Consider the following 55,885-nt stretch of genomic DNA (forward strand, 5'->3'; position numbering starts at 1 on the left):
TCCTTGGAGAGCTTCGGGATGGTGCCGAACTGGCCTGTCGCGCGGGCTTCTGCCAGCTGCGCGAGGGCGTCGTTGGCGCCCTTGACGTAGGTGGCCTGGTGCTTGGAGTGGTGCAGCTCCATGATCCGGCCCGAGATGTGCGGCTCCAGGGCCGCGTAGTCGTAGTCAAGATCCGGCAGTACGTATTCGCTCATGTGGTGCTCCTCGTTCGGTGTGGCGGTGGTTTCAGCCCACCATCGACTGGTCGCCCAGGCGATGGTAGGAACGGTTGTGGTAGACGAGCGGGGTGGCGTTGTCGCTCCTGGCCTGCTCAATCGTTACGACCTCGGCGGCGAGGATCATCGATCCGCCGATGGGGAGTCGGTGCAGGATACGGCAGCGCAGGGCCCAGGGTGCGTCAGTCAGGAGCGGCTCGCCCGTCGGGAGCGGCTGCCATTCGACCGCTCCGCCGAATCGGTCTGCCCCCCGCGTGGCGAACAGGCGTGCGATGTCGAGCTGCTCCGCGCCGAGCAGGTGCACCACCAGGGTCTCCGCAGCGACGAGGACGGCGGCCGACGACGACGCCGTCGACACCGAGAAGGCCAGGACAGGTGGTTCCGCCGATACCGAGGAGACCGATGACGCCGTCAGGCCGACCGGACCGTCGGGCCCCTGCGCCGTGATCACGGCTATGCCGGCAGGGTGCGTGCGGAACGCATCCTTGAAGAGCTCTGCGGTGGGGGCGGCGTGCCCGGTGGGGATCGTCATGCCTCCAACGCTAGAACCTGAACAAAGGTTGAGGTCAAATCGGTCAGGAGTCGAGCAGCGTCGAGCGGATGCCCTTCGATGCCGCGGCATCGTCCGGGTTGACGAAGCCGCAGGTCGCGAGCGAAAGACACCCGCAGCCGATGCACCCGCCCAGTCGGTCGCGGAGGTGTTCCAGCTGGGCGATGCGCCTGTCGATCTCCTGGTGCCAGGTCGCCGAGAGCCGCTGCCAATCCGCCTGGTCCGGCACGCCGTCCTTCGGGAGCTCCGCGAAGGCGGTGGCGACCGTCGCGAGGGGGATACCAGCGCGCTGCGCCGCCGCGATCACGGCTACCCTGCGCAGCACCGAGCGGTCCTACCGGCGTTGGTTGCCAGCGGTCCTTCGGCTGTGGATCAGGCCCTGGCGCTCGTAGAAGTGCAGCGCGGAGACGCTCATGCCGCTGCGCGCGGCCACCTGCCCCACCGAGAGATCCGGGTCGTTCGGCATGAGCGCTCCTTCCTGCTGCGGCGAACCGCCGTCGTCGTGCCAGCGTAGGCCGCGAGGCGACGTCGATGGCGGGGGCGACGGCGAACGCCATCAGCTACTTGCCCAGCAGCTCGATGGCGTACTGCTTCAGCGGCGTCGTCGGGCGCCCGATGATGCGGGAGAGCGTGCCGTCGCTCTCGGCCAGGAGTCCGTCCGCGATATTGGCGTCGATTGCGGCGACGAAGCCTGCCGTGCCCTCGTCGAGTCCGAAGCCCTTGAGTGCCGCGATGTGCTCGTCGGTCGAGACCTGGTTGACGGTGACGTGGTTGCCGGCAACGTCCGAGACGGTGGCTGCAAGCTCCTCCATGGTCCAGGGCTCATCGCCGCCGAGCTCGAGGATCTCGCCCGTGTACTCGTCCGAGAGCAGGACGACGGCGGCCGCTTCTGCGTAGTCCCTGCGCGTCGCGCTCGCGACCCTGCCGTCACCCGCACTCGTCAGGATCGCGCCCGTCGAGGCCGCCTGGCGGATGGTGTCGTCGTAGTTCTCGGTGTACCAGTTGTTGCGGAGCACCGTGTAGGTCAGTCCCGAGCCCTCGAGAAGTCCTTCGGTGGCTTTGTGCTCCGGCGCGAGGACGAGCGCCGATGTCGATGCCTTCGGTGCGCTCGTGTAGACCAGTGAGGCATCCACCCGGCGGGCGGCGTCGATCACGGCCTTGTGCTGGACGGAGCGCTGCCCCACCTCGTTGCCCGAGATAAGGAGGATCTTGTGGGCCCCCGCAAACGCGGCGTCGAGCGTGGTGGCGTCCGCGTAGTCGACGCGCGCGGTACGGACACCGTGCGATGCGAGCATGCCGAGGGCTTCCTCGTTGCGTCCACCGGCGACGATGGTCGAGGGATCGACGCCGCGCGCCAGCAGCTGCTCGACGACCTGGCGGCCGAGGTGACCCGTGGCTCCGGTGATGACGATGGTCATGTGTGTCCTCCTGGTGGGTTGGATCGGGCACCTGGGCGGTGCGTCTACGAGGCGTAACCGGGCGAGGGCGAATTCACTTCCCGGTGACGGGTCCGGACTGCGCGGGAAGCGGAGAATTATGGGCGGACCTGATCAGGGCAGGTCGTCCTGCGGCGTGTCATGACTCGGCCGGCTGCCACTGGGACAGGTCGACGATGCGGTCCGCGGCACTCCTCGTCGCCCCGACGAGCGCGGCATTCGGCTCGTCGACGCGCTGCACCCACTCCTCCGCGGCGCGCGCGTCCTTGCCGAAGCGGATGTGGCGGTCGACCAGGCGACGACGGCGGACCTCCTGGTCGCCGTCGACGAACCAGACCTCGTCGAGCTGCTCCCTGGCTTCACGCCAGCCCGGGGCATCGAGCAGGAGGTAGTTGCCCTCGGTGACGACCAGGGCTGCCGATGGCGCAACGGGCAGAGCATTGGCCAGTGGCTGCTCGAGGGTGCGTTCGAAGGCCGGGGCATAGACGACATGACCGGGATTCCGCCGGACCCGTGCGAGCAGTGCCGCATAGCCGTGTGCGTCGAACGTCTCGGGGGCGCCCTTCCGTCCGAGGAGCCCCAGTGCGTTCAGGGCCTGGTCGGCGAGGTGGAAGCCGTCCATGGGGACATGCGCCGACGCTCGGGGATCGAGGGCCACCAGTGCGGATGCGAGAGTGGTCTTTCCTGCGCCCGGCGCCCCCACGACCCCCAGCAGGATGCGCTGCCCTGACGCGGAGCGCGGCACGAGCCGGCGGAGCGCGTCGGTATCCCGGATCTGCTGTGCTTCCATGCCGCCGTCCCTCGCCACGCATCGGTCCCGTCCTGCCGTGCTGCCCGGCAGGCATTCCAGCTCCATCATGCCGGGAGGCGCCAGGGAAAGCGCGCACGAATTTGCCCGACGGGCGCCACCAGTTGGCCGGGAGCACGAGCGCGGGACCGGCGCAAGCGCTACCTGCCCGAGGGCGGGGCTGGAGGGCCGGACAGGCGCTCCGCGAGGATGGAGCGATACCTGCCGGGAGGGCGAATGGGACACGCGGTGCTGCTGGGGGACTCCATCTTCGACAACAAACGGTATGTCGGCGGGGGGCCCGACGTCGTGGAGCAGCTGCGGGACATCCTGCCGGTGGACTGGTCCGCCACCCTGCTGGCGGTCGATGGTGACATCACGACCGGAGTCGCCCGCCAGCTGCGCTCCGTGCCCGCCGATGCCACCCACCTCGTGGTCAGCGTCGGCGGCAACGACGCCCTCGGACACAGCCACCTGCTGCAGCGGCCCGTCGGGAGCGTGCCCGAAGCACTTCTCGCGTTCCATGCCGCGCAGCAGGCCTTCGCCCACGACTACGCGACCATGCTCGACCGCGTTGTCGCCATGGGTCTGCCCGTCGCCGTCTGCACCATCTACGACACGCCCAGCTCGGAGCCGGCCTACAGGGTCATCCGCACGGCGCTCGCGTTCTTCAACGACTGCATCACCCGGGCGGCCTTCGCGCGAGGCGTGTCCGTCGTCGACCTCCGATTGGTGTGCGACGACGACGGCGACTACGCGAATCCGATCGAACCGTCGGTGCAGGGCGGCAGCAAGATCACGGCAGCCATCCGCGCATTCCTCCTGCCCGAGCCGACCGTCAGGCACTCGGCCGTCATCGCGGGCTGAAATTCCCATCAGGTCACGGCCTGCTAGCCCGCAGGACGCAGCGAGGTGATCATCGTCCTGATATCCCGGTACTCCTCCGTCTCCATGTAGGTCTGCGGAGTGTCGATGTGCATCGGTTTGCCTGGATACACCTCGAACGGATCGTAGGTGCCTCCGAAGGCAGCCCCGGACGGCGGCCACGTGAAGAAGTGGGAGATGGGGCAGGCCGTGGGTCCCGCTGGTTCAGGGGCGGAGGTGATGCCGTAGGCGAGCGTCGATGCGGCCACCGGATCTGCCACGGCGGGATCCGTGCGTCCCTCGAAGACGAACCTCGGAGCGTCCGGTCCCTGTGCCAGCGCCGGCAGGGGCTCCGAATCGAGCAGGGCATACGGAAGTTCCGCCGGGCATACTGCCCCGGTGACCAGATTGGTCCGGAGGGTTGCCAGTTGTCGACCGGCTTCGTCCGTGACGATGACGGAAGCGCCCTGGGCAGGTGCATCCGGGGAGACGGCCACCGACCAGCCGGACGGGTGATCGAAGGACAAACCCCCGTCCGTCGTCGTGTAGGTCGCCCAGTCCCCGTCTGCGACCGGGTTCGCTGACGCCGTTGATGCCGGTGGCGTAGCTGGGGACGGGGAGGGTGCTGGAGACGGCGACTGGGTCGATGTGGGCGTCGGCGCGGACGAGGTCGCCGTGACGACGTCGGCTTCCTGGTCCGGATCACCGCCCGCGGTGCCCGAGCCAGGGAAACTGCAGGAGGCGAGCACGACGGCGAGGCACAAGGCCCCGGACGGAAACAGCGCGGACGTAGCTGATCGATGCATGGTTACTCCTTCGAAACGCGGCTGGATCGCCCCATGATGCTGTTCCTCCGGGGGTGAGGAACAGCATCGCAACGGGATTGTTGCCGGTACCGCCCGATCGATGCAGATTCGTGCGCTCATCGTTATGCCGGCGTGATCACTCGCGGTGGCGACTGCTGCCGCCGGATGCGGTAGCGCCACCGTCGCCGGGCGGTGCGTAGGGTCGAACCATGAGACCCGAGACGATCACTGCCCTCCGCCGCCAGTTCCATTCCCACGCCGAGCCCGGGTTCCTCGAGTACCGGACGGCTTCCCTGATCCTCGCGGAACTGGCGGGGATGGGCGTGCGCGCCATCACCGGAAGGGGCGCGATCGACGTCGGGGGCATCGCGCTCCCGCCGACCCAGGCCGAGAAGGACGAGTGGGGCGGGCGGGCCGTCGCAGCCGGAGCATCGGCGGAGGATGTCGCCTACTTCCAGGAGCACGGCACTGCGATCATCGCGGAGCTGGAGGGGAACCGGGCAGGGCCGACGTGGGGACTCCGGGTGGACATCGACGCCCTGCCGGTCGACGAGGAGACCGCCACCGATCATGCCCCGGTGGCTGGAGGGTTCCGCTCCACCACGCCGTGTATGCATGCCTGCGGCCATGACGGCCACGCAGCGATCGGCCTGGCGCTCGCGGACCGCCTGCGCGACGGGAACTTCCCGGGCCGCGTGCGCATCATGTTCCAGCCAGCCGAGGAGGGTGTCCGCGGGGCGCAACCGATGATCGACGCCGGGGTCACGCGCGGCGTCGACCGTATGCTCGCGGTCCACCTCGGTGGAGACCTGCCGACCGGGACGGTGGTCGGCGGCGTCACGGACGCGATGGCGACCACCAAGTGGAAAGCCACGTTCGACGGCGAGGCCGCCCACGCGGCGGCAGCACCGGAGAAGGGACGCCACGCCCTCGCGGCCGCCGCCCAGGCGACCCTCGCGATCCTCGGACTCACCCGCTTCGCGGAGGCGGACACCCGAGTCAACGTCGGGACCTTCCACGCCGAGGGCAGCGCCAACATCATCCCCGCACGTGCCACCATCACCTACGAGACCCGGTCGACGTCCAACGCGGTCCTCGACGGTCTCAACGACCGTGCGGAGGCAGCCGTCCAGGGAGCGGGGCAGATGTACGGGGTGACCGTCTCCACGAAAGCCTACGGACGGGCCGCGGTCTCGCAGCCGGACGACGGGCTGCTCGAGGACGTCGCCCGCGCGGCCGCCGGCGTTCCGGGCATCACGACCTTCACCCCCAAGGGTCCCTCCGGCGGTGGAAGCGATGACGCACACCTGCTCATCCGCGACGTCCAGGCGGCCGGTGGCTGGGGCACCTACATCTTCGTCGGTGCCTCCAACCCCGCACCGCACCACCACCGCCGGTTCGACGTCGACGAGGACGCCCTGGTTCTCGCCGTCGACCTGCTCGAACGCCTTCTCAGAAGCTGAACGACGACCACTGGACCGGAGGGGCTGCCGGTGCGAGGGTTGGGGAATGGTCAGCGAAGACGACGTCCGGTCGGTATGCCTCGCACTGCCCGGGGCCTCCGAGCGGCTCAGCTGGAACAGGCCCGCGTGGTTCGGCCGCACGCTGTTCGCCCGAATGTGGGACGACGCCGTCCTGACCGTCAAGACCGCCGAGCGCGACGCATTGATCGCTACCCAGCCGGCCGTCTTCTTCGTCCATCCACACCATGAGCGGTACGAAGCGCTGGTCCTCGTCCGGCTCGGCGCGGTGGACCTCGGCGAGCTGACGGAACTGATCGACGAGTCCTATCGGATCGCCGGGCGCAACCGGTCCTGAAGGCCGACGAAGGGTCCACCCACCGGCGCCTCCTAGCCGGTGGCCACCCGAAGATGGGTGGGGAGGATCGCTCCGGGCGCGCGGCTGCGGATCAGCAGGAGGTTCCGGGCATGCTCGTGGAGCCGGTGGTCCTCCTCCGAGCGCGGCACCCACGGCGGCACCGGGACAGCGGTGCCCTCGTCGTCGCGCGCGACCATCACGGTCAGGCACGTGGTGGTCAGGGCCATCTCCCGCGACGTCGGGCTCCCCGAGCGGACATGGACGGCCACGTGCATGCCCTTGTGACCCGTGTAGACGAGGCGCGCCTCCACCTCGACGACGTCCCCGATGCGCAGTGGCTTGAGGAACCGGACGCCGCCCGAGAAGACGGCCACCGTGTCGAGTCCGCAGTACCGCGTCGAGCAGACGTAGGCCGCTTCATCGATCCAGTCCATCACCGTTCCACCGTGCACCTTGCCGCCCCAGTTGACGTCGGTGGGTGCGGCCAGGAACCGGAGGACGGTGCGTTCCGCCGTGCCCGCGTCGGTGTACTCCTGTCGGCGCATCTCCTCGACGATCTCCTTGCGGACGCCGATCCGCGCCACCGCGTGTTCGCTCTCCAGCCGCTCGTCATCCGTGGCCGGCACGAAGGCGGGGACGGGCACGGGCCTTCCGTCGGGTCCCACGGCCACGAAGATCACGAGGCACTCGCTGCGCTTCCCGCCGTCGTTCCCGGAGACGGAACCGGACGAGACCACGGTGCGGATGTGCATGGAGGACGTGCCCGTGTGCACGATCGTGGCCTCGACCTCCACGAGATCGCCCACCACCACCGGGTCGGCGAAGTGGATGTTGCCCACATAGGCCGTCACGCAGTAGGTCTTGGCCCAGCCGACCGCTGCCGCGTACGCCGCCTTGTCCACCCACTCGAGCACTGTTCCGGCGTCCACCGAGCCGCTGTGCCCGAGATCGGTGGGAGAGGCCAGGAACCTCAGGGTGACGGCGTTCGAGGGGGTCTGGGCCGGAAGCGCCGGGTGTTCGTCCATGACCAAGTATCACCATGACAGGGACATGGTGATACTTGATTACCCCGGGGCGACGAGTCGCCCGACGGCCAGACGGATCAGTCGACGTCGCTCCTCGTGCTCCGATTCGGGATCGTCCGGCGCGGCAGCGATAGTGGTGCTGACAGGAGACCACGTCAGGGAGAGCGCGATCACCAGCGAGAAGAGGTGGGCCGGCGGGATTCCGGGATCGACGAGGCCCTTCGCCTGAGCGGAGGCGATCGATGCGAACTTCGCCTCGTCCAGCGTGCCGATCTCCGGTCCCAGCCCACCGGACGGGGCCCGCTCCAGCCGGGTCCAGACCGCGAGCTTCACGACGACGGGATGTGCGAGGTAGTCGTCGTAGAGGCGCACGGCGTAGCCCGGCAGGTTCTCGCCATCGATCGGGACGGCGTCCACGATGGCACGGAGGCTGTCCTGCAGGACGGCGCTGAAGAGTTGCTCCTTGTTGCCGAAGTAGGCGTAGAGCAGCGCCTTGTTGGCCTGCGCTGCAGCAGCGATGCGATCGATACGAGCCCCGGCGAGTCCGGAACGGGCGAATTCCGCGGTCGCGGCGTCGAGTATCCGCCGCTTGGTCGCATCGCTGTTGCCCATGCCGCCCACTCTAATCCAACCAGGTAGTTACTTCGCGGCGGGGGAAGGGGTAGGGTGACGGAACCAACCAAACGGTTGGTTTACTTGAGGAGCAGGAATGAGACAGATCACCGGCTACGCCTCGCAGCAGGGCAGCGACGGCGTCGCGCCCTACGCCTTCGAGCGACGACAGCTCCGTCCCGACGACCTCGCGGTCGACGTCCACTACTGCGGTGTGTGCCACAGCGATTTGGATGCGGTCGACTCGGCCGCGCAGGGTCCGGCTCGGCTCGTGCCGGGCCACGAGTTCACCGGAAGGGTGGCGGAGATCGGCAGCGAGGTGACGCGCTTCGCCGTCGGGGACATGGTGGCAGTAGGGAACATCGTGGACTCGTGCGGGGCCTGCACCGCCTGCCTCGCCCATCAGGAGAACTACTGCCACGCCTTCCCGACCCTCACCTACGGCGGCTCGGACCGGCATGACGGACTGCCGACCCAGGGCGCCTACTCCACCGGTTACGTGGTGCGCGAGAACTTCGCGTACGCAGTGCCGCCCCACCTCGACGCTGCGGCTGTGGCGCCGTTGATGTGTGCCGGAGTCACGGTGTGGGAGCCGTTGCGCCGGTGGCAGGTCGGACCGGGCACACGGGTGGGAGTCGTGGGGGTCGGCGGTCTGGGTCACCTCGCGGTCAAACTCGCGAAGGCGCTTGGTGCGCGGGTCACCGTCTTCACCACGTCGCCGTCGAAGGCGGATGCTGCCTACGCGCTCGGGGCAGACGATGTCGTTCTGTCGAACGACAGTGATGCGATGAGCGCCCAGCACGACACGCATGATCTCATCCTCGACACAGCGTCCGTTCCCCACGACATGACGCCGTACCTGCGAGTCCTCGCGATGGACGGGACGCTCTGCAGCCTCGGCATCCCGGAGAGGCTCGACTTCGATCCGATGGCCCTGCTGATAGGGCGCAAGAGCATCGCCTCGGCTGGCAGTGGCGGAACCAGGGCCACTCAGGAACTACTCGAGTTCTGCGGCGACCACGGCATCACCGCGGATGTCGAGGTGGTGCCCGTGGCCGAGGTCAACGAGGCCCTCGCGCGGCTCCGACGCAACGATGTCCGTTACCGGTTCGTCCTCGCCATGAAGGCCTAGCAACCGGATACGAGGTCGACGACGGTCACCCCACCTGCCGAACGGTCGTCCGCCATGGCGACGAGGGCATCGGGGACGTCCGCGAGGGGGATGGTCCGCTCGATCAGGTCCTGCGGACGCAACCTGTTGTCGGCGACGAGGTCGAGCAGGCCCGGGTAGTCCTGCGCCGGCATCCCGTGGCTGCCGAGCACGGACAGCTCCTTGCCGATCACCGCGCCCATCGGGATCACCGGGTCCTTCGGGAAGAGGCCGATCTGCACGTGGCGGCCGCGGGGTCGTAGCGAGAGGATCGCCACTGCAGCGGTCTCCTCGCGGCCGAGGGCGTCCACGGACACGTCGAACCCGCAGGGTGCCGCATTCGCCAGGGCCTGTAGCACCGCGGCTCGGGACATCCAGGCCGAGTCGACGGTGCTGACGGCGCCGAAGCGGGCGGCGCGCTCCAGCGCCGCAGGATCGACGTCGACCGCGACCACCTCCGCGCCCAGCGCCACGCCGATCATGACGGCGCTCAGTCCTACCCCGCCGCAGCCCACCACGACGAGCGTATCCCCGGGTTCGAGGCGCGCCTGGTGCACGAGCCCGCGGTAGGACGTGGCGAACCGGCAGCCGAGAAGGGCAGCTGCGCCGCTGTCCAAAGAGGCGGGCACGGCGATGAGGTTGGTGTCGGCGTCGTGCAGGGCCACGAAGTCGGCGAACGAGCCCCAGTGCGTGAAGCCCGGCTGTGTCTGGTTCCGGCACACCTGACCGTTGCCGGACGCGCACTCCGGGCACTGCCCGCAGGCGCACACGAAGGGAGTGGTGACGCGGTCACCCACGGAGAAGCGGCGGACCTCGTCACCGAGCGCGGTGATGGTGCCGACCAGTTCGTGGCCGGGGACGTGGGGGAGGGCGATCCCGTCGTCGTGCCCCAGCCAACCGTGCACGTCGCTGCGGCACAGGCCGGTCGCCTCCACCCGGACGACGACGCCTCGCCGCGAAGGGGTGGGCTCGGGAACGTCCCTGAGAACGGGACGGGCGGAGAATTCGTCGAACCAGACAGCGCGCATCGCACCATTCTGCCTCGCGGATTCCCCGCCCGGACCATTCAGGCCTGTCGTGTCAGGACCTGAGCTGCCCTGCCGTGCGCGCAGTGCGCGAGCCGGCGCGCCGGGCTCCGGTGATGAGTGGGTCCTTCGAGAGGTCCATCATGAGCGCCACGCACAGCCCGATCATCACGAGCAGGAACGGTGCCGCGGCGATGATCGTGAGTGTCTGCAGGGCCTGGAGGCTTCCGACCGACAGCAGGATAGCGGCCACGCCGCCTGTCAGGGCCCCCCACATGATGGTCAGCCACTTGCGCGGCACGGCCGCGCCGAAGGAGGACAGCGATCCGAGGACGATCGACGAGGCGTCCGCTCCCGAGATGAAGAAGATGGCGACGAGGATCACCACGAGGATCGAGGTCACCGAGGCCAGCGGGTACTCGGCCAGCAGTGCGAACATCGCTGACTCCTGGCTCTCGGCATTCGCCGCCGCGATGTCGACGCCATTGTTCTGGAGGTTGAGCGCCGAGCCGCCCCATACGCCGAACCACACCACGCTGATGAGGCTCGGAACGGCGACGACCCCGATGATGAACTCGCGGATGGTGCGGCCGCGCGAGATCTTCGCGAGGAAGGAACCGACGAACGGGGTCCACGAGACCCACCATGCCCAGTAGAAGATCGTCCAGGCGGCGAGCCACTCGTGTCCGCCGAAGGCGCCGGTGCGCGAGGACATCTGGGGCAGGCTGATGAGGTAGTTGCCCGCCGATGCCGGGATCAGTTCCAGGATGAAGACCGTGGGGCCGACGACGAAGAGGAAGAACAGCAGGGCCAGGGCAAGGATCATGTTGCCGTTGGAGAGCCACTTGATGCCTCGGCTGATGCCGCTGACGGCGGACAGGACGAAGCAGGCCGTCAGCAGGGCGATCAGTCCTATCTGCAGACCGAGGCTGCTGCCCACTCCGAAGACCTTGGTGAGCCCGCCGTTGATCTGAAGGACGCCGAGGCCCAGGGAGGTGGCGGATCCGAAGAGGGTTGCGAAGATCGCGAAGACGTCGATGGCGCGCATGCCCTTGGGCGTGGGGCGGCCCCGGAACAGTGCGGTGAAGGCGCCGCTGAAGCCGGTGCCGCGTCCCTTGCGGAAGGCCGAGTAGGCGAGCGCCAGACCGACGACGGCGTAGATGGCCCACGGATGGATGGCCCAGTGGAAGAGCGTGTAGTTCATCGACTGGCGCGCCGCCTCGGAGGTGGCGGGCTCGATGCCGTTCACGGGGGGCGTGAGGTAGTGCGTGATCGGCTCGGTCACGCCGTAGAACATGAGACCGATGCCCATGCCGGCACTGAACATCATCGCGATCCAGGATGCGCGGGAGTACTCGGGTTTCTCGCCGTCCTTGCCGAGGGGGATGCGCCCGTACTTGCTGAAGGCGAGGAAGAGCGCGAATACGACGAAACCGGTTGCCGTGAGGACGAAGGCCCAGCCGAAGTTCGAGACGAGGCCGTTCAGCACCGCGGTGGTGACATCGGAGAAGGCGGTCGGGAAGATGACGGCCGCGAGCATCAGCAGGATGACGATCGACAGCGAGATAAAGAGGACGGGCCTGTCCAGCGCGGCCTTCGCGGGTGCCTCTCCGGGAGGGGCCTCGAAGGGCGTGTCCTCGCTGGGCGGTGATCCTTGAATGGGCTCGGTGGAATTAGACATAGGGCTTACGATACGCGCGGCGCACGAGCCGGGCGTGGCGCAATTCGGCCCGGATGCTGCTTGCCGGTACCATCCGCTGCTGCTTCCGCGCGTCCGGGTCCGACCCGCCGGCGGCCTCCGCCCGAGCGGGCGCAGGGCGCCTGCTTCCCTCTATCCCCGGCGAATCCTCTGCCCCGCCGGCGTGCAGTCGGCGCCACTCGGGGTGCTGCAAGCCACGCCGAGGGGTGACCGCTTCCAGCGGTTGCGGCCGCTGCATCCGACGGTCCGATTGTGACCAAGCACGCAGCCCGGGCCCTCGGTGCGGGGCCGGAGCGGCCGACGGATCAGCTCGCGCGCAGCTGGTGGCGCTCCCGCCGGTCCTTCACGGTGTCGGTGGCGAGGCTCAGTCCGAGACCGATCGCGACGAGGAGGATCATCACGAACGGGAGGACGTCGAGCCCGATGCCGTCGAGCAGGAGTCCGCCGAGCAGGGCGCCGCCACCGATGCCCACGTTGAACGCCGTCGTCTGGAGCGCGGCCGAGAGATCGCGGGTCCGGAAGGACGCGGTGCGCAGCATGCGGGTCTGCAGCATCGCGGGGATGCCGCCGAACGCCGCGCCCCAGACGATGACGGCTATCAGGACCACCACGGTGCTGGCGGTGGCGAGCGCAAGGGTGAGGACTGCCGCCATGACGACCAGCACGACGCCGACGAACGCCTTGCGCGGGAAACGGTCGGAGGCGTACCCGGCACCGACCAGCCCGATGATCCCCGCACCGCCGTAGAGGAACAGGACGAGGGCGACGGATCCCTGCTCGAAGGAGGAGACGTCCGTCAGCCAGGGGGCGATGTAGGTGTAGAAGGTGTTCTGGCCGGTCAGCAGGATCAGGATCACGGTGCACAGCAGGAGCACGGCTTTGAAGCTCGGGTCCCGGTACAGGGGAACGCGTTCCTCTCCGGCCTTCCGTTCCACGTGGTGGTTGACCGGTGGCAGGAATTTCACGATCACGAGGGCGAGGACGGCGACCACTACCCCGATGATGACGAAGGCCGCACGCCAGCCCAGCGCATTGCCGATGGCCGTTCCCACCGGCACGCCGAGCACGAACGCCGCCGTCCCGCCGCCGGCGGTGATGGACACGGCCTTGCCGAGTTGGTGGGCGGGGACGAGGTGCGCCGCGTACGCTGCCACGACGGCCCAGAACAGGCCGTGCGCCAGCCCGCCGAGGATGCGGGCCGCCACGAGCACGCCGTAGGTGGGCGCTATCGCCGCGATGACGTTCGCCACGGCGATGACGAGCAGCACCACGACGATCAGCGACTTCCGTGAATACCGCTGCGTCACGGCAGCGAGTGGAGTGGTCGCGATGACGACGGTGCCGGCGAAGATGGTCACGAGGTAACCCGCCGTAGAGATCTTGACGTCGAGGTCACGCGCCATGGCGGGGAGGAGTCCCGTGGGAAGGAATTCGCTGGTCACGGAGACGAAGATCGCTCCCGCAAGGGACAGCAGCCCGATGTAGGGGAACGGTGCGGTGGTCTTCACCGGCGAGGAGGAAACAGACAAGGGATACCAATCATGGGGATTCCGGCGGTCGTCGCCCCGGCTGCACCGTTGAAATCCGAAGGGCGTACTGCGGTCAAGACTAATGATCGCCCTGACCCTTGCGCCAACACCGCGGGCTCCCATGTCATTCCTGCGGCGTCATGTCCCCCGGTGGGAGCCGCCCGGCTCCAGATGACGCCCTGCGCGCGGGAAGTCGGCCTGCAGGGCGCGGTGAACCGGCGTCAGTTCCGCTCCGCGTCGAAGGCGAAGCGACTGGGCGCCGTCTCGGTCCGCTCGCCCGGCGCTGCTGTCTCCTGGGCGCCAGGGGCCGGCTCGCCGCTGGTTCCGGCGGAGTCCTCCGGGTTCGCGTGCTGCGGGACGAGCGTCAGGCGCGGACCGTCCTCGCGGTCGTCGAGTTCCTCGGCCAGTTCGGCTTTCCGGAACTCCGTCTCGGTGGCCACCTCGCCGTCCTCGGCGACCTCGTGCTCGATCTCGCGATGCACCTTGCTGTTCAGGATCTCGACATCCTCGTCCCTCAGCCGACCGAGGTCGGCGGGGAACGGTTCGTCCGGGGTGATCCTGCTCTTCATGGCCATCCAATCTCTGACCGTGAACCGCACGGCAACCGTTCGATAGTAGGGGCAGGGCACGCAGGGAACAAGCAGGCGGCTTACTGCTCGGACGGGGGACCCCGCGCGGTCGCCCGCCGGTCAGGCGAGCAGGGCGGCGACCACGATCAGTGCCGGAATCGCCAGGGCCGAGGACAACAGCACCGAGTCGCGGGCCAGCGGTATGCCGCGCCCGTAGCGAGTGGCGAACATGAAGACGTTCTGGGCGGTGGGCAGGGCGGACACGACGACTGCGCCGAGCAGCCTCTCGCCGTCGAGCCCGAAAAGATGATGTGCGGTCAGGTAGGCGGCCACCGGCATGAGGACCGTCTTGAGCGCCGTCGCGGTGAGCACCTGGAGGCGGTCCGGGCTGCGCCTGAGCGGTCTGCTCCCCGGCAGGGACATCCCGAAGGAGATCAGCACCATCGGAACCGCGGCGCCGCCGATCAGGGTGAGGGAGTCCCACACCGGCGCGGGCGGCCGGATCCCGGTCGCGGCCACGGCGACGCCGAGCAGCGAGGTGATGATCATCGGGTTGCGGAACGGTTGGGTGAGCACGGCCAGCACGGAGGGCTTCCGGCTGGAGGTGAGGTCGAGGATCGTCAGGTAGAGCGGCGCCAGGAGGAGGAGTTGCACGAGGAGTACGGGAGCGATCAGGGCCGCGTTGCCGAGGGCGTAGACGGTGATGGGGATGCCTATGTTGTTGGCGTTCACGTAGGAACTCGCCATGGCGCCGATCGCCGTTTCGGCTGCCGCCCGGCGGAAGAGGAACCTGCTGATGAGCACGTAGACGCCGGCGACGCCCAGCGAGGAGATGAGGGCGATCGGCGCATACTCCGAGAACACCGAGCCGAGGTCGGCGTCCGCGAGGACGGTGAACAGCAGGGCCGGATTGGTCACGAAGAATGCCACCTGGTTCAGCGCGGCTCCGGCCTGGGGTCCGCCGATGACGAGGCGCCCGGCGATGTAACCGACCAGGATCACGGCGCCGACGACGGCGAAACCACCCAGCACTCCGAGCATGCGTCCTCCCTCCGTGCAGTCGAGACCGATAGCACCGCTTAAGAACCTAGTGCGTCCTGCGGTGGAAGCAGGACGCACCAGGTCCCACCGGGCAAGCGGGGTCCGGAGGACGACAATAGCGGGCCTCGACAGGCCACATGGCAGACTCCGCCTGAAGCGGCAAGCGTTTTCCCAAAAGCATTGATTAGTTGTCGCGAGCACCGTTAGGCTGACGGGACGTCGCTGCTGATCTGCTCCGGACGCCGCCGTACCCGGCATCCGGAAGGGCAGTCGATCCCGCTCACCGTTTTCAATGACGAAACGAGAAGGTACCTCCCCATGCCCCGATCCGGTCTCCAACGCGCCCTTTTCACCTCCCCGCTTCTCGCCGGGGTCACGATCCTCGGTCTCTCCGTCGCCGGGACACCCGCGCTCGCGCTCGATCCACCGCCTCCACCCGCCGCCGCTGAGGCACAGTCGTCGCTTCCCGTTCCGACGAACCTGCGCATGGCACGCGTGACGGAGACGTCCGTGATGCTGCGCTGGAACGAGGTCCGGGGCGCCACCGGCTACGTCATCTCTAGGGCGGATTCGGTGGGTGGCGACTACGTGCAGGTCGCGGAGACCGGCGGTGATGTCTTCGCCACCGATCCGTCCGTCGACACCTCGACGCCGCACTTCTACCGTGTCCAGGCACGTGGAACGGACGGCATCACCGCTCCGTCCGCCGCGACGGCGTCGAGCTTCTACAACAACCCGCCCGCGCTGCCCGACGGCGGATTGCTCACGTTCGACCTCGGCTCCGGTGCGCTGGCGCCGGGCGCCGCGCGGTTGGACGCATCGTCCGCCTATGGCGCCACCTCGCGGGCGGGATTCGTCGATCCGTCGGAGGTCACGGCTACCGACCGCGGGACGCCGGACGCCACGCGCTCCGACTTCGTGACGGTCGGCGACACCGATCTCGTCGTCGATCTCCCCAATGGCGACTACACCGTGGGCCTCACGGCCGGCGACGCCGCGGGCGCGACGGACATCGCGATCGTGGCCGAGCAGATGACCAAGGTGCAGCCCACGGCGCGCACTGCAGGGCAGTACCTCGAGATGTCCTTCGACATCGCCGTCGTCGACGGCCAGCTCAACCTCGACTTCGCCGGGACGGCGGCCAACCTGAACGCGCTGACCATCAAGCGCCAGGCGGACCGCGCACAGGCCCCGACGCCGACGGTCTGGGTCACGGGTGACTCGACGGTACAGACGTACCGGTCGGATGTCGCACCGCAGGCGGGCTGGGGGCAGATGATCGACCGCTATCTCGACGACGACGTCGCCGTGGACAACCGGGCGATCGGCGGCCGCAGTTCCAAGAACTTCATTAGCCAGGGCCGCCTCGACGAGGTGCTCCGCGGCATCAAGCCGGGGGACTACCTGTTCGTGCAGTTCGGCCACAACGACAACAGCTACGGTGTCGACGACCGCTTCGCCGCCCCCGCCGACTACTACGAGTACCTCCGGACGTACGTGGACGGCGCGCAACAGCGCGGTGCGACGCCGGTGCTCGTCACCCCGGTGTCCCGACGGGCGTTCGGGACCGACGGCAAGGCCGTGGTGTCCTTCCCCGCCTACGTCGAAGCCGTGCAGAAGCTGGCCGCGGAGACCGGCACGCCGATCGTCGACCTCGCGGCATCGAGCCGCGCCTACCTCGACGAGATCGGAGCGGAGGCAGCCAAGTCGGTTTACCTCCACGTCCCGGCCGGCGTCTACCCGAGCAGGCCCACGGGCACGGTGGATGACACCCACTTCCAGGAGTACGGCGCCATCCAGATGGCCCGCCTGGTCGCCGACGGCGTCGCGGGGCTCGACATCCCGCTGGCCGCCGAGGTCGAGGAAGCCGAACCGCCGGCGGCAGTGCCGGCAGCTCCGGCCGGGGTCGTCGTCGCGAGCGTCTCCAACTCCACCGCACAGCTCACCTGGGGCGCCGTGGAGGGCGCGGACATCTACCGCGTGTTCAGGAAGGACGCGGGGACGGGGGACGAAGCGTACGCCCTCGTGGCGACCTCGACCCTTCCGCAGGCGGCCGTGCCGGGCCTTGCTGAAGGCAGGGAGTACGACGTGCGCGTCGTCGCCGTCAACGGGCGCGGAGAGTCGGCCCCGTCCGCGGCTGTGCGCGTCGCCACGAAGTCGCCCCTCCACCGCTTCGACGTCCAGCAGGCCGGATCGCCGGTGATGCCCGGCTACACCGAGGTCAACCAGACGAGCGCCTACTCGGCACAGCGTGGCTGGGGCTTCCTCAACACCACGGGACTGGCCGGTCGGGATCGCGGGATCGCGTTCACGCCGCCGCCCACGGACCTCGAGCGCGACTTCCTGCTGCCGACGCCGAGCCACGACTTCGCCGTCGACGTACCGAACGGCTCCTACGCCGTGAGGACGTACAGCGGTGACTGGATCGGCACGAGCCGCTCCAACGTGCAGCTCGAGGGCAAGGACTTCGGATCGGCCAACGCCGGCCGTGCCGCCGTCGCACAGAAGACCAGCGAGCCCGTCCTCGTCACCGACGGCCAGCTCAACCTCGTGATGACGGGGACGTCGTCGCGCCTCAACGGCATCGAGATCACGCCGCTGCAGCTGGCGCCGTCGGACCTCGCGCTGACGGACCTCAGCATCGACGGGGCCGGTGTCGCCGTGTCTCTCACCTGGCAGGCGGCCGAGGGAGCCGCGGGCTACCGCGTGTACCGCACGGCGTCCGGCTCCAGGGAGCTGGTCGCGATCGGCGACACGAAGGACACCGCGTTCACGGACACGACGGCGGACGTCGGGCTCGAGTACACGTACACCGTCGTGGCCCTCGCAGCGGGGGGCACCGAGTCCGTCGCGTCGAACGCGCTGGTACTCACCACGGTGGATCCGGACGTCCCGACGGCACCCGTGCCTACCGGGCTCACACTCGGCGCCGTCAACAAGAACGACGTCACGATCAACTGGACGCCGTCGGACGGAGCCCTGTTCTACCAGGTGTACCGCGCCGAGCCGAAGGCCGACGGCACGCTCGGCGACTTCGAAGCCGTGGGCCGGGCCGACAGCGCGAGCTACACGGACCGCGATGTCCTCACGACCATCGAGTACACGTATGCAGTCGCTGCCGTGAACGCCGGCGGCGCCTCCGAGCGGTCCTCGACGATCACCTCTCCGGCGGCCACCACGCTGCAGCGCCAGGCCGAGCGGCTGGACCGGGCACCCGTGGCGGTGCAAAGCGAGGGCGGCGTCTACGTGGGGTGGCGCATGCTCGGCCTGGACGACGACGGCATCGCCTTCCACGTCTACCGCGACGGCGAGCGCGTCACGGATTCCCCCGTCACGGCGAGCACGAACCTGCTCGACAAGGAGGGCTCGGCGGAATCGGTGTACCGCGTGAGTGAGGTCGTCGACGGCGTCGAGCGCTGGGCCACCGAGGACTTCACGGTCTGGGACCAGCAGTACCTCGACGTCCCGATCGAGAAGCCAGCGGACGCCGTCACCAAGGACGGCCAGCCGTACTCCTACAAGGCCGGTGATGCCTCCGTGGGCGACGTCGACGGCGACGGTGAGTACGAGGTCATCCTCAAGTGGGATCCCACCAACAGCCGCGACAACTCGCAGGCCGGCTACACCGGGACCGTCTACATCGATGCCTACAAGCTCGACGGAACGCGCCTGTGGCGTATCGACCTCGGGAAGAACATCCGGGCCGGCGCGCACTACACGCAGTTCCAGGTCTTCGACCTCGACGGCAACGGGAAGGCGGAGGTCACCCTGAAGACCGCCGACGGCACCGTGGACGGCGCGGGCACCGTCATCGGCGACCCTGCGGCCGACCACCGGAACTCCTCCGGCTACGTCCTCAGCGGCCCCGAATACCTCACGGTGTTCGACGGCGCGACGGGCGCGGCGGTCGACACGATCGACTACGTCCCGGCCCGGGGCGCCGTCGGATCGTGGGGCGACACCTATGGCAACCGCGTGGACCGCTTCCTGGCCGGCGTGGCCTACCTCGACGGCGAGAAGCCGAGCGTCGTCTTCAGTCGCGGCTACTACACCCGCGCCGTGATCGCCGCCTTCGACTTCGACGGCACCAACCTCACCTCGCGCTGGACGTTCGACTCCGACGAGTCGGGCAGCCAGTACCGGGGACAGGGCAACCACGAGTTCTCGGTGGCGGATGTCGACGGGGACCAGAAGGACGAGATCGTCTTCGGGTCCATGACCATCGACGACGACGGCGAGGCGCTGTACACCACGGGCCTCGGCCACGGCGACGCCCTGCACGTCTCCGACTTCGACCCGACCAACCCGGGTCTCGAGGTCTTCGCGGCGCACGAGGACATGAACTCCTCCGGCAACCGCGGTGCGACCTACCGCGACGCCGCGACGGGTGAGATCCTCTGGTCCATCCCTGCCGCCCGCGACACCGGCCGTGCGGCCATGGCTGACATCGATCCGAACCACCCCGGCGCGGAGGGCTGGGCGATCGGCGGGGACGCCGCCTACAACTCGCCGGTCGGTCAGCTCCGCTCGTCCTCCGGCGAACTGCTGTCGGAGAAGATTCCGGCGGCGAACTTCGTCACCTGGTGGGACGGCGACCTGCTGCGCGAGATCACGGACAACGACTACGATGCGGCGGCGGCCGCCGGAGTCCCGACCATCTCGAAGTGGAACCCTGCCACGCAGGAGTCCGAGGAGATCTACCGGGCCGAGGGCACGCTGAGCAACAACACCACGAAGGCGAACCCCGCCCTGCAGGCGGACCTCTTCGGTGACTGGCGCGAGGAGATCATGACGCGCACCGACGATTCGTCCGCACTGCGCATCGCGACGACGGTCGACGTCACCGATCACCGCATCAGGACGCTGCAGTCGGATCCGGTGTACCGGCTGGGCGTGGCGTGGCAGAACACCGCGTACAACCAGCCGCCGCACACCTCCTACTTCCTCGGGAAGGACATGCAGGAGCCTGCGGCACCGAGCATCTCCTACACGGGCGAGGACACAGGGCCGGGCGAACTCGTGAACCCGGAGCCGTCCTTCGTGCCGGGCCCCGCGGGAGCGAAGGACCTCAAGGACGCCACCGGCGTCGACCTCGGTCTCGCGGGCGAGAAGTTCGGCCGCGGGCCCAGCGAGGTAACGCTGGAGAACCTCGAAGCGGGCGAGTGGTACTACGTGTACCTCAACGGCTCGGGGCTCGGCTGGCGGCAGGCGTCCGACGACGGCGAGGTCACCGTGACTACGCCCGCGGACACCCGCCCGGGCAACAACAAGGTCGTCGTGTACTCCGGCGACGGTGCACTCCATGGCTGGGAGGCGCTCCGGGTCACCGGCAGCTGACGGCGAGCACAACGGACACCGCAGGGGCCCGGACGTTCGACGTCCGGGCCCCTGCCCTGTCCGCCGGCGGGTCAGGACTGCTCAGGGCCCTTGCTAAGCTCTCGACGAAACAATCACGACTTCGAGGGAGCAGGCAGTGGCTGAGGGTGCGCGTACGGACGTCGACGGGCTCGAGAAACCGAAGTGGAGGATCGTCGGACCAGGGCTGCTGGCCGCGGCGACCGGCGTCGGCGCCGGCGACCTCGTCGCCACCCTGATAGCTGGCAGCCAGTACGGGTACGCGCTGCTGTGGGCCGCGGTGATCGGTTGCGTCCTCAAGATCATCCTCGTCGAGGGAGTGGGTCGCTGGTACCTCGCCACGGGCAAGACCATCTTCCAGGGCTGGCGGACCCTCGGCGTCTGGACCAGCTGGTACTTCGGCCCGTACATCGTCATCTGGGGTTTCGTGTACGGCGCGACCGCGATGAGCTCCACGGCGTTGCCACTCCAGGCACTACTCCCCGCGATCCCGCTCAACGTCTTCGCGGTGGCCTCGGGGCTGATCGGCCTCGCCCTGGTGTGGTTCGGCCGGTACGGGCTCTTCGAGAAGATCATGACCGTGATGATCGCCATCATGTTCATCTCGGTGGTCGGCTCGGCCGTCCTCGCCCTGCCGAACATCCCGTCGATGCTCACCGGGCTGGTACCCACCCTCCCTGCCGGCTCCGTCTTCTACGTGCTGGGGCTCGCCGGCGGCGTCGGAGGCACCATCACCCTCGCGGCCTACGGGTACTGGCTGCGGGAGAAAGGGTGGAACCGGCCCAAGTGGATGAACGTCATGCGGGTGGACAACACGGTGGCGTACACCGTGACCGGCATCTTCGTGGTCTGCATGCTCATCCTGGGCGCCGAGCTGCTCTACTCCGCGAACATCTCGCTCCAGACGGGCGACCGCGGCCTGCTCGACATGGGCGAAGTGCTCGAGGACCGCTACGGGGTCGTCTGGGCGAAGGTCTTCCTGGTGGGTTTCTGGGCGTCGTCGTTCTCCTCGCTGCTGGGCGTGTGGCACGGCGTCAGCCTCATGTTCGCCGACTTCTGGGCGAACTTCCGCAAGAAGGCGGACGACCTCTCCGACGACGACGCTCCGGGCGCCACCAGCAAGCCGGCACGTGCATACATGCTGTGGCTGACCGTTCCGCCGATGCTGCTGCTGCTCATCGGACGGCCCTTCTTCCTGATCCTGCTCTACGGGGTCCTCGGTTCCTTCTTCATGCCGTTCCTGGCCATCACGCTCCTGGTCCTCCTGAACAGCACCCGGCTCGCGAAGGAATGGCGGAACAAGTGGCTGTCGAACGTGTTCCTCACGGTCACGACCATCGTGTTCCTCGTCCTTGGCGCGAACGAACTCGTCAAGGCGGTCTCCGGAGGCTGACCCGCGGCGGGGGTGCATGCCAGACTGGGGTCATGCTCGTAGCCTTCAGTGTCGCCCCGTCCGGAACGTCCGACCTCTCCCGCGAGAACCCCGACGGGTCCGTGCACGACGCCGTGGCCGCCGCAGTGGCCGTCGTCCGTGAATCCGGACTGCCGAACCACACCGACTCGATGTTCACCACGATCGAGGGGGACTGGGACGAGGTGATGGCCGTGGTCAAGAACGCGACGGAGGCAGTGGGCCGCTACGGCAGCCGCGTCTCCCTCGTGCTGAAGGCGGACATCCGCCCGGGCCGCACGGGCGAGCTGACCGGCAAGGTCGAGCGGCTCGAGGCGGCGCTCACCGAGCAGGAACAGTTCGAGGGCCACTCCTGACGCGACAGCCGGTCACTCCATAGCCTCAGGACACTAAACTGGCGTGGTGACACAGCCCTTGCTGACGCTGCCCTACCTGATCCGACCGGCCACCGTGGACGACGCCGAGGCGTATGCCCGCACGCACGTCGCAGCCCTGCACGAGGCGTACGAGCACATTATGCCGCCGGAGTATCACGAGTACTACGACGCCGAGCTACCCGCCATCATCGAACGGCGGCGCGCAGCCTTCGAGGAAGCGGAGGGAACGTCGGGCAGCGCGCGGAGCTGGCTGGCCTGCGACGACGGCGGCCCCGTGGGCATCGCGACCTCCGGCCCGGGGCGCGACGAGGACAGGCCCGACTTCGAGCTGCACCACCTCTACACGCTGCGGTCCACGCATGGCACGGGCCTCGGGCAGCGGCTGCTCGACACCGCCATCGGGACCCGCGCGGCCTACCTCTGGATCCTCGACGACAACCCGCGGGCCGAGCGCTTCTACCTCCGCAACGGCTTCGTGCCGGACGGCACCAGGATGCTCTGCGGACCCACGTGGCACCACAAGCCCATGTTCCGCATGCACCGCCCCGACCAGCCGGGCTAGCACCGCGGGCAGGCGCTGCCCCGACTGGCCCGGCACTGCGCGCCGTTGTACGCGCCGTTCCCGCGATACGGCTCGGGGGAGCGCAACCAGCGACAATTGGACCGAACGTCCACCGGTCGTTCCGGCATCGACCGGTACCGGGCGGGCGCAGCAAGCACCCACAGGAACCGCTCGGTCTCCCGTTGGAACGACGACTCGAAGAGGCTTTACTGATGGCGAAACCCGCGGGTGCGCGCCCGGAGATCGGCGAGTTCCCCATCGACACCGGTACCTGCGAGCTCGAGCCGGACCCGTACAACGCCAACGGCTGGGTATTGCGCATCAACGGAGTACCCAGCTCGCACATCGACCTCGCCGACCCACTCCGGCTCGACTTCGAGTACATGCGGTGGATCGCATCCCTCGTCGACTCCCGCTGGGCGGCGTCCGAGAAGCTCCGCGTCCTGCACCTCGGAGGAGGGGCCTGCTCGCTCGCCCGCCGGTTCGCAACCTCCCACCCGCAGGCACGCCAGGTCGTCGTCGAGCTGGACGGACGACTGGCGGAGCTGGTGCGTGAGTGGTTCGACCTCCCGCGGGCGCCCCTCGTCCGTATCCGGGTGGGCGAGGCGCGGGCCGTCACGGAGTCGCTCAGTGAGCAGAGCCGCGATCTCGTGATCCGCGATGTCTTCGCCGGGAGCGTCACTCCCGAGCCGCTCACCACGCTGGAATTCACGCAGGCTGCCAAGCGTGTGCTCGCCGCGGACGGCGTCTACGTGGTCAACTGCGGAGACGGCCCGGACCTGTCGATGGCCAGACGCGAAGCGGCCACCATCGGAGAGGCGTTCGACCACACCGTCGTTATCGCCGACCCCGCCATGCTCAAGGGCAGGCGCTATGGCAACGTGATCATCGCCGGGAGCGACGCTCCGCTGGCCGGGGACCCGGGGCTGGCACGCGAACTGCTCGGCGGTGGCGTTCCGGCGCAGATCTGGCAGGACGCCCGGGTGAGGTCCTTCGCGGCCGGGGCACGCATTCTCACGGACTGACCAGGCGTAGCGGGCCCGGTGGTGGCTGACGACGGGCCACGCCGAGTCGCTCAGGGCCGACCGGCGGGAAGCAAGGGGTCACGGGCGGGCCGTCGCTTGACGTCGCGGACGACGCCGGCGACCCGGGCGGGGCCTGCGGGGACCGGAAACTCGCAAGCCCGAGGTGTCCGAAGCGTCAACCCGGCCGAGGATGAACGGGGGCCACGGGCACCCCGAACAGCCCGGCACTAGGCTGGCAGCGTGGAAGTGGGACTGCTGGGAATCATCGGGATCGCCGTCCTCGTGGCGGTCGCCGTCCTCTCCAGGCGCGTGGGTGTGGCAGCCCCGCTCATCCTGGTGGTCGTCGGGATCGGACTGTCCTTCGTGCCCGGGGTTCCCGGTTTCAGCATCCCGGACGAGTGGATCCTCACGGGCATCCTGCCACCCCTGCTCTACGCCGCGGCGATCAAGACGCCCGTCACGGACTTCCGACGCAACCTGACGCCGATCGTCAGTCTCTCGGTGGCGCTCGTCGTGGTCTCGGCGCTCGCTACGGGGTTGCTCCTGCATGCACTCCTGCCAGGGTTGGGCCTCCCCGCGGCGATCGCGCTGGGCGCCGTCATCAGTCCGCCCGACGCCGTAGCGGCCACCTCGATCGGGCGGAGGCTCGGTCTGCCGCCGCGCCTGCTCACGGTGCTCGAGGGGGAGGGCCTGGTCAATGACGCCACGGCGCTCGTTCTCCTGCGCAGCGCCATCGCAGCATCAGCGGGGGCATTGTCCGGCGTCGGCTCGGCCGTCGCGGACTTCGCGTTCGCCGTCGTCGTGGCGATCCTGGTGGGATACGTGGTCGGCGTGGTGACTGTCCTCGTCCGCGCGAAGCTCGACGATCCCGTGCTGGACACCGCCATATCGCTGGTGGTCCCGTTCGTCGCCTTCATCCCCGCCGAGGAACTCGGCGCCTCGGGAGTGCTGGCGGTGGTCGTGGCAGGGATCTACACGGGCCACAGGAGCGCGAGCCACCTCGACGCACGCGCCCGGATCAGCGACAACGTGAACTGGCGCACGGTGCAGTTCCTCCTCGAGAACGGCGTCTTCCTGCTGATCGGACTCGAGGTCCGGAGCCTGCTGCAGAATATCGACGAATCACTGCTGACGGTCGGGCAGACGGTGCAGATCGGTCTCCTGACCACCCTCGTGCTGATCCTCATCAGGTTCGTCTGGGTGTTCCCCCTCGTGCTGCTGATGCGGCGGCTGCCGAGCCGGGCCGAGCGGCGGACCTTCCAGCTTCGACGGGGCCTGGCCAGACTCAAGCAGCAGGAGCACCTCGATGGGCGGCAGGAGCGCCGCAAGCGGGCCTTGACCAGGCTGTACGCGCGACGCCAGGCCGACTTCGACCTCGAACGGCGTGAGGGATTCGGCTGGAAGGGCGCCACCGTCCTCGGGTGGTCCGGCATGCGCGGAGTGGTGACGCTCGCTGCGGCGCAGTCCCTTCCGTCGTCGTTCGCCTACCGGGAGCAGTTGGTGCTGATCGCCTTCACCGTCGCCGTCGCCACCCTGCTGGTGCAGGGCAGCACCCTGCCCGCCCTCATCCGGGTGCTGAGGATCGAGGGCATCGATGTGGGCACCGATCGGGAGGAGTCCGCGACTCTCTTCGATGAACTGCGGAGGGAGGGCCTCCGTGTCCTGGAGGACCCGCAGGCCGTCGTGGGGGAGGACGTTCCTGTGGACGACGACGTGCTGGACCGCGTGCGGATGGAAACGGGCATGCGGAGCGAGGTCGAGTGGGAGAAGGCCCGTCTGTCGGAACAGAAGCTCGTGCGCTCGCCCCATCGCCAGTACCGCGACCTCCGCCTCGCCGTGCTCGAGGCGGAGCGGCAGGCACTATTGGCAGCCAGGGCCCGCGGAACCTATTCCTCGCGGGTGCTCGCACGGGCCCAGCGCATCCTCGACGTCGAGGAGACGCGCCTGCGGCCACGGAGCGGCTAGCACGGAGCAGTTCCTTCCGGTGGCGCTGCCTCGTCAGATTCCGAGGAGCTCCTCGATGGGCCCGATGCCGAAGAAGACCACGAAGGCCGCCGCGACAGCCCACATCAGCGGGTGGACTTCACGGCCGCGGCCCTGGATGGCGCGGATCAGGACGAAGGCGACGAACCCGGCGCCGAGCCCGTTCGCGATCGAGTAGGTGAACGGCATCAGGGTGAAGGTGAGGAAGGCCGGGATGGCGATGCCCCAGTCGTCGAAGTCGATGCGGCCTACCTGCGCGACCATCATGAAGCCGACCACCACGAGTGCGGGCGCCACGGCTTCGAACGGCACGAGGCTGATCAGCGGCGTGAAGAACATCGCGAGCAGGAACAGCAGGCCCGTGACGACGTTCGCGAGGCCGGTCCGTGCGCCTTCCCCGATGCCGGCGCCGGACTCGACGTAGATCTGGTTCGACGACACGGATCCAGCGCCACCGGCCACTGCACCGAGGGCGTCGATCACCAGCACGCGGTTGACGCCCGGGATGTTGCCCTTGGCGTCGACGAGCTTCGCCTCGTTCGCGAGACCCACCATCGTGCCCATGGCGTCGAAGAAGATGCTGAGGAGGATCGTGAAGGTCAGCAGGATGGCGGCGGTGCCGCCGAGGTGTCCGAAAGCGCCGAAGAGGCTGACGTTCCCCACGAGGCTGAGATCGGGAACGCCGACCCACGAGCCGGTCGGCAGTTCGGGGACCACGAGGGACCACCCGGCCGGATTCGGCTCCTGGCCGGGAGAGACGCTGGCGCCGACATCGAACACGGCTTCGAGGACGACGGCGAGGACCGTCGCTGCCAGCACGCCGATGAGGATGGCGCCGCGCACCCTGCGGACCACGAGCGCGATTGTCAGGATCAGGCCGAACACGAAGACCAGGGTGGGCCACCCGATCAGGACGCCGCCGAACCCGAGTCCTACGGGCACGGTGGTGTTGGCGACGTCGGGCACCCGCCGGACGAAGCCCGCGTTGACCAGGCCGATCAGGGCGATGAACAGGCCGATGCCGACCACGATCGCCGTCTTCAGGCTCTCCGGCACGGCGTTGAACACCGCCGTCCGGAAGCCTGTCAGCACGAGGACGAGCATGGTGAGGCCCGCGAGCATGACCAGGCCCATGATGTCCGGCCAGGTGAGGCCCGGGTTGGTGGCGACAGTGATCGCGACGAACGCGTTGACGCCGAGCCCCGTGGCCAGCGCGAACGGGTACTTCGCCCAGGCGCCCATCACGATGGTGAGGATGCCGGCCACCAGGGCGGTCACGGCGGCCACGCGCTCGAATCCCAGTTCGGCTCCGGAGGAATCCGCACCCGCGAGGATGAGCGGGTTGAGCACCACGATGTAGCTCATGGCGAAGAAGGTGGCGAGTCCACCGCGGATCTCCCGGGAGAACGTCGACCCCCGCTTCGTGACGTCGAAGTAGCGATCCAGCACGGAACCAGTTTTGAGCATGGGGGATCCTAGGGCGTAGGGACGGGGAGCGATCGCAGAAATTCTATCCCGGCGCTCGTGCGGGGCTCCGTTCATGACGAACCCGGGCAGGCGCATGCCCGTACGAGTGCCAGCATCTGATCAGTGTCGACGCGTAGGGTTGGACCATGGCTGCCCTTCCGACCCTGCCCGAACAGCACCCGATGAGCGCGCGTAGCGACCGCCGTCGTCGTCCCGCCCCCTCCGCTGCCGCGATCGTCTCCGCCGTGCTGCTGACGCTCGCCGTGCTCCTCGGCGCGGGCGGAGCGGCGAGTGCGCACGACGAACTGGTCGGCAGCAATCCTGCCGAGGGCGCCACCCTGGAGGTGCTGCCGCCTGCGCTGGAGCTGAGTTTCTCGAACGTTCCCTCGGGGATCGGCGCCCAGGTGCAGGTTCTCGACGAAGCCGGTGTGGACTGGGCCGACGGTCCGGTAGCGATCGTCGATCGCACCGCCAGCCAGCCGCTGAGGGCCGGTGCCCCCGCCGGCGAATACACGGTGAACTGGCGCGTCGTGAGCTCGGACTCGCACCCCATCGAGGGCACCTTCGCCTTCAGGACCCAGCAGGGCACGACGACGGTCCCGGACTCGGCGACCACCGCCGGCCCGCTGGACGCCCAGGAGGACCCGGCCAACGAGACGCAGACGGCCGGGGTGAGTGACTTCCCGTGGAGTGTCGTGCTGATGATCGCAGCCCTGATAGCCATCGCCGTCGCCCTTGCGGTGACCGCCCGGAAGCGGCTCGGCGCGAACAAGTAGGGCGGATGGCCGTGCGGCAAGGATGACGCTGTCGTACGAGCAAGTAGCGCAGACGGCCTGCCGAGGGCAGGAGCGGTCAGGCTCCCAGGGGCGAGATGGCTGCCCGAGGCGGGGCGATGCGATTGAGCGCCGCCGGACCCTGGGTCACGATGGCGTCGCTGACGAGTTTCGCCTGGCGGACGATCTCGCGCGTGGTGGGCGTCAGCAGTTCGCCGACGCCGACGAGGTGGAGGCCGATGGCGCGGAGGGCCGCCTTGAAGTCGCGTCCGATCGCGATGCCCATCGAGTTGAGGAACCTGCGCAACTCGTTCTGCGGGTACTTGGTCAGCACCACATGATCGGCGAGCAGCACTCCGTCTGCCGTCTGGACCGCCCACTTCTTGCGGCCCACGGGCGCCGAGAGGAGCTTGGGGTGCCCGATGATGCTGAGGTGTTCCGCCACGGTGCTCTGCCGCACGTCGAGCTGGTGGGAGGCGGCATAACCGCGCAGGAGGCGCATGAGTTCGGTGCGCTCGGAGAGGGAGACGGAGTCGGTCATCACGGTGCGCATGGCTCCGGAGTCGAAGCACTCGAGGCTCTCGACGACGATCGAGTCGATGCCGCGGCGGCTGAGTTCGCTGGCGACGGCGAGACCGGACAACCCCGAACCGATGACCACCGTGCTCGTATGCTCTGCTGACGCGGGTAGCGCAGACGCAGAGCGGGCCGGGTCGAGCGGCAAGGAATCCACCGAGTTACCTCCACACGAAGCATTGGTCCCGTACGGCCCGGCGCCTCTTCCGGGCCGTACGGACTCTTGGCTGCGAACGGGTCAGCCAAGAGCACTGCGCATAGGGGTATTCCAGCCATCAGGCCGGGCCCCCGCAACGGTTCATCGAAGCCTATATAACTTTTCAGACCGTGGATAGACCGATGCACAGGAGTGCGCTACAAATGGGGAACCGGCCGCTCAGGCGGGAACAACACGCGACCGAGGGGAGATCTGCCGTGAGCAGCGAGCACGCAGAGGGATTGTCGCAGCACGGGATCGTGGTGGGCGTCGACGGCTCCGACCAGAGTACGTGTGCCCTGTTGTGGGCCGCGAGGGAGGCCGAGCGGCGCGGGGCGCCGCTGTACGTCGTGACGGCGTACACCGTGCCCGTCTTCGCGGCCTCGAGCATGGATGCCGGCTATGCGACGGTCGACGACGACGTCATCCGGGAGAGCGCCCAGGCCGTCCTGAACGAGTCGCTGTCGCACCTCGAGGGTATCAGTGTCGACGTACACCCCAGGATCGAGACGGGCGATGCAGCAGGTGTGCTGCTCGATCTGTCCGAGGAAGCCGAGTTGATGGTTGTCGGGTCACGTGGTCGCGGCGGCTTCGTGGGCCGGCTGCTGGGCTCCGTCAGCAGCGCCCTGCCGGCGCACTCCAAGTGCCCGACGGCAGTGATCCCGGTGTGCACGGGCGCGCGCCTCGGGCATCCCGAGCTCGGCGGCAAGTCGGGCAGGGAGAGGCCCTCTGCGACGGTGGAACCTGTCGTGGTGGTCGGGGTGGACGGCTCGGAACAAGCCCGGATGGCGTCGCTCGCTGCAGCGGAGGAGGCGCGTTCGAGGGGACTGGCGCTCAGGGTCATCTGCTCCGTCGCCCCCTTCAACGGCTCGCTGGCGTGGGTGCCGGCACCTGTCGACCGCGAGGCGCTTCACGCCGATCTCGCCCTTCAGCTCGCGGCCGGCCGGGACTGGCTCAAGAGCCACTTCCCCGACGTCGACATCTGGGTGGACCTTGTGGACGGCCCTCCCGCGGAAGTCCTCATCGAGGCATCGGCGACATCCGAGCTGCTGGTCGTAGGAACCAGGGGCCGCGGAGGCTTCGCCGGGATGCTCATGGGTTCCACGAGCCAGGGCGTCCTGCACCATGCGCGGGGGCCGGTGCTCGTCGTGCCGGACAAGGCTGATCCACGGCTCGACGACCGGAAGTCCTTCGGCCCGATGATCGCGCCCGTACGCTAGCCGAATCCCCTGGGGCTCGCTACGCGTCGTCCATCGCCGCCGAAGCCAGTGTCAGCAGGCCGGCCTCGGCGTCGCAGGTCAGACCCGCCCGGCCGACGGGTTCAACGGACCCATGCCGCCCATGTGGGCGAGATCCGTGACGAGGATGCCCTGGCTGGGGTTGAGCGCGTTGACCACCTTGTTGCCGCCGATGTAGATCGCGACATGCCAGATGTCCGCTCCGCTGCCCCAGAACACCAGGTCTCCGGGCTGCATCTGTGACAGCGGCACATGCCTTACGGCGAAGTATTGCTGTGCTGCCGTGCGCGGCAGGGATACGCCGGCGGACGCGAATGCCTGCTGGGTGAGGCCCGAGCAGTCATAGCCGAGTGGGCCGTTGCCGCCCCACGCGTAGTAGTACGGACTGCCGGTCTTCGACAGTGCGTAGTTCATCGCCAGCGCACCGGCGCCGCTGCTCGAAGGAGGAGCGGGCGGTGCCGGGGCAGGCGGAGCTGGTGCGGGCGCAACAGGTGCTGCGGGAGCCACCGGCGCAGGCGGAGCGGGTGCCGGTGCTGCCGGAGGTGCGGGTGCTGCCGGAGGTGCGGGTGCTGGCGGAGCGGGCGCTGCCGGAGGCGCCGGTGCCGGTGGCGCGGGTGCCGCCGGCGGTGCAGGGGCCGGCGCAACGGGGGCCGCCGGTGTCGATACCACTGGAACGCCCGCCGTGGAGCGGACCGGTGCGGGTGCGACTCTCGCGGGGGCTTGAAGGGACGCCGGGTCACGCAGCGGCGGGGTGCTGGTGGGAGTGCTCTGCGGTGCGGCGGCCGCTTCCGTCGCTGCAGCGGCGGATTCGGCGATCATGCGGGCGAGGTCGCGCTCCCGCTGGGCCTGTTCCAGGCCTGCTAGGCGCTGGTCCTCGAGCTCTGCCGTGGTGTTCCTGAGTGTGGCGAGCTGGCCCACGAGTGTTGATCGCTCTGCCTGCTTCTCGCCGACGAGCTGTTCCGCGCTGCCCGCCGCTTCCCGGGCCTGCTCGCCGGCCGCCTGGGCTGCGTCGGCAGCGTCCTGCGCCGCTTGCCGTGCTGCCGCGGCATCCTGGGTCAGGGATGCCCACGCGTCGCGTGCCGACTGGGCCTCATCAAGGGTGCGGGTACTACTGCTCGAGAGTCCGTACAGGGTCGACGCGCGGTACATGACCTCGTCGGGATCGGTTCCATCCAGCACGCTCTCGATACCGGGGTTCATACCCCCGGACCGGTAGAGGTCGCCTGCGAGTCGGCCCACCTGCTCCTCCGCGGCGTCGTGCTGACGCCCGGCGTCCGCAGCGCGCTGGTCGGCACGGTCCGCGGCAGCCCGGCGTTCGTCGAGGACGGCAAGGGCGTTGTTGTAATCGTTCTGGGCCTTGAAGGCGGTGAGTTGCGCCTCCTGCAGCTGCTCGCCGGCCACCGCGATGATCCCCTCGATGTCCGCAACGAGTCCGGCTGCTGCGACGGCGTCATCCTGGGCCCGCTTGATGTCGTCCGGCGACGGGAGCGCCACCCCGCCGGGATCGCTCGCCGGAGCTGCGAACGAAGGAGCAATCATGGTGCAGCCGATCAGCGCGACGGCGGCCAGGGTGGCGACACCGTGACGCAGGAGGTTGCCGGTGGTTCTAGATGACTGCACGTTCTGCCGCTCTTTCGCCCGGATCTGCCGTTGGTGGTTGACGCAACAGACCCGACGATAGAGCCCTCCTGTTCACTTTGGCAACAGGAGTCACATCCGTATCGTAAAACAACATCAGTGTCATTTCACCGATCCGGAGCGGCGTGTCGCCTCAACCCCATCCCAGTTCATGGAGCCTCTCGTCGTCGATGCCGAAGTGGTGGGCGACCTCGTGCACGACCGTCACCAGGATTTCCTCGACCAGTTCCTCCCGCGAGTCGCACAGGCGCGACAGGGGGCCGCGGAAGATGCTGATGCGGTCCGGCAGGGACCCTGCCTCCCACCACGAGTCCCGCTCCGTGAGGGGAGTTCCCTCGTAGAGACCCAGCAACTCGGTGTCTGCCGGTTCGCCGGGCGCGGGCTCGTACTCCTCCACGACGAAGATGGCCACGTTGTCCATCGCGCGGGCGAGATCGTCCGGGATCTTGTCGATGGCGTCGTTCACGGCGTCCTCGAACTCTTCACGGGTGATCTCGTACGGCACGCCCTGATCGTACCGATCGTCACCGCATCCGCGGTGCGGCGAGGGATGCTTGCCGGGCAGCGGCCGGTCGACGGATGGTCGCGGTGCCTGATTTTGTGTAATCGGCAAACTCGACCTATAGTTTTACAGGTCCACGACAGGGAATGATCGGCCGGAAGTGCTTGCCTTTCGGTAGGTCGCAGGAACCCCGAACTGTGGTCCAGGCCCCCATCGTCTAGCGGCCTAGGACACCGCCCTTTCACGGCGGCGGCACGGGTTCGAATCCCGTTGGGGGTACGCAGGAGATGCCCTCACGGGCGGTCAACCAGGACGAAAAGTGCTGGTAGGCTGGAACCTGCAAATCAGCAAGTGAAGTTAGCAAGGCCCTGTAGCGCAGTTGGTTAGCGCGCCGCCCTGTCACGGCGGAGGTCGCGGGTTCAAGTCCCGTCAGGGTCGCTCAGGCGACTGGTTCCCTTCGGGGGCGCCGGTCGGGCTGGATACGGTGATCATCCGCAAGATGGTCGCAAGGCTCTGTAGCTCAGTTGGTAGAGCGTTCGACTGAAAATCGAAAGGTCACCGGATCGACGCCGGTCGGAGCCACCGCTGAAAACCCCGTAGTTCCCCTCGGAACGCGGGGTTTTTTCGTGTGCGTCCGGCGGTCCTGCCGCTCACCCCAGGTTGCCCGGGCGAACGATTTGGGATAGTAGTGGGCGCCTCGTGCGTTGAACCACCGGCACCGAATCGAGACGAAAGGGCACCCGTGAGACTCCTTCGTTCCGCAGTCGGACCGGGTGTCCTGACCGTGGTCCTCGGCGTGACCCTGACCGGTTGCAGCCAGGGTTCGGCACCACCGGCCGACACGATGCTCACCATGCCCGCCAGCCCCGCGCCGCAGCCGTCCGCGCTGCCCACGCCAGCGCTGGAGCCCGCGCCCCTGCAGTCCGAGGGCGCGCCGGCGGATGCGGCCACTCCGGGTGGCGTGTCCGGCGCGTCGGACCACTGTGTCGTCGTGGCCGGTGGGGTCACGACGGCGATGCTCGCGCCGCTCGGCCTGCGCTCTCATCCGGATCCGAGTGAGCTCGTCACCCTCCGGCAGCAGATACTCGACCTCCGGGACAAGGTGCCGGCCGATCTGCAGGATGAATTCACGACGCTCGCTCACTCCGTGGAGGTGCCTCCCGAAGGTTCGGGGATCTTCGACGAGAAAGCCTTCCGGCACGCGATCGTCCCCGTGCAGGATTGGCTCGCACAGCATTGTGACGGCTCCTGAAGCGCGGGCGACGACGGAGGCCCGGCCCTGTGGGAGCAAGCCCGTGTTCCCACTCATGGTGGCGGCGCAGTGCCTTAGGCTGTCCACAAGCGAAAGGGGTCCGATCCGATGACCGAGCAATCCGCGGGGCGGCCATTCCCCGCTCTCCAGGACGTGCCGGGCGGGAGGACCCTCATCGGAGACCCCGCCGCGGTGAAGATCGCGGCGATCGCCGCGCGTGGCGTGCCGGGCGTGTACTCTCTCGGGGCCGGCTCCGGACGGGCTCTGGGAGCCATCCGCGATGCCGTCGGCGCCAACGACCTCATCCACGGTGTGAAGGTGGAGGTGGGTCAGACCCAGCTCGCTGTCGACGTCAGCCTCGTCGCGGAGTACGGCTACGCGCTCAACGCGCTGGCTGATGCGGTTCGCGTCGCCGTCTACGAGGCACTCACAGAACTGGTCGGGCTCCAGGTCATCGAGGTCAATGTCGAGATCCTCGACGTGCACCTGCCGCCACCTGCGGAGCCGAGGACCGTCGAGCGACTCCGCACGACCGGTTCGACACAACTCAAGCAGCCTGCCGAGTGAGCCGGCCATGAGTCCCACCACCACCGGTATGGCGGCCGGGGCCGTCCTCTCCTTCGCGGCCCTGATCTTCGGCTTCTGGGGTTTTCTGCTGACCCTCGTCCTGGTGCTCTGCGGCGCCGTCGTCGGACGCGTCATCGAGGGCAAGCTCGACCTTCGCGGGGTCCTCGACGCCCTCTCCGGCCGCCGCTCGTCCTCGTGACCACGGAGTCCGTCCCGACCGTGCGCGCGTCTGCCGGAGGTGCCGTTCGTGGTTCCCGGAGCCATGCTCCCGTCGCCGGCCACAACCGGATCACCACCGAGGCCCTGACCAGCACCGCACGGGCCGTGGCCGCAGAGGTGCTGGACGTGCCGCCGGCGCAGGTCAGGGCATCCCTGGCGGATGACCGCGGCCTGCTCGCGCTCGTTCTCTCCCTGCCCCTTCCCGTACCGTCGTTGACCCGCGTACTCGAGGAGCCCGGCATCGTCGCCTCCTTCGGGGGGCCCCTGCTGGCGCGCGTGGACGCGGCCAGGACGCCGATCCTCGAGCGGGTCCAGGCACTGACCGGGGCGCGGCTGAGCCGAGTGGACGTCCGGATCATCGGCAGCACCGTCACGCGGGGCGCGAGGGTGCTGTGAGTCCTGACCAGCTCGACCGGTCCACACCGGAAGCCACGTCCCGGTTCGTGCGCCGGGAACTCCACTCATCCCGGGCGGTCGCCTCGGTCGTCACAGGCGTCTTGTTGATCTCGGGTTGCCTGCTCCTCCTGTTCGAAGCCGTGCTGAGAGCCGTGGGGGATGAACCGTTCCTGCTCGACGTGGAGGCCGCGGTGGCGCTGCTCGGACGGCTGCCGGACGGTGTGCCACCCTCGCTGCTCGTTGCCGCTTCCCTCCTGTTGCTCGCCGTCGGCGCGGTGCTCGTCCTCCTCGCAGTCCTGCCCGGCAGACGTGCGCGCTATGCGGTCCCGAACGAGCGGGCAGCCGTGGTCGTCGACGCCGAGGTCGTGGCGTCGTCGTTGGCCCGCCGCGCGCGGGTCGCGGCCGGAGTGGCACCCGAGCAGGTCCTCGTGACGGTGGGACGGCGCACCGTCAGGGTCCAGGTCCGGCCGACGTCGGGTGTACCCGTCGACGCCGATGCCGTCCGTGCGGCTGTCGCCGACGACCTCGGCCGCCTGGGCGTGGAGCCCGCCCCTCGTATCACCGTCCTGGTGGCGGACACGGGGGTGGTCGGGCAGTGAATACGACGCCGCGCCTGCTCAACCGCATCGTTCTCGCAGTCGTCGGGCTCATGGCCCTCGCCGTGGGGGCCTCCGGTCTGCTCCTCCTGGCTCTGCCCTCCGCCGCCTCCTGGTGGCGTGACGTCGCACCACGGATCGGTGACGCGATCGACGGCCTCCGCACCGGTACCACCCTCGGGGAGCAGTCGGACACCATGCTCTGGACGTCCGTCGCGGCGGTCCTGCTGCTCCTGATCGTCCTCCTCGTCCTGTGGATCGCGGCTCAGGGCAAGGGGCGAACGGGCGTCTTCGCGGCCGTCGGCCGCAGTGGACCGCCGGGGCAGCGGGACGGCGTCGACGAGGCCACACCTGGATCGGTGACGATCACCGCGGCCGCCGCGGAACAGGCGCTGAAGGCGGCGCTGCTCGAACGCTCCGATCTGGCGGGCGCCTCTGTCAGCACCTGGGAGGTGCGGGGTGTTCCAGGCCTGCGTGTGCGGGTGTACCCGCGAAAGGGAGTGCCCCCCTATGCGGTGGCCGCCGAGGTCTCCCGGCTCGTCGAAGCGCTCGACACGGTCACCGGCTACCGGACGCCCGTGCTGATCAACATCAGCTCGGGGGCTCGCGCACGCCTGACCCGCGCGGAACGGGTCAGCTGACCCGCAGGCCGGTTACGAATCGGCATCAAAAGCGGTTTGGGCACAGGTCGCCTTGTGCCTGCTGATGTAAGCGCTTACTGTTGCGAGACCAATTCAGTGAGGCGGCGCATTCCTGGGTAGGGCGGCAACTCGCCATGACCCCTTTGAACGCGTACGCAAGACAAAGGAGTCTGTTTCAATGGCGAACATTCGTTCACGGAAGTTAGCGCTGCCCGCTGCAGCACTCAGTATTTCCCTTCTCGCTCTCGCCGGCTGTGGTTCGGAAGGATCGAACAGTGCGGGAGGCTCGGGAGACGCGGATTGCTCGGCCTACGAGTCCTACGGGACGTTCGAGGACACCGAGGTCAGCGTCTACTCGACCATCGTCGACGTCGAAGCCGAGCTCCTCGAGAACTCCTGGGCCGACTTCTCCGAGTGCACCGGCGTGGAGGTGGCCTACGAGGGTTCCAAGGAATTCGAGACGCAGATCGGCGTTCGCGCCAAGGGTGGCACCGCGCCCGACCTCGCCATCTTCCCGCAGCCCGGCCTGCTGGCGGCCCAGGCTCCGAACCTCAAGCCTGCTCCGCAGGCCGTGTCCGACCTCGTCGACGAGGGCTGGTCCGCGGACTGGAAGGAGTACGGCACGGTAGATGGCACCTTCTACGCAGCCCCCATGCTCGCGAACATCAAGGGCTATGTCTGGTACGTCCCGGCGACCTTCGAGGAGAAGGGCTGGGAAGTCCCGACCACCTGGGACGAGATGATGGCCCTGACCGAGAAGATCGCCAGTGAGGAGGAGGACCTGAAGCCCTGGTGCGCAGGCTTCGAATCCGGTGAGGCAACCGGATGGCCGGGTACCGACTGGGTCGAGGACGCCGTGCTCCGCGAGCACGGCCCCGAGGTGTACGACCAGTGGGTCAGCCACGAGATCCCGTTCAACGATCCCCAGATCGTCGAGTCGTTCGACCGTGTCGGAGAGATCCTGAAGAACGACGATTACGTCAACGGCGGCTTCGGCGACTCCCGCTCCATCCTGTCGACGGCCTTCGCCGAGGCTGGCCAGCCCGTCCTCGACGGCCAGTGCGCCATGCACCACCAGGCCTCCTTCCAGGCCGCCAACTGGCCCGAAGGAACCAACGTCGCCGAGGACGGCGACGTCTGGGCGTTCATGACGCCGCCCATCGACGAGTCCCAGGGCACGGCCATCACCGGTGGTGGTGAGCTGATCGGCGCCTACACGGACCGCCCGGAGGTGCAGGCACTGCAGACGTACCTCGCAAGCGCCGAGTTCGCGAACGCCCGCGTGGAGCAGGGCGGTGCCATCAGCGCCAACAAGGGACTGGATCCCGAACTCGCAGGATCGGACCTCGACCGCCAGTCGATCGAGCTGCTGCAGGACCCGGAGACGGTCTTCCGCTTCGACGGCTCGGACCTCATGCCGGGCGCTGTCGGTGCGAACTCCTTCTGGAGCGGCATCGTGAACTGGATCAACGGTTCATCGAGCGAGGAAGTCACGCAGACCGTCGAGGACAGCTGGCCCTCCTCCTAGGCAGGTAGCGGCAGGCGCCCCGGCATCGAGTCCGGGGCGCCTGCTTCGGCAGGGCTCGGCGTCGCCCACGCTCGACGTGCAGAGCCCTGCCGTCCCATTACTTTCAGCACGCGCACCAAGGAGGCTGGGCTGTGGAAGATTTCGCTGACAAAGGTTTACAGGTGGTGATCGGACTCGCGATCTTCGCCGCGATCATCGGCCTGATCATGCTGGTGGTGGATCGGGCGCCCAAGTCCGGCCGCGAGAAGTTGCAGGTCGCGGGCTTCCTTGCTCCCGCGCTGATCCTCCTGGCAGTCGGGCTGGTGTTCCCGGCCCTCCAGACGTCGTATCTGTCCCTGACCAACGGCAACGGGGATTTCGTCGGGCTGGACAACTTCGTGTGGATGTTCACCCAGCCCGAAGCGCTGGTGACCCTGAGGAACACCCTGATCTGGGTGGTCCTCGTCCCACTGCTGGCGTCCTCGATCGGCCTGGCCTACGCGGTGTTCATCGACCGCGCGCGGGGGGAGAAAGCGCTCAAGGCGCTGGTCTTCATGCCGATGGCCATCTCGTTCGTGGGTGCAGGTGTGATCTGGCGCTTCGTCTACGCATACAAGGGACCGGAGCAGGATCAGATCGGTCTGCTCAACCAGGTGCTCGTGTGGTTCGGGCAGGAGCCCAAGCAGTTCCTGCTCGATGCCCCGGAGAACACGTTCTTCCTGATCGCCGTGATGATCTGGATCCAGACCGGCTTCGCGATGGTCGTGCTCTCCGCCGCGATCAAGGGCATTCCGACGGAGATCGTCGAGGCTGCCAGGCTCGACGGCGCCAGCGCGTGGCAGCAGTTCCGCAACGTCACCATCCCCACGATCCGGGGTTCCCTGATCGTGGTCGTCACGACGATCACGATCGGCACGCTGAAGGTCTTCGACATCGTCCGCACGATGACGGCAGGCCAGTACGAGACCTCCGTGGTCGCCAATGAGATGTATACCCAGGCGTTCCGGGCGGGTGAGCCCGGCAGGGGCGCCGCACTGGCCCTGGTCCTGTTCCTGATGGTGCTGCCCGTGGTGGTCTACAACGCCCGGCTGCTCCGCAAGCAGAAGGAAATCCGATGAGCACTGTGCCCCTGGACAACCAGAAGGAGCTGCTGCGCGACGTCGACGATGACGCCTCGCAGGGAAACCCCACCATGCAGACTCGTGTCCGGCAGCGGCTGACGTCCCGCGGGGCAACCGCCGCGGCCATCATCATCGCCGTGATCTGGACGGTGCCCACGTTCGGGCTGCTGGTGTCCTCGTTCCGTCCCGAGGACAACATCAAGGGAAATGGCTGGTGGAACGTCTTCACCGATCGCCAGTTCACGCTGGAGAACTACGCCGATGTGCTCAGCCCGGGAGGCAGCCAGTCTCCCAACCTGCTCTCCTACTTCGTGAACTCGCTCGCCATCGTGATTCCCGGAACCATCTTCACGCTGGTCCTCGGGTCGATGGCGGCCTACATGTTCGCCTGGGGGCGTTTCCGGGGCAAGGACAGCCTCTTCATCTTCGTGTTCGCACTGCAGATCGTGCCGCTCCAGATGGCGCTGATCCCGCTGCTCCAGTTGTTCACGCAGGTGCTGAAGTTCGGCGACTTCCAGGTGCTGCCGAGCGGTACGTATGCTCAGCTCTGGGTGGCGCACACGATCTTCGGACTGCCCCTGGCCATCTTCCTCCTGCACAACTTCATCGCCGAGATTCCGGGCGAGGTCATCGAGGCGGCGCGCGTGGACGGTGCCGGCCACAGCACGATCTTCTGGCGGATCATCGTCCCGCTCGCCACCCCGGCGCTGGCGTCCTTCGGGATCTTCCAGTTCCTGTGGCTCTGGAACGATCTGCTCGTTGCCCTGGTGTTCTCCGGCGGCGGGGCCGACGTCGCGCCGATCACGCAGCGACTCGCGGAGATCCAGGGTTCGCGTGGCGGGGAGTGGCAGCGACTCACGGCGGGCGCCTTCGTATCCATCATCGTTCCGCTGGCGGTGTTCTTCGGGCTCCAGCGCTACTTCGTCCGGGGACTGCTGGCCGGTGGCCTGAAGGGCTGAGTGCATGACCAGCATCGACGACGTCGCGGCCTCGCTGGGCGTGTCCACGGCCACCGTGTCCCGCGCACTGCGCGGGCTGCCCGGTGTCGCCGAGGACACGCGCGCGCGGGTGAGGTCGACGGCGAAGAGACTGGGGTACGTTCCGTCGTCGGCGGCGTCCGGACTCGCTTCCGGACGCACCATGGCGATGGGAGTCCTCGTCCCGGTCATCGACCGCTGGTACTTCTCGGCGGTCCTCGAGGGGGTGGACCGCCGGTTGCGTGCGGCCGGCTACGACCTCATCCTGTTCAGCCTCGGCGGCGCCGGCGCCAACCGGGATCGGGTGTTCCACCGGTCCATCCTGCGCAAGCGGATCGACGCGTTGCTCGTGATGTGCATGCACCTGACGTCCGAGGAGCGTAAGGCGGTCCAGCAGCTCGAATACCCCAGCATCGTGATCGGCGGAGCCCTCGAGGGCGTACGCCACGTCGGGATCGACGACGCGCGCGCCGCGCGGGACGCGGTCGAACACCTGATAGGTCTCGGCCACACCCGGATCGCCCACATGCGCGGCGGCGGGTCCTTCGACATCGACTTCGAGGTGCCTCGCCTTCGCGAGCAGGCCTTCCGGCGGACACTTGCGGATCATGGGCTGACGGCGCGGGAGGACTGGTCGCCGTCGGGGGACTTCCGCTTCGCGACAGCACGCGCGTCCGCGGCGGCGCTCCTGGCCGACCCCGACGATCGGCCGACGGCGGTGTTCTGCTCGTCGGACGAGATGGCGTTCGGCGTGCTGAAGGCCGCGGCAGACCTCGGTATCGATGTCCCTGGAGAGCTGTCGGTCATCGGCATCGACGACCACGAGTTCGCCGAGCCGATGGGCCTGACGACCATCCATCAGGACCCCGCGGACCAGGGCGCGTTCGCGGCGGACATCCTGCTCGGCGAGCTGCTGCGAAACGAGTCTCCCGACTATCCGCCGTCGCGCCCCCACTCACTGGTCGAGCGGACGACGACCGGGCCCGTCAGGGCGGGCTAGGAGGCCCTGGCGAGCTGCCGGATCGGGATCCAGCGCGACGCCAGGCGCCGGTAGGACGCCGCCGCGCCCATCATGTCCGCTTCGGCGAGGCTCTCGATACCCAGGCGTACGTCCATCGGGGAATCGTCGGGAAAGACGCGGTCGGCAACCGAGCCGTAGTCGACCTCGACGACGGCGTCGCGGCGGAAGACCTCGAGCCATTCGACGATCTCCGTGAGTTCGTCGAGCAGATCCATCTCCGGCGCTCCGATGGCCAGTTGCGCCACCGACCGCCTTCCGCGGTCAATGCAGTCCCCGATCCTCGTCGTGACCCGGACCGTGCTGACGCGCCCGTCCTCCTCGATCACCTCCGTGAGGTCGTCCTCGTGGATCAGGGCGAACCAGGCGAACGGCACACCCCACGTCGCCGACCGCGTATGCAGCTTCGCAACCGAGTCGGCGAAGGTATCCGGGTCCAGTCTTGCCTGGTGCGCCTCCCTGGCAACCTCGGGTACGAGGACATCGATCAGCGGCCCGCGCAGGCTCTGGTCGAGGGACTCCGCTGCGAGGGTGCTGCGCACGGCGAGCTGGTTCGGGCAGTAGTAGGGCGCCGTCGTGCCGTTCTGGCCGGGGAAGTGGGTGACCCGCACGAGATCGGGTTCGTGGTGTGGGAACGGATCCGATACCGTGCGCATGATGCGCCGCAGCGACTGCTCGTGCTCGATCGCCTCGGTGAGCTCACGCTCGCGTGCCCGCTGCTCGAGGATGGCGAGCTGCTGCGCATCCGAGAAGGCTTCGAGGGGCTCGTAGACGCGGAGGTAGGAGACGTAGGGGAACGGTCGGGCGCCGCCGCCCATCCGGCTCACGGCCCGCTGAGTTCCACGACGACGGGTGCGTGGTCCGAGGCGCCCTTGCCCTTGCGTTCCTCGCGGTCCACGAAGGCGTCGGTCACGCGCGCAGCGAGGGCGGGGGAGCCGAGGACGAAGTCGATGCGCATGCCCTCCTTCTTCGGGAACCTCAGCTGCTTGTAGTCCCAGTAGGTGTAGAGCCCGGGCCCGGGCGTGTAGGGGCGCGCGAGGTCCGCGAAGCCGGAGTCGAGGAAGGACTGGAAAGCGGCGCGCTCAGGCGGGCTCACATGGGTGTAACCGCCGCTGACGAAGAGCTCGATGTCCCAGACGTCCTCGTCCTGCGGCGCGATGTTCCAGTCGCCCATGAGCGCGATCTGGGCCTCCGGGTCCTCGGCGATCCAGCGCTGCGCATGCCCGCGAAGGGTGTCGAGCCACTCGATCTTGTAGGGCATGTGGGGGTCGTCGAGGGATCGCCCATTCGGCACGTACAGGCTCCATACACGGACACCCCCGCAGGTCGCCGCGATGGCCCGGGCCTCCTGCACGGCTTCGGTTCCCGGCTTGCCGAACGTCGGCTGGTCGGGGAAGGTGCGCTGGACATCGTCGAGCCCGACGCGCGACGCGATGGCGACGCCGTTCCACTGGCTCAGCCCGAAGTGCGCCACCTCGAAACCGCTGTTCTCGAACAACTCCCAGGGGAAGTTGTCGTCCTTGCACTTGGTCTCCTGGATAGCCAGGACGTCGACGTCGGACCTGTTCAGCCAGGCTTCGACGCGGTCGGCGCGGGCACGGAGGGAATTGACGTTCCAGGTGGCGATCTTCACGGACCCTACGTTACCAACGGCGGTGTTTACTCCCGCCACCACGAATCGAAGAGGGTCACCGGCACCGTTCGCTTGTGACGTGTGATCCAGTAGCGGTGCTCGATGGATTTCGCCGCGTCGGGGTCCACTTCCCGCCCCTCGAGGTAGTCGTCGATCTGCTCGTAGGTGAGGCCCAGCTCCTGCTCGTCGGACTGGCCGGGGCGTTCGTCGAGGAGGTCTGCCGTGGGGATCTTGTTGTAGAGGGCGGGAGGCGCGCCGAGCTCCTTGAGCAGCGCCCGGTTCTGGCGCTTGTTCAGGCCGAAGAGCGGGAGGATGTCCGCTCCGCCATCGCCGAATTTCGTGAAGAAGCCCGTCACCGACTCGGCGCCGTGATCCGTCCCGATCACGAGCAGGTTGTGTTGCCCGGCCATAGCGTACTGGGCGACCATGCGGGCACGGGCCTTCGTGTTGCCCTTGGTGAAGTCCGAGATGTGCTCGCCGGTCGTCTCCGCGTACTCCTGCTGGAATCCGTCGACGGCCGGAGCGACGTTGAAGACCTTCGACGTGCGGGGCTCGATGAACGCGAGGGCCGCCTGTGCGTCGTCCTCGTCCTTCTGCACGTTGTAGGGCAGGCGCATCGCGATGAAGTCGGCGTCAACTCCCTCGGCGCGCAGTTCGTCGACAGCGAGCTGCGCGAGCTTCCCGGCCAGGGTCGAATCGAGTCCACCACTGATGCCGAGCACGAAGCCGCGCGTTCCCGTGGACCTCACGTAGTCCTTCAGGAAGGCGACCCGGGCGCGCACCTCCGCCGCTGGATCGATGGTCGGCTTGACGCCCATTTCCTCGATGATCTGTGCCTGGAGTTCACGCATTCCCCTAGGCTACTCCGACTCGATTTCAGCAGGGTTACACGCGGCGGCTCCGTCATCACGTCGATCAGCGCGAATTACCCCGGCAGCGATCAATTGCTGCGAGAGCATCAGGCGGGTACGGGGTCGCTGTCACTCGGATACCGCAGCCCCATCTGGCGGCGCGCCTCATCCAGCAGTTCCATGATGCGGACGGACTCCGCGGGTGTCATGAAAGGGCTCTCGGTCAGTCCCTCCTGCAGGCAGCGCGTCACTTCACGCAGTTCGTAGCTGAAACCGTTGCCGAAGACCTCGAACCGCTCCGTGCGCAGCGTGCCCTGCCTGGGTTGGATCACGAGCTCGCCCGGGTTGAACAGGGGACCGGAGGAACGCAGCCAACCGTCGGTGCCGCTGATCGTGACCACGCTCGGGCAATGGGCGCCGATCGAGGTGGTGAGCTGCGCATGAGCACCACTGGAGTAGGAAAGGGTCAGGGCATTCTGCAGGTCGATGCCCTCAGGGGTGAGGAGCCCCTGCGCGGACACGCTGCTGGGCTCTCCCAGAGCTGCGAGTGCCCAGGTCAGCGGATAGACCGCGAGGTCCAGGAGGGCTCCACCGCCGGCCGCACGGTCCCAGGTCCTCGACGCGGGATCGAAGGGCGGCGCGAATCCGAGGTCCGCCTGCAACCACCGCGGCTGTCCGATCTCGCCCGACCGCAGAATCGTGGAGGCCCTGCGGAAGCTCGGCAGGAAGCGCGTCCAGACGGCCTCCATGAGGAACAGGCCGCGCTCCGCAGCGAGGACGGCAAGTTCCGCGGCCTGCCCGGCGTCCATGGCGAGCGGCTTCTCGCACAGCACGTGCTTCCCTGCCGCGAGCGCGGCCAGCGCGACGGCATGGTGCTGCGCGTGCGGCGTCGCGATGTAGACGACGTCGACGGCGGGATCGGCGAGCAGCCGTTCGTAGCCGGTGCTGCCCTCGCCATCGGAATACGCGGACGCAAAACCGAAGCGCAGCGCGAAGGCACGGGCGGACGCCTCGAAACGGGAGCTGACGGCCTGCAGGACGGCGTCGTCGAGCAGCGCGAGGTCGTGCACGACGCGGGCGGCGATCGACCCCGTCGCGACGACGCCCCAGCGGATGGGGCGGCCGGTCGCGGTGGAAGGAGCGATGGTGCTGACGGGAACTGGAAGCATCGGTGGTGTCTTTCGGGGAACGATGGCGGTGCGAGGCTGCGGGCGCAATCTGGCCGTTGCTGAAGAGGACGGCATCGATCGGAGTGCCACGATCCAGGAAGCAGTGCATGGCGCCTGCACCGGATGGCAGGGTGAACTCCTGGCCCACCCCGCCTCGTGCCGTTACTGGCTGAAGGCTGCGTCGAAGGACGTATCCGACGGTGCGAAGTCGAAGCGCTTCAGGAAAGCGAGGGCCTCAGGCGCTCCCTGCAGGCGGTCCATGCCAGCGTCTTCCCACTCCACGGAGATGGGGCCGGTGTAGCCGATGGCCGTCAGCGCGCGGAAACTGTCCTCCCACGGAACGTCCCCCCGACCCGTGGAGACGAAATCCCAGCCTCGTCGCGGGTCGCCCCAGGCCAGGTGCGAGGACAGGATGCCGTTACGGCCTCCACCCATGCGCATCTTCGTGTCCTTGCAGTCCACGTGGTAGATGCGGTCCTTGAAATCGGAGATGAAGGCGACAGGGTCGATCTGCTGCCACATGAAGTGGCTCGGGTCCCAGTTGAGGCCGAAGGCGGGGCGGTGTCCGATGGCGTCGAGGGTGCGCTGCGTGGACCAGTAGTCGTAGGCGATCTCGGACGGGTGGACCTCGTGGGCGAAGCGGACACCGCACTCGTCGAAGACATCGAGAATCGGGTTCCAGCGGTCCGCGAAGTCCTGGTAGCCCGCGTCGATCGTCTCGGCAGGCACGGGCGGGAACATGGCGACGTACTGCCAGATCGAGGAGCCGGTGAAACCCACCACCGTATCGACGCCCAGCTTCTGCGCGAGCCGCGCTGTCAGCTTCATCTCCTCAGCAGCCCGCTGACGCACACCTTCCGGGTCGCCGTCGCCCCAGACCTTCGGACCGACGATCGCCTGGTGGCGGAAGTCGATCGGGTTGTCGCAGACGGCCTGACCCTTCAGGTGGTTGGAGATCGCCCAGACCTTGAGCCCGTTGCGCTCGAGGATGTCGAGCCGGTTCTGGATATAGTCGTCGTCGTCCCACCGCCAGGCATCGAGGTGATCGCCGGACACGGCGATCTCCAGTCCGTCGTACCCCCACTGTCCGGCGAGTTCCGCGACCTTCTCGAAGGGCAGGTCGGCCCACTGGCCGGTGAACAGGGTGAAGTTGCGTGTCATGCGGGCTCCTTGAAGTGGTGGGGACTACTGGTGGGCGTGGGCGGCCGAACCGACCTGGACCACGGCGCTCTTCGCCGCAGCGCTCTCCTCGACGGCGGCGAGGACGCGCTGGATCTGAAGACCGGCCTCGAACGAGGGCTGGGGCTGCTCGCCCGTGCGGATCGACGTGAGGAAGTCGCGCAGCTGGTGCGTGAAGGTGTGTTCCCAGCCGATGATGTGGCCCTGTGGCCACCAGGCTTCCAGGTAGGGGTGCTCCGGCTCCGTGACGAGGATCCGGCGGAAGCCCTGCTCCGTCTCGGGTCCGGTGGCCTCCATGAACCACAGCTCGTTGAGGTTCTCGAGGTCGAAGCGCAGCGCGCCGCGTTCGCCGAAGACCTCGATGCGCAGCCCGTTCTTCACACCCGTCGCCACGCGGGAGACCTCGACCGTCGCGACGGCGCCGCCGGAGAGTTCGGCAGTGATCCAGGCGGCGTCGTCCACCGTCACGGGTTCAGGCCCGTCCGGGCCCGGCCGCTCAGCGACGAAGGTGCGCAACCGCCCGGAAACCTCGGAGATCTCCTCGCCCGTCAGGAACTGCACCTGGTCGAGGGCGTGGGATGCGATGTCACCGAGTGCACCCGATCCCGCGGTCTCCTTGCGGAGGCGCCACGTCATCGGCGACTCCGAGTCCACGAGCCAGTCCTGCAGGTAGGCCACGCGCAGCTGGCGGATCGCACCGAGGCGCCCCTCGGCGATCAGGTTCCGTGCGTGGGCCAGGGCGGGCACGCGCCGGTAGTTGAACCCGACCATCGACTGGACGCCGTGCGTCCGCGCCTCCTGCGCAGTGGCGACCATCTCGGAGCTCTCTGCGATCGTGTTGGCCAGCGGCTTCTCCACGAGGACGTGCTTGCCGGCTTTCAGCGCCTCGATGGCGATCTCCGCATGCAGGTACCCCGGCGTGCAGATGTCGACGATGTCGACGTCGTCACGGTTGATCACGTCCCGCCAGTCCGTCGCGGATTCCTCCCACCCGTAGCGGGCGGCCGCTTCAGCGGTCCTTTCGGCATCGCGGCCCACGACGACGCGGCGCGCGACCGGCGGGACGTCGAAGTGGCTGCCGACCGTGCGCCACGCTGCCGAGTGCGCCTTGCCCATGAAGGCGTAGCCGATCATGGCGACACCGAGGGGCTTCGATGCGGGACCGTCCGGTACCTGACCGGAAAGTGGGGATGTCATGGTGTTCTCCAGATGTAGGGGTGGAAGCGCGATCGGTGAGGTGGCTACTTCACGGACCCGGCGGACAATCCCGCGACGAGGTGCCGTTGAACCAGCATGAAGCCGATCAGCACGGGAAGGGAAACGACGACCGATGCGGCCATCAGCTGGTTCCAGTACACGTCCGTCTGGTTCGCGTATGCCTGCAGCCCGATCGCGAGCGTACGGGTGTCGTTGTTCGTGAGCACCGAGGCGAAGAGCACCTCACCCCAGGCTGTGATGAATGAATAGACGGCGACCGCGATGATGCCCGGCTTCGCGACGGGGATGACCACGCGGATGAACGCTCCGGCGCGGCTTGTGCCATCGATCATGGCCGCTTCCTCGAGTTCGCGGGGGATGGAGGCGAAGTAGCCCGCGAGCATCCAGATGGCGAAGGGCAGGGTGAAGGTCAGGTATGTGATCACCAGCCCCGTATAGGACCCGTTCAGCTGCAGGCCGACGGTCCGCTGGATCTGGGTGAAGATCAGGAAGAGCGGCAGGAGGAAGAGGATGCCCGGGAACATCTGGGTGGACAGGACCACGAGGCTGAACGAGCGCTGTCCGCGGAAGTTGAGCCGGGCCACCGCGTAGGCGGCCATGATCGCGATGATGACGGAGAAGACCGTGGCCAGCGTCGTGACGATCAGGCTGTTCTTGAAGTAGTGCGCCAGGGGAACAGTCCGCCAGATCTCGAGGTACGGCTCGATGGTGACGGTGGACGGCACCCAGGTGAAGAGACCGCGCACGTCGGCGAGCGGCTTGACGCTCGTCACCACCACCACATACAGCGGAAGCGCGACGAGGATGAACAGGAAGGTCAATCCGATACGGCGGAACCAGCGGAAACCGGGTGTCTCAATCAATGTCTTTACCCTTCGGAAGGACCATGCGCACGTAGACCACGGAGGCGATGAACAGGAGGATGAGCAGCAGCACACTCATGGCGCCGCCCAGGCCGAAGTTCCAGTTGGAGAAGGAGTGCTGGTAGATCAGCGGTGAGACCAGGCGCGCGGACTCCGGTGGCGCGGCGCCGAAGAGGACGAACGGCACGTTGAACTGGTTGAAGATCCACAGGCTCATGACGAGCAGGAGGACGCCGTTGGCCGGGCGGATCATGGGAAGCGTGATGAGCATGAACTGCTTCCAGAGGGAAGCGCCGTCGATCGCGGCTGCCTCGTAGACGTCCTTCGGGATGTTCTGCAGTGCAGCGAGGAGCATGAGGAAGGCGAACGGCCACATCTGCCACGCGGTCACGATGACGGTGACCCAGAAGGCGTTGCCACCGAGCAGCCAGAACGGCCGCTCGTCGAGGAGCCCGAGATCGTCGACGAGGATCTTGTTGATGGCGCCGTCGCGCTGGCTGAACATGAACGCCCAGGCAATGGTGGCCACGTAGCTCGGCAAAGCGTAGGGGATGAGGAAGAACGTCCGCAGGAAGCCGTTCCCGCGGAAGGAACTGTGCAGCAGGACGGCGGCCATGATGCCGAGGACCCAGACGATGGCAAGCACGATCACGGTGAACACGAGGGTGCGGCCGAAGCTCGCGAGGAACTCCCCGCCGATGGGACCGTTGGGGTCGAGTCCGGCAACGAAGTTGTCGAAGCCGACGAACGGTGCCCGCAACCAGTTGCGGATGTTGAGCTGGGTCAGACCGAGGAAGGCGATCCACACGCCGAGGATCATCGGGACGATGTGGATCAGGAGCTCCATGATGACTGCTGGAGCGATCAGGATGTAGGCGAACGGGGACTTTCGTTTGCGCCGGGCGGCAGGTGCCGGGCCCTGCGGCGTACCCGGCTCACTGCCGGCTGCTGGTGGCTTCTCGACCAGTTGTGACATGGATGCTCCTCGGACTGAGCGGGTCAGGGGCAGGTGCCCGGACGCTGCCGGGCACCTGCCTGGGGGGAGTTACTGGGCGGCTGCCATCTGGCTGTTGGCGTCTTCGAGCGCCTTTCGGATGTCGTCCTCCGTGACCGTACCGGTGGCCGCCTGGGCGAAGAGGTTCTTCATCGCCGTACCCACGAGGGTCTCCATCTGGCCCTCCTGGCTGATGAGCGGCATCGGCTTTGCGTTGTTCTCGAGGATCTCCTGCTTGAGCTTAATCTCCTCCGACTGGAAGGCTTCGTCCTCGTAGGCCGCGGTGAGCACGGGGAGTGCGGTGAAGGCCTTGTTCAGGTAGACCTGCTCCTCGTCGCTCGTCAGGTGCGCGGCGAGCTTCAGGGCGCCTTCCTCGTTGTCGGTCTCGTTGAAGATGCTCAGGTTGATGCCGGCCACGTGGCTCATGGTCGCCTCGTCTCCCGTGGCATCCGGGTTGGTCAGCGGAACCGGCGCTGCGGCGAAGTTCTCGAAACCGCGGGCATTGAGGGTCTTGGCCGGCGCCTGGTCGAAGAACATCGCAGCGTTCCCGGCCGCGAAGTCCTCGACCATCTGGCTGCCGCCCGTGAACTCGGCGTTCGACGGCGACACGACCTTGTCGGTGGCCATGAGGTCGATCCACTGCTTGACGCCGGCAACCTGCTCGTCGCTCGCGAAGGTGGGCTCCCCGTTCTCGTCGAAGAGCGACCCGCCCGCCTGCAGGCCGCGGACGAACGCCTGGTGCGCGTTGTTCGAGATGGAACTGCCCGCCAGGGACACGCCCCACTGATCGATCTGGCCGTCGCCGTCCGTGTCGATCGTCAGCTTCTTCGCGGTGTCGACGAACTCGTCCCATGTCTCGGGGGGAGCCTCGATACCGGCCGCCGCGAACATCTCCGTGTTGTAGTAGAGGGAGTAGCTGAGGCCGTACAGGGGGATAGACGTGGGTGTCTCCCCTTCGGCACCGCCCGTCGACCAGCTGCTCTGGATGAAACGGTCCTGGCCTCCGACCGCTTCGAGGGCCTCGCCCTCGAACGGCAGGAAGGCGCCGGTCTCCTGGAGGGTCGTCGCCCAGGTGTTGCCGATGTTCAGGACATCCGGCCCCTCACCGCTACTGACCGCAGTGAGGATGCGGTTGTACAGGTCGGTCCACGGGATGACCTCGAGCTCCACCTCGATGCCGGTCTCTTCGGTGAAGCGGGCGAGGGACTCCTCCAGGACCTTGCGGTCGTCCTCGACCGTGGTGCCCTGGTTGGAGGCCCAATAGGTCAGGGTATCGCCCGATGTCGCTTCCCCGGACGCGGAGCCGCAGGCGGCGAGGCTGGACATCCCCAGTCCCAGTACAGCGAAGGTCGAAAGGGCCTTGACGGGTATTTTCACGGTTCATCTCTCCTTTGAGTAACTGCGATCAAGCCGGTCCGGGCCCTCGCGGTTGCATGCTGCGAGTGGTGCAGGAAGCCTGCGGGAGAGGCCCAGTGTGAGCTGGTTCACCCAAGCTATGACGACTTATGTCGATCGTCAATCAAAAGACGTCACGGTTTCGACACGTTGGGCGTCGACGGCGACGGCAAGTGCGGCGTTCGAGCGAGAAAGGCACCCGGTTCTGCTGGCGCCCGTGCTTTACTGAAAAGATGCTGAACGTTCACGCGGCCGCCGGTTCCGACGGCGGATCGTCCCCTCGACCCGGACAATCGGCCGGACCTGGGGTCAGCGACATCTTCGCGCTTCTCCGCGACGGTCAGCCCCGAACCAGGGCAGAACTCGCCGAGGTGTCCGGCCTCGCCAGGTCCACTGTCGCGGCACGGATCGACGCCCTCATGGCGCTCGGGCTCGTGGCACCGTACGGCGGTGCTGCGTCCACAGGAGGGCGCCGGCCCTCACTCTTCGCCCTCAACCCGGCGGCCCGCGTCGTGGTCGGCGCGGATTTCGGCGCGACCCACGCGCTGGTCAGCCTCACCGATCTCAGCGGTACCGAACTCGCCGTCGAACGCGAGGCGCTCTCGATCGCAGCGGGTCCGGACGACGTCGTCGCCTGGCTTGCCGGTGCCGTTCGCCGGCTCCTCGCGGCAGCGGATCGCCGCCCGGAGGATCTGGCCGCCATCGGGATCGGATTGCCCGGACCCGTGGAGCATGAGACCGGCCGCCCGATCAATCCGCCGATCATGCCGGGCTGGGACCGGGTCGACGTCCCCGCGCTCGTCCAGCGCCACATCGACGTCCCCGTGCTCGTGGACAACGACGTCAACATCATGGCCCTCGGCGAGCGCACCGCGAACTGGCCGGATGTCGATGACCTCATGTTCGTAAAGGTGGCCACCGGCATCGGAGCGGGGCTGATCTCCGGCGGCGTCCTGCAGCGGGGAGCCCAGGGAACCGCGGGGGACCTCGGTCATGTCCGGGTGCCGCGCGGAGGAGAGGCGAACTGCCGGTGCGGTAACACGGGCTGCCTCGAGGCCCTCGCCGGTGGGCCGGCGCTTGCTGCAGCACTCAACCGCCTCACGGGCGGGACCCTCGAGGGCAGTAGTGACGTCATCGCCCTCGTCCGCTCGGGTGACCTCTCCGCCATTCAGGTCCTCCGTCAGGCCGGTCGGGACATCGGGGACGTCATAGCGATGTGCGTGAACCTGATCAACCCCTCGGTCGTCGTGATCGGCGGCAGCCTCGCCCAGGCAGGAGAGCACCTGCTCGCGGGGATCCGCGAAGTCGTCTACACCCGGTCGCTGCCGCTGGCCACCGAGCACCTGCGGATCGTGCCGTCCGTCTCGGGCGAGCGCGCCGGTGTCGCGGGGGCTTCCGCCATGGCCGTCGCCCATGTTCTCTCCCCGGAGGCGATCGACGCCGCCAGCGCGCGCCTGGCCGGGTGACGCCCGCGGCTCCTCCGCGCGGGACGGTGCCTGGGCGCCCCCGCCCTCTCGATAGACTGGCGGCATGACCGTCGAGACCTCCACGCAGACCACAGACCGTTCCCGGCTCCTCGAGCTCATCAAGGAACTAGCGGTGGTGCACGAGCGGGTCACGCTCTCCAGCGGCGTGGAGGCGGACTACTACATCGACCTGCGCCGCATCACGCTGCACCACGAGGCATCCGTCCTCGTGGGACGCGTCATGCTCCAGCTGCTCGACGACGCCGGCGTCAGCTTCGAAGCGGCGGGCGGCCTCACGATGGGCGCTGATCCCGTCGGCACGGCAGTCATGCACGCAGCAGCCCGGGCCGGCCGGCCCATCGACGCCTTCGTGGTGCGGAAGACCCAGAAGACGCATGGGATGGGCCGCCAGGTCGAGGGTCCCGCTGTCTCCGGGCGTCCCGTCGTCGTGCTCGAGGACACCTCGACCACGGGCGGTTCGGCCCTGACCGCCGTCGAGGGTGTGCGCCGTGCAGGCGGCATCGTCCAGGCGGTCGCGGTGATCGTCGACCGCAGCACGGGTTCCAAGGAGCGCATCGAGTCGGAGGCCGGGGTGCCCTACCTCTTTGCCTTCGGCAAGGACGAGCTGGGTCTGGCCTGACGCGGACTCCCGACGGAGCACGCACGGGGGACGCACGGGGACAGGAGACGGAGCGGCGCGTGAAGCACGACGACGGCCTCGCCCTGCAGCAGGCACGTGGATTCCGTGAATCCTCCCGCCGATCCTTCCTGATCGGTTCCGCCGCGGCCACGCTCGTGACGGCGGACCTCGCATTCACCCGTGTCATCCAGTCGCAGCGTGAGCAGACCCGCATCCTGCCGCTCGACGACGACCGGGCACGGGCGCGATTCCCCAACGACCGCTGGGTGCTCTTCCCGGGGTACAAGACCAGTTGGGAGGAAGGGCTCTGGATCCTCAATTCGCTCCGGCCCACGCTGTCCCGGCGGGCGCAGATGGCGGTGATGGGCTACTCGAACCGCGGCCTGGACATCAACAACATCGTGGCCACGATGAACCGCTACGTGGAGAACTTCCGACTCGAGCGGCTGTACTTCTACGGCCACAGTTTCGGCGGCATGGTCGCGGTCGAGGTGGCGGCCCGCCTGCGTGACCGGGGCATCCCGGTGGAGCTGGTCCTGCTCGATTCTTCGCCGTCCAGCCGCTTCGACGTCCAGGACCAGCGCATGTTCGACGGTGTCGTGCTGCTCTACGAGGCCGGCGTGCGTGTACCGATCAGCGTGCGCGGTACCTACGAGCTGGGTGAGCGGATCGTCCACAAGAACGAGCGTTCCTGGAGCCAGATCGTGGACCAGACACTGGAGCAGCTCTCGCCCCTGGCGCCGAGCAGTGAGCTCATCCAGTCCGAGTCCTCGTACATTTACCACTTCGACGTGACGCGTTTCCGGCTCTCGCTCGGCGACACGAAGGTGGTCTTCACCGGCAGCCCGGACGACGGCGTGGTGAACTACCGGACCGCACGCGCCGGTTGGGAGCGGGAACTCCCCGACAACATCGTGTCCGTGGACTACGTGACGGAGGGAGCGCTCCCTGCCCATGCCAGCCCGCAGTGGAATCCCGGCATCTACCAGGGCATCATCTCCGCGGTGCAGCGGGACTACGTCCCGGTGCCGCGCGGCGGCGGCTGGAAGAGGATCTCCTAGGCCCGCGGCATCACACCTGGTCGATCAGGTCCGCCACCGAGTTGCAGATCTGCGCGGGGCGGAACGGATAGGCGTCGATGTCCTCGGGCTGCGTGATGCCGCTGAGCACGAGGACGGTGTGCAGCCCTGCTTCCATGCCGGCGATGATGTCGGTGTCCATGCGGTCGCCGATCATCGCCGTCGTCTCCGAATGGGCGTCGATCTGGTTCATCGCGGAGCGGAACATCATCGGGTTCGGTTTGCCCACGATGTAGGGGTCGCGACTGGTCGCCGCCGTGATCATGGCGGCGATGGCGCCGGTCGCGGGTAGGGGCCCTTCCTTCGAAGGCCCGGTGACGTCCGGGTTGGTGGCGATGAAGCGGGCGCCGTCGAGGATCAGGCGCACCGCTTTCGTGATCGCCTCGAACGAGTACGTCCGGGTCTCGCCGAGCACCACGTAGTCGGGGTTCGTGTCGGTGAGGACGAAACCGGCCTCGTGCAACGCCGTCGTCAGTCCGGCCTCGCCGATCACGTAGGCACGGCCGCCCGGCAGCTGGTCGCGCAGGAACTGCGCCGTCGCCAGCGCTGAGGTCCACAGGTTCTCCTCCGGGATCTCGAGGCCGGAGGCCTTGAGGCGTGCCGCCAGGTCCCGCGGGGTGTAGATCGAGTTGTTGGTGAGGACGAGGAACCGCTTCGAGGTGGCGACCCACCGGTCGATCAGCTCGGCGGCACCCGGGATGGCGTGGTTCTCGTGCACCAGCACGCCGTCCATGTCGGTGAGCCAGCACTCGATGTGTTCGTTCTCGCGCATGTGCTTCCTTTCGCAGTGATCGACCTCCGGGGAGCTCCGTGTGCCAGTCTTCCATCTTCGGCTGCGTCTACGCTGGGACGGTGAAAGAATCCCTGCCGGAGCCTCCCGATGACACCGTAACCGCTCCGGACGGAAACCCCGGGAGTCCGGCCGTCGGCGTCGGCCCGTGGGAGGGCGACCTGCCCGAGGGTGACCACTGGGACCGCGAACTGCTGGCGTCGGGGGACACCCGCAACGTCGTCGACGCGTACCGGTACTGGACGCACGAGGCCATCGTGGCGGACCTCGACGAACGGCGCCACGGCTTCCACGTGGCGATCGAGAACTGGCAGCACGACCTCAATATCGGCTCGGTCGTGCGCACGGCCAACGCCTTCCTCGCGAAGGAGGTCCACATCATCGGGCGGCGCCGGTGGAACAGGCGCGGCGCCATGGTCACCGACCGCTACCAGCATGTCCGCCACCACCCGACGGTTGCCGACTTCACGGCGTGGGCCGCGGCGGAGGGGCTGGCCGTGATCGGAATTGACAACTTCCCGGATTCGGTACCGCTGGAGACCTACGATCTACCCGAGAACTGCGTCTTCGTGTTCGGGCAGGAGGGCCCCGGCCTCACCCCGGAGGTGCACGAGGCCGCGCAGGCGACCCTCTCGATCGCCCAGTTCGGCTCCACGCGCTCCATCAATGCCTCGGCGGCGGCCGCCATCGCCATGCACGGCTGGGTTCGACGGCACGTTTTCGGCCAGCACGTCTGAGCGCGCGCCTTCCGGAAGCCGCCGTCATCCGGCGTCGACTTCCCCTGCGCCCGGCAGGTGTGCTCGGTAGGATGAAGCAAGCACTCACCACCACTAAGGAGTCCTCAGCATGCCTATTGCCACCCCTGATGTTTACGCCGAGATGATCGACCGCGCGAAGGCGGGCGGATTCGCATTCCCGGCAGTGAACGTGACCTCCTCGCAGACCCTCAACGCAGCGATGCGCGGTTTCGCCGAGGCGGGCTCCGACGGGATCGTGCAGGTCTCCACGGGCGGCGCTGCCTACTGGTCCGGCGCGAGCGTCAAGGACATGGTTGCCGGCTCGCTCGGCTTCGCGGCCTTCGCGAAGGAAGTGGCGAAGAAGTACGACGTCAACATCGCGCTGCACACCGACCACTGCCCGAAGGACAAGCTCGACGACTTCGTGCTGCCCCTGCTCGCGGCTTCCGAGGAGGCGGTGAAGAACGGCCGGGATCCCATCTTCAACTCCCACATGTGGGACGGCTCGGCCGAGACGCTCGAGGAGAACCTCCGGATCGCGCGCGAGATCCTGCCCCGCGCGGCTGCCGCGAAGATCATCCTCGAGGTCGAGATCGGTACCGTCGGTGGTGAGGAGGACGGCGTGGAGAACGCCATCAACGACAAGCTCTACACCACGGTCGACGACGCCCTGGCGACCATCGACGCCCTCGGTGCCGGCGAGCACGGCCGCTACATCACCGCGCTGACCTTCGGCAACGTGCACGGCGTCTACAAGCCGGGCGGCGTCAAGCTGCGCCCGGAGATCCTCAAGGAGATCCAGGACCAGGTAGGCCAGAAGATCGGCAAGGACAAGCCTTTCGACCTCGTGTTCCATGGCGGCTCGGGTTCATCGGACCAGGAGATCGCGGATGCCGTCTCCTACGGCGTCATCAAGATGAACATCGACACGGACACGCAGTACGCGTTCACGCGTCCCATCGTGGACCACATGTTCCGCAACTACGACGGTGTCCTGAAGGTCGACGGCGAGGTCGGCAACAAGAAGACCTACGACCCGCGCGTCTGGGGCGCATCAGCCGAAGCGGGCCTCTCCGCCCGCGTGGTCGAGGCCGCCGCGTCACTCGGTTCCGCCGGCAAGAAGCTCTAGCACCATGTCCGACGAATTCCGGAAGAACCTCCTGGGACCCGAGCCGACGCTCCTTCCCGAGGAGCCCGACGTCGTCCAGCGCCTCGCCGCGGGTGACGAGGCGGTGGACCTGGCCGCGAAGCACCCGACGTCGTCGCTCGTCTGGGCCATCCTCGCGGACGAGGCGTATGCCGAGGGCAGCACGATCGAGTCCTACGCGTATGCGCGCACCGGGTACCA

Annotated in this window: 55 protein-coding genes, 3 tRNA genes and 1 pseudogene (1 of these 59 cut by a window edge); 31 read left to right on the forward strand and 28 right to left on the reverse strand. The window is 68.1% G+C overall.

The window, feature by feature from the left end; all coding sequences use genetic code 11:
* The 6 genes and pseudogenes from CXQ96_RS08135 to CXQ96_RS08155 form a co-directional block, all read right to left on the reverse strand.
* Window positions 1-194, reverse strand: a pseudogene (locus CXQ96_RS08135) (superoxide dismutase); the annotation flags it as partial.
* Between the two features lie 31 nt (window positions 195-225).
* Window positions 226-747: a flavin reductase family protein gene (locus tag CXQ96_RS08140; RefSeq protein WP_104117557.1), complete on the reverse strand. Its 522-nt coding sequence runs from the start codon at window positions 745-747 to the stop codon at window positions 226-228.
* A 43-nt stretch (window positions 748-790) separates the two neighbouring features.
* Window positions 791-1,090, reverse strand: a complete 300-nt coding sequence (gene soxR, locus CXQ96_RS08145) for a redox-sensitive transcriptional activator SoxR (RefSeq protein WP_308662671.1) — start codon at window positions 1,088-1,090, stop codon at window positions 791-793.
* A 9-nt stretch (window positions 1,091-1,099) separates the two neighbouring features.
* Window positions 1,100-1,231, reverse strand: coding sequence for a MerR family DNA-binding transcriptional regulator (locus CXQ96_RS18985; RefSeq protein ID WP_308662673.1), 132 nt, complete (start codon window positions 1,229-1,231; stop codon window positions 1,100-1,102).
* Window positions 1,232-1,325: 94 nt separating this feature from the next.
* Window positions 1,326-2,183, reverse strand: a complete 858-nt coding sequence (locus CXQ96_RS08150) for an SDR family oxidoreductase (protein WP_104117558.1) — start codon at window positions 2,181-2,183, stop codon at window positions 1,326-1,328.
* Between the two features lie 157 nt (window positions 2,184-2,340).
* Window positions 2,341-2,991, reverse strand: coding sequence for a nucleoside/nucleotide kinase family protein (locus CXQ96_RS08155; protein WP_219816111.1), 651 nt, complete (start codon window positions 2,989-2,991; stop codon window positions 2,341-2,343).
* Window positions 2,992-3,225: 234 nt separating this feature from the next.
* Between CXQ96_RS08155 and CXQ96_RS08160 the strand changes: the two genes are divergently transcribed.
* The gene (locus CXQ96_RS08160) at window positions 3,226-3,855 is read left to right on the forward strand and encodes an SGNH/GDSL hydrolase family protein (RefSeq protein WP_104117560.1); all 630 of its coding nucleotides are present in this window, start codon (window positions 3,226-3,228) and stop codon (window positions 3,853-3,855) included.
* Between the two features lie 23 nt (window positions 3,856-3,878).
* Here the strand turns inward: CXQ96_RS08160 and CXQ96_RS08165 are convergent, their stop codons facing one another.
* The gene (locus CXQ96_RS08165; protein WP_104117561.1) at window positions 3,879-4,658 is read right to left on the reverse strand and encodes a hypothetical protein; all 780 of its coding nucleotides are present in this window, start codon (window positions 4,656-4,658) and stop codon (window positions 3,879-3,881) included.
* Between the two features lie 209 nt (window positions 4,659-4,867).
* On the opposite strand from CXQ96_RS08165, the gene CXQ96_RS08170 reads away from it, so the two are divergent.
* Both CXQ96_RS08170 and CXQ96_RS08175 read left to right on the forward strand, forming a co-directional pair.
* On the forward strand, window positions 4,868-6,121 hold the full coding sequence (locus CXQ96_RS08170) for an amidohydrolase (RefSeq protein WP_104117562.1): 1,254 nt from the start codon (window positions 4,868-4,870) through the stop codon (window positions 6,119-6,121).
* A gap of 46 nt (window positions 6,122-6,167) precedes the next feature.
* On the forward strand, window positions 6,168-6,476 hold the full coding sequence (locus CXQ96_RS08175; protein WP_104117563.1) for an MmcQ/YjbR family DNA-binding protein: 309 nt from the start codon (window positions 6,168-6,170) through the stop codon (window positions 6,474-6,476).
* Between the two features lie 32 nt (window positions 6,477-6,508).
* Here CXQ96_RS08175 and CXQ96_RS08180 read toward each other — a convergent pair whose 3' ends face one another.
* Together CXQ96_RS08180 and CXQ96_RS08185 are read right to left on the reverse strand one after the other, a co-directional pair.
* The gene (locus CXQ96_RS08180; RefSeq protein ID WP_104117564.1) at window positions 6,509-7,501 is read right to left on the reverse strand and encodes an acyl-CoA thioesterase; all 993 of its coding nucleotides are present in this window, start codon (window positions 7,499-7,501) and stop codon (window positions 6,509-6,511) included.
* Between the two features lie 39 nt (window positions 7,502-7,540).
* Window positions 7,541-8,113 (reverse strand): TetR family transcriptional regulator, encoded by a 573-nt coding sequence (locus CXQ96_RS08185; protein ID WP_104117742.1) that lies wholly within the window; start codon window positions 8,111-8,113, stop codon window positions 7,541-7,543.
* A gap of 97 nt (window positions 8,114-8,210) precedes the next feature.
* On the opposite strand from CXQ96_RS08185, the gene CXQ96_RS08190 reads away from it, so the two are divergent.
* On the forward strand, window positions 8,211-9,245 hold the full coding sequence (locus tag CXQ96_RS08190; RefSeq protein ID WP_104117565.1) for an NAD(P)-dependent alcohol dehydrogenase: 1,035 nt from the start codon (window positions 8,211-8,213) through the stop codon (window positions 9,243-9,245).
* Here the strand turns inward: CXQ96_RS08190 and CXQ96_RS08195 are convergent.
* From CXQ96_RS08195 to CXQ96_RS08215, 5 genes are all read right to left on the reverse strand, one after another.
* Window positions 9,242-10,291, reverse strand: a complete 1,050-nt coding sequence (locus tag CXQ96_RS08195) for an alcohol dehydrogenase catalytic domain-containing protein (protein WP_104117566.1) — start codon at window positions 10,289-10,291, stop codon at window positions 9,242-9,244. The two genes, CXQ96_RS08190 and CXQ96_RS08195, sit on opposite strands and share 4 nt — an antisense overlap.
* Window positions 10,292-10,343: 52 nt before the next feature.
* Window positions 10,344-11,969: a BCCT family transporter gene (locus CXQ96_RS08200; RefSeq protein ID WP_104117567.1), complete on the reverse strand. Its 1,626-nt coding sequence runs from the start codon at window positions 11,967-11,969 to the stop codon at window positions 10,344-10,346.
* 323 nt (window positions 11,970-12,292) lie between these two features.
* On the reverse strand, window positions 12,293-13,495 hold the full coding sequence (locus CXQ96_RS08205; RefSeq protein ID WP_181036401.1) for an MFS transporter: 1,203 nt from the start codon (window positions 13,493-13,495) through the stop codon (window positions 12,293-12,295).
* A gap of 242 nt (window positions 13,496-13,737) precedes the next feature.
* Window positions 13,738-14,085, reverse strand: coding sequence for a hypothetical protein (locus CXQ96_RS08210; protein ID WP_146070840.1), 348 nt, complete (start codon window positions 14,083-14,085; stop codon window positions 13,738-13,740).
* 120 nt (window positions 14,086-14,205) lie between these two features.
* Entirely contained in the window at window positions 14,206-15,126 is a 921-nt protein-coding gene (locus tag CXQ96_RS08215) for an AEC family transporter (protein ID WP_104117570.1), read from the reverse strand.
* Between the two features lie 318 nt (window positions 15,127-15,444).
* Between CXQ96_RS08215 and CXQ96_RS18990 the strand changes: the two genes are divergently transcribed.
* The 6 genes from CXQ96_RS18990 (at window position 15,445) to CXQ96_RS08245 (ending at window position 25,821) form a co-directional block, all read left to right on the forward strand.
* The gene (locus CXQ96_RS18990; protein WP_219816113.1) at window positions 15,445-20,463 is read left to right on the forward strand and encodes a fibronectin type III domain-containing protein; all 5,019 of its coding nucleotides are present in this window, start codon (window positions 15,445-15,447) and stop codon (window positions 20,461-20,463) included.
* A gap of 136 nt (window positions 20,464-20,599) precedes the next feature.
* Window positions 20,600-21,874 (forward strand): Nramp family divalent metal transporter, encoded by a 1,275-nt coding sequence (locus tag CXQ96_RS08225; protein ID WP_258058960.1) that lies wholly within the window; start codon window positions 20,600-20,602, stop codon window positions 21,872-21,874.
* A 32-nt stretch (window positions 21,875-21,906) separates the two neighbouring features.
* On the forward strand, window positions 21,907-22,248 hold the full coding sequence (locus CXQ96_RS08230; protein WP_104117572.1) for a thiamine-binding protein: 342 nt from the start codon (window positions 21,907-21,909) through the stop codon (window positions 22,246-22,248).
* A gap of 46 nt (window positions 22,249-22,294) precedes the next feature.
* Window positions 22,295-22,831, forward strand: a complete 537-nt coding sequence (locus tag CXQ96_RS08235) for a GNAT family N-acetyltransferase (protein WP_258058961.1) — start codon at window positions 22,295-22,297, stop codon at window positions 22,829-22,831.
* 212 nt (window positions 22,832-23,043) lie between these two features.
* On the forward strand, window positions 23,044-23,856 hold the full coding sequence (locus CXQ96_RS08240) for a spermidine synthase (protein WP_104117573.1): 813 nt from the start codon (window positions 23,044-23,046) through the stop codon (window positions 23,854-23,856).
* Window positions 23,857-24,096: 240 nt separating this feature from the next.
* Entirely contained in the window at window positions 24,097-25,821 is a 1,725-nt protein-coding gene (locus CXQ96_RS08245) for a sodium:proton antiporter (protein WP_104117574.1), read from the forward strand.
* A gap of 33 nt (window positions 25,822-25,854) precedes the next feature.
* Here CXQ96_RS08245 and CXQ96_RS08250 read toward each other — a convergent pair whose 3' ends face one another.
* Window positions 25,855-27,306, reverse strand: coding sequence for an NCS2 family permease (locus CXQ96_RS08250; RefSeq protein WP_104117575.1), 1,452 nt, complete (start codon window positions 27,304-27,306; stop codon window positions 25,855-25,857).
* A gap of 146 nt (window positions 27,307-27,452) precedes the next feature.
* Between CXQ96_RS08250 and CXQ96_RS08255 the strand changes: the two genes are divergently transcribed.
* Window positions 27,453-28,082: a copper resistance CopC family protein gene (locus CXQ96_RS08255; protein ID WP_258058963.1), complete on the forward strand. Its 630-nt coding sequence runs from the start codon at window positions 27,453-27,455 to the stop codon at window positions 28,080-28,082.
* A 76-nt stretch (window positions 28,083-28,158) separates the two neighbouring features.
* Here CXQ96_RS08255 and CXQ96_RS08260 read toward each other — a convergent pair whose 3' ends face one another.
* Window positions 28,159-28,812 (reverse strand): FAD-dependent monooxygenase, encoded by a 654-nt coding sequence (locus tag CXQ96_RS08260; protein ID WP_223263244.1) that lies wholly within the window; start codon window positions 28,810-28,812, stop codon window positions 28,159-28,161.
* Between the two features lie 257 nt (window positions 28,813-29,069).
* Here CXQ96_RS08260 and CXQ96_RS08265 point away from each other — a divergent pair, with 257 nt between their 5' ends.
* Window positions 29,070-30,071, forward strand: coding sequence for a universal stress protein (locus CXQ96_RS08265; RefSeq protein WP_258058964.1), 1,002 nt, complete (start codon window positions 29,070-29,072; stop codon window positions 30,069-30,071).
* 78 nt (window positions 30,072-30,149) lie between these two features.
* Here the strand turns inward: CXQ96_RS08265 and CXQ96_RS08270 are convergent, their stop codons facing one another.
* Window positions 30,150-31,709: an NlpC/P60 family protein gene (locus CXQ96_RS08270; RefSeq protein WP_104117577.1), complete on the reverse strand. Its 1,560-nt coding sequence runs from the start codon at window positions 31,707-31,709 to the stop codon at window positions 30,150-30,152.
* Window positions 31,710-31,860: 151 nt separating this feature from the next.
* Window positions 31,861-32,232: a metallopeptidase family protein gene (locus CXQ96_RS08275; protein WP_258058965.1), complete on the reverse strand. Its 372-nt coding sequence runs from the start codon at window positions 32,230-32,232 to the stop codon at window positions 31,861-31,863.
* Window positions 32,233-32,435: 203 nt separating this feature from the next.
* On the opposite strand from CXQ96_RS08275, the gene CXQ96_RS08280 reads away from it, so the two are divergent.
* The 13 genes from CXQ96_RS08280 (at window position 32,436) to CXQ96_RS08340 (ending at window position 40,505) form a co-directional block, all read left to right on the forward strand.
* Window positions 32,436-32,508: transfer RNA gene (locus CXQ96_RS08280), tRNA-Glu, on the forward strand.
* A gap of 85 nt (window positions 32,509-32,593) precedes the next feature.
* Window positions 32,594-32,667, forward strand: a tRNA-Asp gene (locus CXQ96_RS08285).
* Window positions 32,668-32,738: 71 nt separating this feature from the next.
* Window positions 32,739-32,811 (forward strand) — tRNA-Phe (locus tag CXQ96_RS08290).
* Between the two features lie 160 nt (window positions 32,812-32,971).
* Entirely contained in the window at window positions 32,972-33,481 is a 510-nt protein-coding gene (locus CXQ96_RS08295) for a hypothetical protein (RefSeq protein ID WP_104117578.1), read from the forward strand.
* A 108-nt stretch (window positions 33,482-33,589) separates the two neighbouring features.
* On the forward strand, window positions 33,590-34,048 hold the full coding sequence (locus tag CXQ96_RS08300) for an Asp23/Gls24 family envelope stress response protein (RefSeq protein ID WP_104117579.1): 459 nt from the start codon (window positions 33,590-33,592) through the stop codon (window positions 34,046-34,048).
* 7 nt (window positions 34,049-34,055) lie between these two features.
* Entirely contained in the window at window positions 34,056-34,247 is a 192-nt protein-coding gene (locus CXQ96_RS08305; RefSeq protein ID WP_104117580.1) for a DUF2273 domain-containing protein, read from the forward strand.
* The gene (locus tag CXQ96_RS08310) at window positions 34,244-34,663 is read left to right on the forward strand and encodes a hypothetical protein (RefSeq protein ID WP_308662680.1); all 420 of its coding nucleotides are present in this window, start codon (window positions 34,244-34,246) and stop codon (window positions 34,661-34,663) included. Before CXQ96_RS08305 ends, CXQ96_RS08310 begins: the two co-directional genes overlap by 4 nt.
* A complete protein-coding gene (locus CXQ96_RS08315; protein ID WP_104117581.1) occupies window positions 34,660-35,262 on the forward strand; it encodes a DUF6286 domain-containing protein in 603 nt (200 codons plus the stop codon). Before CXQ96_RS08310 ends, CXQ96_RS08315 begins: the two co-directional genes overlap by 4 nt.
* Entirely contained in the window at window positions 35,259-35,900 is a 642-nt protein-coding gene (locus tag CXQ96_RS08320) for a hypothetical protein (protein WP_104117582.1), read from the forward strand. Before CXQ96_RS08315 ends, CXQ96_RS08320 begins: the two co-directional genes overlap by 4 nt.
* 178 nt (window positions 35,901-36,078) lie before the next feature.
* Window positions 36,079-37,428 carry an ABC transporter substrate-binding protein gene (locus CXQ96_RS08325; RefSeq protein ID WP_104117583.1) on the forward strand — a complete coding sequence of 450 codons (1,350 nt, stop codon included), beginning with the start codon at window positions 36,079-36,081 and terminating at the stop codon, window positions 37,426-37,428.
* Between the two features lie 131 nt (window positions 37,429-37,559).
* Window positions 37,560-38,525, forward strand: a complete 966-nt coding sequence (locus CXQ96_RS08330) for a carbohydrate ABC transporter permease (protein WP_104117584.1) — start codon at window positions 37,560-37,562, stop codon at window positions 38,523-38,525.
* Window positions 38,522-39,487 (forward strand): carbohydrate ABC transporter permease, encoded by a 966-nt coding sequence (locus CXQ96_RS08335; protein WP_104117585.1) that lies wholly within the window; start codon window positions 38,522-38,524, stop codon window positions 39,485-39,487. Before CXQ96_RS08330 ends, CXQ96_RS08335 begins: the two co-directional genes overlap by 4 nt.
* A 4-nt stretch (window positions 39,488-39,491) precedes the next feature.
* Window positions 39,492-40,505, forward strand: coding sequence for a LacI family DNA-binding transcriptional regulator (locus tag CXQ96_RS08340; protein ID WP_104117586.1), 1,014 nt, complete (start codon window positions 39,492-39,494; stop codon window positions 40,503-40,505).
* Here the strand turns inward: CXQ96_RS08340 and CXQ96_RS08345 are convergent.
* The 9 genes from CXQ96_RS08345 to CXQ96_RS08385 form a co-directional block, all read right to left on the reverse strand.
* Window positions 40,502-41,341 (reverse strand): hypothetical protein, encoded by an 840-nt coding sequence (locus CXQ96_RS08345; RefSeq protein ID WP_104117587.1) that lies wholly within the window; start codon window positions 41,339-41,341, stop codon window positions 40,502-40,504. The two genes, CXQ96_RS08340 and CXQ96_RS08345, sit on opposite strands and share 4 nt — an antisense overlap.
* A gap of 5 nt (window positions 41,342-41,346) precedes the next feature.
* Window positions 41,347-42,156: an exodeoxyribonuclease III gene (locus tag CXQ96_RS08350; RefSeq protein ID WP_104117588.1), complete on the reverse strand. Its 810-nt coding sequence runs from the start codon at window positions 42,154-42,156 to the stop codon at window positions 41,347-41,349.
* A 26-nt stretch (window positions 42,157-42,182) separates the two neighbouring features.
* Window positions 42,183-43,007 (reverse strand): ammonia-dependent NAD(+) synthetase, encoded by an 825-nt coding sequence (nadE, locus tag CXQ96_RS08355; RefSeq protein WP_104117589.1) that lies wholly within the window; start codon window positions 43,005-43,007, stop codon window positions 42,183-42,185.
* A 107-nt stretch (window positions 43,008-43,114) separates the two neighbouring features.
* Complete coding sequence (locus CXQ96_RS08360; protein WP_104117590.1) at window positions 43,115-44,176, reverse strand: Gfo/Idh/MocA family protein; 1,062 nt, start codon at window positions 44,174-44,176, stop codon at window positions 43,115-43,117.
* Window positions 44,177-44,338: 162 nt separating this feature from the next.
* Window positions 44,339-45,337 (reverse strand): sugar phosphate isomerase/epimerase, encoded by a 999-nt coding sequence (locus CXQ96_RS08365; RefSeq protein WP_104117591.1) that lies wholly within the window; start codon window positions 45,335-45,337, stop codon window positions 44,339-44,341.
* 24 nt (window positions 45,338-45,361) lie between these two features.
* Window positions 45,362-46,552 carry a Gfo/Idh/MocA family protein gene (locus CXQ96_RS08370; protein ID WP_104117592.1) on the reverse strand — a complete coding sequence of 397 codons (1,191 nt, stop codon included), beginning with the start codon at window positions 46,550-46,552 and terminating at the stop codon, window positions 45,362-45,364.
* Window positions 46,553-46,596: 44 nt separating this feature from the next.
* The gene (locus tag CXQ96_RS08375; protein ID WP_104117593.1) at window positions 46,597-47,436 is read right to left on the reverse strand and encodes a carbohydrate ABC transporter permease; all 840 of its coding nucleotides are present in this window, start codon (window positions 47,434-47,436) and stop codon (window positions 46,597-46,599) included.
* On the reverse strand, window positions 47,429-48,412 hold the full coding sequence (locus tag CXQ96_RS08380) for a carbohydrate ABC transporter permease (protein ID WP_104117594.1): 984 nt from the start codon (window positions 48,410-48,412) through the stop codon (window positions 47,429-47,431). The genes CXQ96_RS08375 and CXQ96_RS08380 overlap by 8 nt, the downstream gene beginning before the upstream one ends.
* Before the next feature lie 69 nt (window positions 48,413-48,481).
* Window positions 48,482-49,807, reverse strand: a complete 1,326-nt coding sequence (locus CXQ96_RS08385) for a sugar ABC transporter substrate-binding protein (protein ID WP_223263246.1) — start codon at window positions 49,805-49,807, stop codon at window positions 48,482-48,484.
* Window positions 49,808-50,058: 251 nt separating this feature from the next.
* On the opposite strand from CXQ96_RS08385, the gene CXQ96_RS08390 reads away from it, so the two are divergent.
* The 3 genes from CXQ96_RS08390 (at window position 50,059) to CXQ96_RS08400 (ending at window position 52,992) form a co-directional block, all read left to right on the forward strand.
* Window positions 50,059-51,291 carry an ROK family transcriptional regulator gene (locus CXQ96_RS08390; protein WP_104117595.1) on the forward strand — a complete coding sequence of 411 codons (1,233 nt, stop codon included), beginning with the start codon at window positions 50,059-50,061 and terminating at the stop codon, window positions 51,289-51,291.
* A 64-nt stretch (window positions 51,292-51,355) separates the two neighbouring features.
* On the forward strand, window positions 51,356-51,931 hold the full coding sequence (gene pyrE / locus CXQ96_RS08395; RefSeq protein WP_104117596.1) for an orotate phosphoribosyltransferase: 576 nt from the start codon (window positions 51,356-51,358) through the stop codon (window positions 51,929-51,931).
* 59 nt (window positions 51,932-51,990) lie between these two features.
* A complete protein-coding gene (locus CXQ96_RS08400; RefSeq protein WP_104117597.1) occupies window positions 51,991-52,992 on the forward strand; it encodes a thioesterase domain-containing protein in 1,002 nt (333 codons plus the stop codon).
* Window positions 52,993-53,002: 10 nt separating this feature from the next.
* Here the strand turns inward: CXQ96_RS08400 and CXQ96_RS08405 are convergent, their stop codons facing one another.
* Window positions 53,003-53,782: an HAD-IIA family hydrolase gene (locus CXQ96_RS08405; RefSeq protein WP_104117598.1), complete on the reverse strand. Its 780-nt coding sequence runs from the start codon at window positions 53,780-53,782 to the stop codon at window positions 53,003-53,005.
* Between the two features lie 92 nt (window positions 53,783-53,874).
* Between CXQ96_RS08405 and CXQ96_RS08410 the strand changes: the two genes are divergently transcribed.
* From CXQ96_RS08410 to CXQ96_RS08420, 3 genes are all read left to right on the forward strand, one after another.
* Entirely contained in the window at window positions 53,875-54,537 is a 663-nt protein-coding gene (locus tag CXQ96_RS08410) for a TrmH family RNA methyltransferase (protein ID WP_258058994.1), read from the forward strand.
* A gap of 109 nt (window positions 54,538-54,646) precedes the next feature.
* Entirely contained in the window at window positions 54,647-55,666 is a 1,020-nt protein-coding gene (gene fbaA / locus CXQ96_RS08415) for a class II fructose-bisphosphate aldolase (protein ID WP_104117599.1), read from the forward strand.
* 4 nt (window positions 55,667-55,670) lie between these two features.
* Window positions 55,671-55,885, forward strand: the 5' portion of a protein-coding gene (locus CXQ96_RS08420; protein ID WP_104117600.1) for a DUF3151 domain-containing protein. 205 nt of this gene lie beyond the right edge of the window; 215 of the gene's 420 nt are visible here — the first part of the coding sequence; the start codon lies at window positions 55,671-55,673; its stop codon lies beyond the right edge, outside the window.

The sequence above is a fragment of the Arthrobacter sp. B1805 genome (assembly GCF_002929745.1).
Lineage (GTDB): Bacteria > Actinomycetota > Actinomycetes > Actinomycetales > Micrococcaceae > Arthrobacter_D.

Bases quoted from the DNA above. Each gene is read 5' to 3' on its own strand.
- CXQ96_RS08345 (WP_104117587.1), bottom strand. From the start codon at position 41,341: ATGGGCGGCGGCGCCCGACCGTTCCCCTACGTCTCCTACCTCCGCGTC.
- CXQ96_RS08325 (WP_104117583.1), top strand. From the start codon at position 36,079: ATGGCGAACATTCGTTCACGGAAGTTAGCGCTGCCCGCTGCAGCACTC.
- CXQ96_RS18990 (WP_219816113.1), top strand. From the start codon at position 15,445: ATGCCCCGATCCGGTCTCCAACGCGCCCTTTTCACCTCCCCGCTTCTC.
- nadE (WP_104117589.1), bottom strand. From the start codon at position 43,007: ATGCGTGAACTCCAGGCACAGATCATCGAGGAAATGGGCGTCAAGCCG.
- CXQ96_RS18985 (WP_308662673.1), bottom strand. From the start codon at position 1,231: ATGCCGAACGACCCGGATCTCTCGGTGGGGCAGGTGGCCGCGCGCAGC.
- CXQ96_RS08335 (WP_104117585.1), top strand. From the start codon at position 38,522: ATGAGCACTGTGCCCCTGGACAACCAGAAGGAGCTGCTGCGCGACGTC.
- CXQ96_RS08185 (WP_104117742.1), bottom strand. From the start codon at position 8,113: ATGGGCAACAGCGATGCGACCAAGCGGCGGATACTCGACGCCGCGACC.
- CXQ96_RS08365 (WP_104117591.1), bottom strand. From the start codon at position 45,337: ATGACACGCAACTTCACCCTGTTCACCGGCCAGTGGGCCGACCTGCCC.
- CXQ96_RS08300 (WP_104117579.1), top strand. From the start codon at position 33,590: ATGACCGAGCAATCCGCGGGGCGGCCATTCCCCGCTCTCCAGGACGTG.
- CXQ96_RS08210 (WP_146070840.1), bottom strand. From the start codon at position 14,085: ATGAAGAGCAGGATCACCCCGGACGAACCGTTCCCCGCCGACCTCGGT.
- CXQ96_RS08155 (WP_219816111.1), bottom strand. From the start codon at position 2,991: ATGGAAGCACAGCAGATCCGGGATACCGACGCGCTCCGCCGGCTCGTG.
- CXQ96_RS08250 (WP_104117575.1), bottom strand. From the start codon at position 27,306: ATGCTCAAAACTGGTTCCGTGCTGGATCGCTACTTCGACGTCACGAAG.
- CXQ96_RS08215 (WP_104117570.1), bottom strand. From the start codon at position 15,126: ATGCTCGGAGTGCTGGGTGGTTTCGCCGTCGTCGGCGCCGTGATCCTG.
- CXQ96_RS08340 (WP_104117586.1), top strand. From the start codon at position 39,492: ATGACCAGCATCGACGACGTCGCGGCCTCGCTGGGCGTGTCCACGGCC.
- CXQ96_RS08230 (WP_104117572.1), top strand. From the start codon at position 21,907: ATGCTCGTAGCCTTCAGTGTCGCCCCGTCCGGAACGTCCGACCTCTCC.
- CXQ96_RS08240 (WP_104117573.1), top strand. From the start codon at position 23,044: ATGGCGAAACCCGCGGGTGCGCGCCCGGAGATCGGCGAGTTCCCCATC.
- CXQ96_RS08380 (WP_104117594.1), bottom strand. From the start codon at position 48,412: ATGTCACAACTGGTCGAGAAGCCACCAGCAGCCGGCAGTGAGCCGGGT.
- CXQ96_RS08370 (WP_104117592.1), bottom strand. From the start codon at position 46,552: ATGACATCCCCACTTTCCGGTCAGGTACCGGACGGTCCCGCATCGAAG.
- CXQ96_RS08195 (WP_104117566.1), bottom strand. From the start codon at position 10,291: ATGCGCGCTGTCTGGTTCGACGAATTCTCCGCCCGTCCCGTTCTCAGG.
- CXQ96_RS08200 (WP_104117567.1), bottom strand. From the start codon at position 11,969: ATGTCTAATTCCACCGAGCCCATTCAAGGATCACCGCCCAGCGAGGAC.
- CXQ96_RS08360 (WP_104117590.1), bottom strand. From the start codon at position 44,176: ATGCTTCCAGTTCCCGTCAGCACCATCGCTCCTTCCACCGCGACCGGC.
- CXQ96_RS08405 (WP_104117598.1), bottom strand. From the start codon at position 53,782: ATGCGCGAGAACGAACACATCGAGTGCTGGCTCACCGACATGGACGGC.
- CXQ96_RS08165 (WP_104117561.1), bottom strand. From the start codon at position 4,658: ATGCATCGATCAGCTACGTCCGCGCTGTTTCCGTCCGGGGCCTTGTGC.
- CXQ96_RS08150 (WP_104117558.1), bottom strand. From the start codon at position 2,183: ATGACCATCGTCATCACCGGAGCCACGGGTCACCTCGGCCGCCAGGTC.
- CXQ96_RS08255 (WP_258058963.1), top strand. From the start codon at position 27,453: ATGGCTGCCCTTCCGACCCTGCCCGAACAGCACCCGATGAGCGCGCGT.
- CXQ96_RS08170 (WP_104117562.1), top strand. From the start codon at position 4,868: ATGAGACCCGAGACGATCACTGCCCTCCGCCGCCAGTTCCATTCCCAC.
- CXQ96_RS08175 (WP_104117563.1), top strand. From the start codon at position 6,168: ATGGTCAGCGAAGACGACGTCCGGTCGGTATGCCTCGCACTGCCCGGG.
- CXQ96_RS08160 (WP_104117560.1), top strand. From the start codon at position 3,226: ATGGGACACGCGGTGCTGCTGGGGGACTCCATCTTCGACAACAAACGG.
- CXQ96_RS08180 (WP_104117564.1), bottom strand. From the start codon at position 7,501: ATGGACGAACACCCGGCGCTTCCGGCCCAGACCCCCTCGAACGCCGTC.
- CXQ96_RS08190 (WP_104117565.1), top strand. From the start codon at position 8,211: ATGAGACAGATCACCGGCTACGCCTCGCAGCAGGGCAGCGACGGCGTC.
- CXQ96_RS08305 (WP_104117580.1), top strand. From the start codon at position 34,056: ATGAGTCCCACCACCACCGGTATGGCGGCCGGGGCCGTCCTCTCCTTC.
- CXQ96_RS08140 (WP_104117557.1), bottom strand. From the start codon at position 747: ATGACGATCCCCACCGGGCACGCCGCCCCCACCGCAGAGCTCTTCAAG.
- pyrE (WP_104117596.1), top strand. From the start codon at position 51,356: ATGACCGTCGAGACCTCCACGCAGACCACAGACCGTTCCCGGCTCCTC.
- fbaA (WP_104117599.1), top strand. From the start codon at position 54,647: ATGCCTATTGCCACCCCTGATGTTTACGCCGAGATGATCGACCGCGCG.
- CXQ96_RS08390 (WP_104117595.1), top strand. From the start codon at position 50,059: ATGCTGAACGTTCACGCGGCCGCCGGTTCCGACGGCGGATCGTCCCCT.